This is a genomic window from Serratia sp. HNCC26DJ206 (assembly GCF_057180605.1).
In genome coordinates this window covers 1-56638 of record NZ_JBXUGP010000007.1, presented here as the reverse complement: position 1 = coordinate 56638, position 56638 = coordinate 1, and the positions used below count along the sequence as shown (strand labels likewise).

Genomic DNA, 56638 nt, shown 5'->3' with positions numbered 1-56638 from the left:
GCGTTTAGGGGAAGAGACGGTGGTCGACTTTTCTCTTAATGCCCCCGCGCCCCCGGCCTATATTGATGTCACGCCTGGGGTGGGGCGCATTACTTTGCAGCCGCATTTTGCCGGAGCGGTTTCCTTTAATACTTTGTTTGAGTTCTGGTATGCGGAAAAAGCGCTGACGCTGAATCAAGTAGAATCGATGGCGATGAAGTTGGTCACCAGCAGCTACTACATTCACGATCGCTTAAAGCATGGCAAAACCTATTACTACTACGTCCGCTCGGTAAACCCTTACGGTAAATCGGCGTTTATCGGCGTTGAAGCGCAAACCAGCAGCGATGCGTCAGAAATCCTGGACGTGATTGCCGATCAGGTAATGAGCAGTGAATTAGGCAAAAGCCTGACGGACAGCGTAGAAAAAAATAATCAGGACCTGAACGAAGCGGCGAATGCCATTATCAGTAATGCCTTGGCGAACGATGCCGATGCACGCGAATGGCGGAAAAAGGTTGGCCAAACGGATGCGTCAATTACCGAGGTGAAACAGGTGGTGGCGGATGGCGAACAGGCTACCGCCACGGTGCTACAGCAATTAACCAGTAAAACTGATAATACGGCGGCATCTTTAACCCAGTTGTCGACCACTGTGGCTAACAACAGCAGTGCAACGTCGCAGCAAATTACCGGGCTAAACAGCCAGATTGGCACTGTTTCCGCTGATGTTCAGCAAACTTCGAAAACCGTCGCGGATATCAATGGCAAACTGTCTGCATCCTGGAATATTAAGGTTGGCACCACCAGCAACGGCAAACAGTATGCAGCCGGTATTGGCGTGGGGGTAGAAAATACCCCTAGCGGCATGCAGAGCCAGGTACTCTTTTCCGCCGATAGATTTGCCTTTATTAATACCGCCAATGGCACCACCAGTACACCCTTTGTGATTGATGGTAGTCAGACGATTATTAATAGCGCTTTTATTAAGGATGGGAGTATTACGAGTGTGAAGATAGCTGACGCCTCAATAACAAGTGCGAAAATAGGAAGCGCTCAGGTTGATACTTTAAGAATAAAAGATAATGCAGTAATAATACCAACGTCTTTTGCATCGTCTCCACAGATGACACAAAATGGTAGTGGTAATGTTGTTCAGATAATTTCCGGTAGTGTATATTACCCCTTTGATACTAGAGTGATGATAATTATCACGATTTCACAAAATTATACTGCTCATGCACATACAAAGGCTACTTTGAAAATAAATGGACAGGAGTTTTCAATATTTCATGCTGGAGTTGCCAATGATACTCCCGTATTAATGTGTAGCGCATTTCTTGGTGCAGGAACCTATACATTCTCACTAGAGTGGCGTGGTGAAAATAATGATGTGACATTTAATAATGCTAATATGGCAATATGGGGGGCTATGAGATGAGTAAACAATTTTCATTTTGTGATTCAGTTGGTCGTATATTACAACATGCATTGTGCAGAGATATAGATGCAGAAGCAACGGCAAAAGCCAGTGGTTTAACGAAAGTAGAAGGGTATTTTGATAGTAACCTTTTTTTTCTTAAAGGAAATGCAATTGTTGAGCGGCCAGTAATGGACATTACTTACTCTGATAATGTCCTAAAAAATGTTCCCATTGGTTCTAAAGTCCGTATTGATAATGAAGAGTATCAAGCTGATGGTACTGATATTGAATTATCTTTTTTGCATAATGCTGAATATCATATACAGGTATTCAACTTCCCTTATCAGGACTTCTCCATTAGGGTGACACCATGAAGATTAGACTAAAAAAAGATTACGCTGAGGAGCGGCGTAAAAACTATATGTCAATAGGTGATCAATTGGATGCCATTTATGAACTGGCAAAACACTTTCAAGAGAATGGAGAACGATTCCCTGAAAAAGTGGTGCAATGGATTAACCAGGTTGATTCTGTAAAAAAAGAAGTTAAAAAAATATAAAAACCGTTTTTTAATCATAAAAATAACAAATTAAAAGAGAGCAACGCTATGTCAATGTACGAAACTGGAAAAATTACCGGAAAAATAAACACCACTTTGGTGACTGGTATCGACACCAAATGGGATGATGCCAAAAATGGTATTGCCGCTGGCGCTATTCTGGTGGTGGTGGGGGTTGGAAAAGTAGATATGTACCAAATCAGCAAGGTCAACAGTGCTACGCAGTTGACCCTGAGCCGCACTATTACACAGGACTTTACCAACTCTCCTTACGGGATTATTGTAGCTGAAAGTAATAGCACGGCTTCATTTGCCAATCAATTAACGGCAATGTTGAGTTATTACCAAACGCAACTTAATGGTTGGCAACAGATCCTGACCGGTACTGGTGACATCAAACTCACGGCCCCTGATGGTACGGCAGTTACCGTTAAAAGCCAGGCCGCTTTTAATACCGCTGTCAGTAATGCCTTAGATAAAACTAAAAATGGCACTGATATTCCTGATAAAGTGGCATTCCGTAAAAATATTGGGTTAAAAACGGCGGCAGAAAGGGATGTTGGGACATCTGCGGGCCAACTAATGGAGGTCGGTGCCTTTGGTGGCCCAACCGGGAATAACCGTTTCTTTCAAGTGAACAGTGACGGTGGTGCACCCAAAACGGTAGATTGGAATAGTGTTACAGCACCAGGGCTATACCCCTCTTTGTTAAGAAGTAATGATTTCAGCCCTAACGGCCCGCAGGGAACAGGATATTACTTTTATTGCATCGTCTATAAATACTCAGATACCTCAGTGGAACAATGGGCACTTCCCTATGCTGGTGAGGGGAACGGACGGATGTTTTTCCGTAGTATGAATGCGGGAAAATGGGCTGAATGGTCTGAGGTGCATAACTCCGCCAATCCGATTGATACCAGCAAAAACCCTATATTTAGAGGGAGTCAAATTCTGTTGCAAAATAGTGGTAGGCGCCATATCCGCACTGAAACTACGGTGGGAGCAGCGGATGGTTATATCTATAAAGATCCTGATGGCTCTTGGGTAATACAGAATTATATCAATAACGTACTAAAAAACCATTGGAGCTTTACGAATACGGGAATGCTGCAATTGGGTGGCATGTTAATGAGTAATGATGCCAATGGTATTATTCGTGGTGCAGTTCAAGGTGGTGCTTACGTAGATTGGCAGAAGAGATCTGCTGGCCTATTAGTTGATTGCCCTAATGCTGACACCTCTGCTCATCAAATCTGGAAGGCCACTCAATGGGGGCGTGCGCATCTTGCCGGTATGGATGTCCATTTTCCAACCAATGGAAATATTCAAACGCTCCTGCATGTTGGTGATGCTAACTTCTTTTGGCATAGCAATGGTGTTTTCGCCTGTCAGTCTCTACAGCAAACCTCTGATATTCGACATAAAAAACAGGTCGAAAATATCACAAATCCAGAGGAGATCATTCAGTCCTGGAACGGCAAGACCTGGGTTTATAAAAGCAGTGAAACCGCCAGTGCCGGATTGATTGCCCAAGATGTACAGCAGAAATTCCCCGTTGCAGTGAATACCGCTTCAGATGGCACATTAACTCTGGATTACAGCGCCACGACTGGTGTTATTGTTGAGGTGGTGAAAAACCTACTCAACCGGCAGCAGGAGTTAGAACAACGTATTCAACAGCTCGAACAGAAATTTATTGCCGAAGGGTAATGAAAAATTTCCGTCAATCTTTTTCATAAATGATAAGAAAGCCCATTTAAGCCTTGGTTATTGCCAAGGCTTTTATTTCCCTTTTGCCACTTTGAATAGTGGGTTTTTAAGGCTGCATATGAAGACTATAAATACCCAGGAAGGCATTCGGGAGGATGCTTTCAGGCTGCTTAACTATATTAATACTTGGAAGAAATTAGCCATTCTGATGGTGATGGTTGTTTTCTTTGGTGTTTGTTACGTGGGGTGGGAACAACGAAGAGAGCTATCCTTTTGGCTTATGTCTACCTACGGTACGCCGCAAGTGGATAATGCTATTGTTGATACGGAAGCAATCCAGTTAATGAATGACATTGACGGGAAAAGCGTTGCTATATGGTCCCTGGACCTAAATCAAAATAAACGCTCAGCGATTTATTTTAGAGTTGCCGATAGGCGAATCAATCACCTTGAAGGTACTGCTGATTTGGCTCTTCGCCCCTACTCTGAATATTCTGCAAATATCATCAAAACAATCACGCAAAAAACACTTTGTGTACCTCTGATTGTTAATACTGTAATTGACGAAATGGAGAAAAAAGAGGGAGTGAGTTACGTCTGTTATGCAGCCATTCCACCTTCACACGGAACAATGATTGGCTTGTTGGTCGTGGGCTTCACTCAAAAACCGCATAACGAAGACTATGTCAAAGTGCGGATGATATCTGCAGCACAGAGGATCATTAAATAATGAATAAGAAACTTTCAGAGCACTTTAACAATAGTGAGTTTGCATGCCACTGCGGCTGTGGGGCATGCGAAGTATCACCAGAGCTGGTTATCGTATTGGAAGATCTACGTGTGCATTTCAATGCACCGGTTAACATCCTCAGTGGCCGTCGCTGCGTTGCCTACAACGTGAGCGTTGGTGGTGCTCAAGCAAGCCAGCACCTGTTTGGCATGGCTGCTGATATCCAAATAATGACGAAAAGTCCTGCTCAGGTAGCCGACTACCTTGAAGCGAAGTATCCAGGCCGTTATGGTATCGGGCGCTACGCAAACTTCACGCATATTGATGTGCGTGCTACAGCGGCGCGTTGGCAACAATAGAGAAAACACAATTACACACAACCTCGTTACCGCTGGGGTTGATTGGCCCCAGCTATTCCCTATTTTTTCTCTTTCTTCTCTATCTTTTGCCCCACAACCGGCTGCGCTTGCGCCAGCTCTTTAACCAATGGCAACAGGATCTGTACGCTGTCGTGGCTGCGTTGGTCGATCCGCCCCGGTAGATTACTCTCCAGATATTGCAGGTTGTCGTATTGCGGGCGATGCCAGGTTACTCCCTGCGGGAACTGTGGGCTGACAGACGTTTGCTGATAACCATCTTTATCCCCCAGAGACCAGTTGGTGGCTTCTACCGCTAAAATCGGGATTTTTGCGTCGTCAAAAACCGTGTGTTCGGAGCAGCAGCCAGTTCCTTTGGGGTACTCTTTATTGCCTGGATTAATCGCGGCGGCAATGCCGTAGCGCTGAGCGATTTCTAGCGCACGATCGCGGGTGATTTTGGCGACTTCCGGTTCGGTATTACGCCCTGAGTGGAAATAGAGCTGATCGCCCGTAATCAGGTTATCAAGGTTGATCACCAACAAAGTATTGTCGCGTTCTGCCTGCGTCATGCGCCTCAGGTAGTTTTTTGCCCCCAATGATTTAAGCTCTTCACCGCTGGTGGCCAGAAAACGCAGCTGGTAAGTCGTGGGGATATCTTTCATCTGCTGCGCCAGTTCCAGCATAACCCCAACCCCGGAAGCATTGTCATCTACACCTTGCAGAGTCGGCCCACCCAGGTTGTTGTCCACTTCAGTGTCATTATGCGGAGTATAGGTGTCGAAATGCGCCATGATGATGATCTGCTTGGCCTGGGTGCCATTTTTGGCGGCGATCACCGAAGTAACGATAATTTTGTTCCAATCTTCGCTGGTGTCGTTTTTGGCATAAAGATATTGGGCATGAAAGCTACGTGTGTTGCTCGAGTAACCCATACTGGCGAATTGCTGCTTCAGATAATCTGCGGCGAGTAATTCTGCCGGGCTGCCCGCCATACGTCCGGGGAAATGCGTAGCGATATATCGTATCTGCTTCGCAGCAAATTGGCCCAATGCTGCGTTTTTAGCTGGTTTAGCTTCTTTTGTTTCTTTTGTTTCTTTTGTTTCTTTGGTCGATTTGGCCTTGGGCGCAACCTTTTCTGCATGGCTGACGGTGGAAAGCAGCATCTGTTCAGCGGCAAACTCGCCCGGTGCGGGTTCTGTGGCCGCCGGAGCGTTTGTCTTGTTAATGATCAGACTATGTTCGGCGGCAAATTGGCCCAAGGTGGCTTCTTTGGCAGGTTTGGTGGTGGCCGAAACGCTTGCAACGTTGCCGAGAACGGCCATCAGTAAAGCGGCTCTCAGGCAAAAGCGGGAAAACATACCGAAAAATCCTTTTTGGGCAGCGGTGAGGCCGATTATTCTTTCGCGGCGATCAGTATGGGATGCTATTGAGGATTACACAATTTCTTCGTTTCTTAATTTGCGGCCTGACACGCAGACTTTCCCTCCGTTTATTACCCCTCAAGCCCAGTGCTGCGGCCTATATTCCATTATCGAACAAGCAATTCCTTTTCGTCATTTCAGAGGCCAAATCTCACCCCGTATAGTCACACTATCTTTCTGTTATATGAAAAGGCCGTTGTGGACTATCTACCAATATTTGCCGACCTCAAACAACGCCCGGTGCTGGTCGTTGGCGGCGGTGAAGTGGCTGCGCGTAAAGTCGATCTTCTCAGGCGCGCCGGGGCGGAAATACGGATAGTTGCGCAGGCTCTCTCACCGGAAATCGAACATCTTCATCAGCAAGGTCAGATCCACTGGTTGGCGCACGCTTTTGCTCCGCAGCAACTGGATGACGTGTTTCTGGTGATTGCCGCGACAGATGACAGCCGCCTGAACGCCGAGGTGTATGCCGAGGCGGATAAACGTCGAGTGTTGGCGAACGTGGTGGACGATCAGCCGCGCTGCTCCTTTATTTTCCCATCAATTATCGATCGCTCACCGCTGGTGGTGGCCGTCTCTTCCAGTGGCCAGGCTCCGGTGTTGGCGCGGATGCTGCGTGAGAAGCTGGAGGCACTGTTGCCTGCGAGCCTCGGGCAAATGGCGCAAGTGGCCGGGCGTTGGCGCGGCCAGGTGAAACAGCGGCTCTCATCTATTGGGGCAAGACGCCGTTTCTGGGAGAAAACCTTCAGCGGGCGTTTCGCCACGTTGGTGGCTAATGGCCAAGCGGCGCAGGCTGAGCGGCAGTTGGAACAGGATTTAACCGCCTTTGCGCAGGGTAATGAAGGCCAGCAGGGTGAGATCGCACTGGTCGGGGCAGGGCCGGGCGATGTGGGTTTGCTGACGCTGCGCGGGTTGCAGGTGATGCAACAGGCTGACGTGGTGCTGTATGACCACTTGGTCAGTGACGAAACGTTGGATTTGGTACGTCGTGATGCCGAGCGCATTTGCGTGGGCAAACGCGCCGGTGCGCACTCGGTGATTCAGGAAGAAACCAACCGCCTGCTGGTGGAACTGGCGCAGCAGGGCAAGCGCGTGGTGCGGCTGAAGGGCGGCGATCCGTTTATCTTTGGCCGCGGTGGCGAAGAGTTGCAGGTGGCCGCCGCCGCCGGCATTCCGTTCCAGGTGGTGCCGGGGGTGACCGCTGCCGCTGGAGCGACCGCGTATGCCGGTATTCCGCTGACGCATCGCGATCACGCACAGAGCGTAACCTTTATTACCGGCCATTGCCGCCCGGATGGCAACGGTTTGGACTGGGCCGATCTGGCGCGGGCGCGCCAGACCTTGGCAATCTACATGGGTACCATGAAGGCGGCGGATATCAGCCGCAATCTCATTGCTCATGGCCGTGAGGCCAGCACGCCAGTGGCGGTGATCAGCCGTGGTACGCGGCCCGATCAGCAGGTGCGGATCGGTACGCTGCAACAACTGGAACAATTGGCCCAACAGGCACCATTACCGGCGCTGCTGGTGATCGGTGAGGTGGTGGAACTGCACCATCAAATTGCCTGGTTTGGGCATCAACCGCAGGCGGAAGGGGGATCTCGTCCCTCCGTCGTGAATCTGGCTTAGGCCGAGTATTACGGCAAGGCGTTTAAGGATCTGCTATGGACGAAAAACGACTCACTCATTTGCGGCAATTGGAGGCGGAGAGTATCCATATCATCCGTGAAGTCGCCGCTGAATTTGGTAACCCGGTGATGATGTACTCCATCGGGAAAGACTCCTCCGTGATGCTGCACCTGGCGCGCAAGGCGTTTTATCCGGGGACCTTACCGTTCCCGCTGCTGCATGTGGATACCGGCTGGAAATTCCGCGAAATGTACGAATTCCGCGATCGTACCGCTAAAGAGTACGGTTTCGAACTGCTGGTGCACAAAAATCCAGAAGGCGTGGCGATGGGTATCAACCCGTTCGTCCATGGCAGCGCTAAACATACCGATATCATGAAAACCGAAGGCCTGAAGCAGGCATTGAACAAATACGGCTTTGATGCCGCCTTCGGCGGTGCGCGCCGCGATGAGGAGAAATCCCGCGCGAAAGAGCGTATCTATTCGTTCCGCGATCGCTTCCACCGCTGGGATCCTAAAAATCAGCGGCCAGAGCTGTGGCACAACTACAATGGCCAAATCAACAAAGGGGAAAGCATCCGCGTATTCCCGCTGTCGAACTGGACCGAACTGGATATCTGGCAATATATCTTCCTGGAAAAGATCGACATTGTGCCGCTGTATCTGGCGAAACCGCGCCCGGTGGTCGAGCGTGATGGCATGTTGCTGATGGTGGATGACGATCGTATCGATCTGCAACCGGGTGAGGTGATCAGCCAGCGTATGGTGCGTTTCCGTACCCTCGGCTGCTGGCCGCTGACCGGCGCGGTGGACTCTGCGGCACAAACGCTGCCGGAGATCATTGAAGAGATGCTGATTTCCACCACCAGTGAACGTCAGGGCCGCATGATCGATCGCGATCAGTCTGGTTCGATGGAGCTGAAAAAGCGCCAAGGGTATTTCTAAGGAGCCGCCGGATGAACAACGTTATTGCACAACAAATTGCTGAACAGGGCGGGGTGGAGTCTTATCTGCACGCGCAGCAGCACAAGAGTCTGCTTCGCTTCCTGACCTGCGGCAGCGTCGACGATGGCAAGAGCACACTGATCGGCCGCTTGCTACACGATACCCGTCAGATTTACGAAGATCAGCTCTCTACGCTGCATACGGACAGCAAACGCATTGGAACGCAGGGCGAAAAGCTCGATCTGGCGTTGCTGGTCGATGGTTTACAGGCCGAGCGCGAACAGGGCATCACCATTGACGTGGCTTACCGCTATTTTTCTACGGAAAAACGTAAGTTCATCATCGCCGACACGCCGGGGCATGAGCAGTACACCCGCAATATGGCGACTGGGGCGTCGACTTGCGATCTGGCGATCCTGCTGCTTGATGCGCGTAAAGGTATGCTGGATCAGACCCGCCGCCACAGCTTTATCGCCACTCTGCTGGGCATTCGTCACCTGGTGGTGGCGGTGAACAAGATGGATCTGGTGGATTACAGCGAAGCGGTGTTTGAGCAATATAAGCAGGACTACCTGACGTTTGCCGAGCAACTGCCAAGCGATCTGAACATCAAGTTTGTGCCGCTGTCGGCGTTGGACGGTGACAACGTGGCAACCCAGAGTAAACAGATGCCGTGGTACAGTGGCCCGACGCTGCTGGAAGTGCTGGAAACCGTGGATGTGATCAGCCAAAGAGAAAGCCAGCCGCTGCGCTTCCCGGTGCAATACGTCAACCGGCCGAATCTCGATTTCCGTGGCTACGCGGGTACCTTGTCTGCCGGTATCGTGCGCGTCGGCCAGCGCGTTAAAGTGCTGCCCTCTGGCGTGGAATCTAGCGTTGCGCGCATCGTAACCTTTGATGGCGACTTGCAGGAAGCCGTTCCGGGCGAGGCAATTACGCTGGTACTGAAAGACGAAGTGGATATCAGCCGTGGCGATCTGCTGGTAGATGCCGGTGAAACGCTACAGGCGGCGCAGAGCGCGCTGGTGGATGTGGTGTGGATGGCCGAGCAATCGCTGTTGCCGGGCCAAAGTTATGACATCAAAGTAGCAGGCAAGAAAACCCGTGCCAGAGTAGAAAGTATTCGCCATCAGGTGGAGATCAACTCGCTGGCGCAACATCATGCCGATATTTTACCGCTGAACGGCATTGGGCTGGTGGAGCTGACCTTTGACGAACCGCTGGTGCTGGACAGCTATCAACAGAATCATGACACCGGCGGCCTGATCTTTATCGATCGCCTGACTAACGTTACGGTCGGTGCCGGGCTGATCCGCGAAGCGCTGCACCACAGCCACCAAGCGGCAACCGGGGATTACAGCGCCTTTGAACTGGAACTGAATGCGCTGGTGCGCAAGCACTTCCCACATTGGGAAGCGCGCGATCTGCTTGGGGGGAAATCGCGTGGTTGAGATCCGGCCAACCGGGCCAGACGATGAAAACGTAGTGTGGCATCCGCATGCGGTAACGCGGGCGGAACGCGAAACGCGAAACGGCCATAAAGGCGTGGTGCTGTGGTTTACCGGCCTTTCCGGCTCGGGGAAATCCACCGTTGCCGGTACGCTGGAGCAGGCGCTGCATCAGTTGGGGGTCAGTACCTATCTGCTGGATGGTGATAACGTGCGCCATGGCCTGTGCCGCGATCTGGGTTTTAGCGATGAGGATCGGCGTGAGAACATCCGCCGCGTTGGTGAAGTCGCGAAACTGATGGTGGATGCCGGGCTGGTGGTGCTGACCGCCTTCATCTCACCGCACCGCGCCGAACGGCAGATGGTGCGGGAAATGCTCGACAGCGGGCGTTTTGTGGAGGTATTTGTCGACACGCCATTGGCCATTTGCGAAGCGCGCGATCCGAAAGGGCTGTACAAAAAAGCGCGTGCCGGTGAACTGCGTAACTTCACCGGGATCGACTCAGTTTATGAAGCTCCCGCCCAACCCGATGTTCACTTGAATGGTGAACAATTGGTAACAAATTTGACTGCGCAATTGTTAGACGTTCTGCGTGGTCAGGCTATTATCAAACCCTGAATTCGAGAAAAGCGTGTGGCTGTTTTGCCATGCGCTTTTTAATCTAAGCCCGCCGCAAAGCGTGCCAATAGACTATGAATGACCAGGGATCGTTATGCAAAATGCCCCGCCAGTCCTGATTGATGTGCAACAGCAGCAAGAGGAGCCCTCGTACTCTTTCCTGGGGGCTGTCAGCGGCTTTGCCTTCTACTGGTTGGCGTTTGCAGTTCCCTTTCTGGTTTACGGTTCCAACACGCTATTCTTCCTGCTCTATACCTGGCCGTTCTTCCTGGCGTTGATGCCGGTGTCGGTATTGGTTGGGATCGCTGTCAGCATGCTATTACGTGGCAAACCATTTCTTACCTTATTGACGACCGGCGTGGCCGTCATTTGCCTGTTCTGGCTGGTATTCAGTTTTCTGAGCGGCTGGTAATAAGCAGGGCGCAGATCTGCGCCCGAGAGATGTTAAAGCCATGCGTAAGGTTACAAAACTTTGCTTAGAAATGCCTGGGTGCGCGGATTGGTAGGGTGACTGAAAATCTGCTGCGGCGTGCCTTCTTCCTGAATAATGCCCTGATCGATAAACAACACCCGATCGGCCACCTCACGCGCAAAGCCCATTTCATGGGTCACCACCACCATCGTCATGCCCTCATGCGCCAGTGACTTCATCACCGCCAGAACTTCGCCGACCAACTCTGGATCCAATGCCGATGTCGGCTCATCGAACAGCATGATTTTAGGCTCCATCGCCAGCGCCCGGGCGATCGCCACCCGTTGCTGCTGGCCACCGGACAGGCTGCTGGGGTAGGCGTCGATCTTATCGATCAGCCCAACCTTATTCAGCAACACTTCTGCCCGCGTGATGGCCTCGCTGCGCGACAACTTTTTCACCCCCATCGGTGCCATGATGATGTTTTCCAGCACCGTCATATGTGGGAACAGGTTAAAACGTTGGAATACCATGCCCACGCTTTCACGCATCTGGTTCAGATCGGTTTTCTGGCTATGAATGGCAAAGCCGTTAACGTCAATCTCACCGCCGGAGAGGGTTTCCAGCGCATTGATACAGCGCAGAAAGGTGCTTTTGCCGGAACCGGAAGGGCCGATAATGCACACCACTTCATTAGGCGCGATCTCGCAGGAGATGCCGCGCAGCACGTGGCTTTCGCCAAATTGTTTTTGCAGGTTATGTACGCGAATCACTTTTACCGAACCTTTTTTCCATGTGTTGCACCATCAGCGAAAGCAGGAAGGTGATGACCCAATAGACCAGCGAGATGGCCAGGTAGGGCTCCCAGTAGGTGGCGTACGCGCCGGACACGGTACGGGCGGCATAGGCCAGATCGGCCAGACCAATAGCGGAAGCCAGTGACGAATCCTTGACGATGGCAATCGCGTTGTTACCCAGCGGCGGCAACATACGGCGAAACGCCTGCGGCAGGATCACTTTGCGCATGGTTTTGCCGTAGCTCATCCCCAACGAGCGTGAGGCTTCCATCTGGCCGCGATCGATTGACTGAATACCGGCACGGAAAATTTCTGACACGTAAGCACCGGCGTTCAGGGTGATCGCCACCACACACGACAGGAATGCGCCGTAATCAGAACGCAGCGCGCGAGCGAAATCGCTGCTCATCAGGCCGCTGGTGACCAGCAAGCCATCACGCGGGTTGATGAACAGCGGCACCAGCGCAAAGTGCACGACCATGATTTGCACAAACAGCGGCGTGCCCCGGAAAGCGCTGATGTAAATACGCACCGGCCATTGAATGCCGTAGTGCAGAATCGGCTTCCAGATGCCGTGCGGTGCCTGCGCCAGGCGGCCCAACCCGAGGATCAATCCCCAGGTGGTGCCCAGCAGCACGCAGATGATGGTGCATTTGATGGTCATCAGGGCGCCTTCCATAAATAATGGCGCGTATTCCTGAATGATCTCCCAACGGAAATTCAAGGGCTGTTCCTTCTGATTGACTCAGTTTATTGCGCTGGCAGCGTTGGTACGTTGCTGTCGAACCAGGTCTGGTAGATTTTTGCGTAAGTACCGTCGGCGATGATTTTCTTCAGCCCAGCGTTGATTTTGTTACGCAGTTCATCGTTACCTTTGGCGACCGCAATACCGAAGTACTGGCGCTCAAACTTGGCGTCAGAAACCAGTTTGAACTCTTTCTCCGGGTGGGTTTTGATGTAGAACTTGGCCACGCCAACGTCACCCACGGCGGCGCCAATCCCGTCTTCATACAGCTCTTGCAGCATCAGCGGCGTATTGTCGAAGCGTTTAATCGCCGTGCTGTTTTTGCCCAAGGTGTCGGAAACCACAATGTCACCGGTGCTGGAGTTGACGACGCCGACCTTCAGCGCTTTCAGTGCGGCAATGGAATCCACCGTGGAATCCTTCGGCACCACGATCGCCTGTTCTGCCGGGAAATAAGGCGCTGAGAAATCAACCATTTGCTTGCGCTTGTCGGTAATGGTGATACCAGAAATAATAATGTCGCGATCGCCAGAATTCAGGGTGGCGAAAATCCCTTCCCACGGCGTATTGACCAGTTTCACCTGGAAACCTTCCGCTTTGGCGACGGCCTTGATCACATCAATATCAAAGCCTTCCAGCTCTTTCTTGCTGTTTTCGAATTCGAATGGGCGATAAGTCCCACCGGAACCGACCACGTAAGTCGGTTCTGCCGCGAAGGAAGTAAAAGTGGCTGCCAGACAGGCACCAATCAGTACTAAATGTTTTAACATCGTCGATCCCCAGAAATTAAAGGTTATATATTGGATTTATTTATGCACTTTACGTGCATAAAAATAAGCTTATATGAATAAAAACACAACCATTACCTCATGATGAAAATACCAATAGTGTTAAATATGAATAATTATTTTAATCGTGGTGTAAGTGTCGGAGGATTTTTGCGGTAGCCAGTGCTTATTACTGCATAACCTGCTTGGGATGGCTGAGAAGCCAGCCGCCGTTTTTCTACGGTATAACGTGGCTTTTTTTGCCGCTTTCGGGCGAAAATAAAGCGCTAGGCTCAGGAAGCTCTTATCCTTACTCTGAATCTGCTGGCTAAATGCCGCTCCCGGTGTGGAGTCAAACGGAAAGTTGTGGGATGATTGGTCGGTTTTTCAGGGGGCGGAGATGGGAAAACTTACGCTGCTATTGCTTGCATTGCTCGGCTGGCTACAGTACTCGCTGTGGTTGGGGAAAAATGGTGTTCACGATTATGTGCGGGTTAATGAAGACGTAGCGGCTCAACAGAGCAATAATGCCAAATTAAAGGCGCGTAACGATCAGTTGTTTGCCGAGATCGACGATTTGAACGGCGGTCAGGAAGCGATTGAGGAGCGTGCGCGTAATGAACTGGGGATGATTAAACCCGGTGAGACTTTCTATCGTCTGGTGCCTGACCAATCTAGACGCAGCGCGGCGTCTTCCACGCAAAATAACCTACAAAAATAACGCATGAATCATTCCGCAAGTGCTTTGCCGCAGGTGGTCGCTGTCCTGCCCGCTGCCGGTATCGGCAGCCGCATGCAGGCCGATTGTCCGAAACAGTATTTAACTATCGGCCATCAAACTATCCTTGAGCACGCGATCCATGCCCTGTTGCGGCATCCGCGTATTCCACAGGTGATCGTGGCCATCAGCCCCGATGATCATCAATTCCACCGGCTTCCGATCGCTCAGGATCCTCGCGTGCGCGTTACCGTTGGGGGCCAGCAGCGTGCCGACTCGGTGATGGCCGGGTTGCGACTGGCGGGCGATGCCGAATGGGTGTTGGTGCATGATGCCGCGCGTCCTTGTCTGCATGCAGACGATCTGGAGCGCCTGTTGGCGATTACGGCACACAGTTTGGTCGGTGGCATTCTTGCCGCGCCGGTGCGTGATACCATGAAGCGCGCCGAAACGGGCCAAAGTGCTATTTCGCACACCGTTGAACGCCAGGATCTGTGGCATGCGCTGACGCCGCAGCTATTCCCGTTGGAATTGCTTAAACTCTGCCTGCAACGCGCGCTGGAGGAAGGCGCAACGGTGACCGACGAAGCTTCTGCGCTGGAGCATTGCGGTTATCATCCGCTGCTGGTGGCGGGGCGTTCGGACAATATTAAAGTGACGCGGCCGGAGGATTTAGCGCTGGCGGCGTTCTATTTGACTCAGTTGAACAATTAAGGAGCGCATTATGCGTATCGGTCACGGTTTTGATGTCCATAAATTTGGCGGCGAAGGGCCGCTGGTGATCGGTGGTGTTCGCATTCCTTATGAAAAAGGTCTGCTGGCGCACTCAGACGGTGATGTCGCGCTGCATGCCGCCACCGACGCTCTGTTAGGCGCAGCGGCGTTAGGCGATATCGGTAAACTGTTCCCAGATACCGATCCGGCATTCAAAGGGGCCGATAGCCGCGAGTTGCTGCGTGAAGCGTGGAAACGCATTCGTGCCAAAGGTTATCGCCTGGGGAACCTGGATGTGACCATTATCGCTCAGGCACCGAAGATGGCACCACATATTCCTCAGATGCGCGTTTTCCTGGCGGAAGATCTGCAATGCCATATGGATGACGTTAACGTTAAAGCCACCACCACCGAGCAACTAGGCTTCACCGGGCGCGGTGAGGGCATTGCTTGTGAAGCCGTCGCCTTGTTGATCAAGGAGTAGACGCATGGATATGGCAAATCTGACCTGGCTGTACGGCCAGCCTCAGGCCCGTGGGGTGCTGAAAGCTAACCCGGAAGATTTCATCGTCGTGGAAGATCTGGGTTTTACGCCGGATGGTGAAGGTGAGCACCTGTTGGTGAACATCCGCAAAACTGGTTGTAATACCCAGTTTGTCGCCGATTATCTGGCGAAGTTTGCCGGTATTCATGCCCGTTCGGTCAGCTATGCCGGTTTGAAAGACCGCCAGGCGGTGACCGAGCAGTGGTTCTGCCTGCATCTGCCGGGCAAAGAATCTCCCGATCTCACCCAGTTTGCGCTTGAAGGCTGTGAAGTGCTGCAGGCCGCGCGCCATCTGCGCAAGCTGCGCATTGGCACCTTGAAAGGCAATGATTTCACCCTGGTATTACGCGATATCAGCGATCGTCAGGAAGTGGAGCAGCGTTTGCAGGCTATCGCGGCAGGTGGGGTACCCAATTACTTTGGCAGCCAGCGCTTTGGCCGCGGCGGTAATAACCTGGTGATGGCGCGCCGCTGGGCGAAGGACGAGATTCGAGTCAAAGAGCGCAGCAAGCGTAGTTTTTATCTCTCCGCCAGCCGTAGCGCGCTGTTCAACCTGATTACCAGTCAGCGTCTGGCTAACCAGCAGCAACGTACCGTGCTGGAAGGCGATGCGTTGCAGCTCGCCGGGCGTGGCAGTTGGTTTGTCGCCAAGCCAGAAGAGCTGGACAGCCTGCAACAGCGCCTAGATGCCGGTGAATTGCTGATTACCGCACCCTTGCCGGGGGATGGTGAACCGGGCACTGCCGGGGAATCATTGAAATTTGAACAGCAATGCTTGGCGGAACAGCCGGAATTGCTTACGCTTTTAAAGCGCGAGCGTGTTGAACCTGCTCGACGAGCCCTGCTGTTACAACCGCAGAAATTGCTGTGGAATTGGCGGGATGATGTCACCGTTGAATTGCGCTTTTGGTTGCCAGCAGGCAGTTTTGCTACCAGCGTTGTTCGCGAAATCATGCGGCAGGATAACAGTGATGCGGATATTACTGAGTAATGATGACGGTGTTTCGGCACCGGGTATTCAGGCACTGGCTAAGCGGCTGCGTGAATTTGCTGAGGTGCAGGTGGTGGCACCCGATCGCAACCGCAGTGGGTCTTCCAATGCGCTGACGTTGGAGTCACCATTGCGCACGCTGAGCATGCCGAATGGTGATATTGCGGTGCAACACGGGACGCCAACGGATTGTGTCTATCTTGGCGTCAATGCGTTGATGCGCCCGGCGCCCGATGTGGTGGTGTCTGGCATCAACGCCGGGCCGAATCTGGGAGATGACGTTATCTATTCCGGTACGGTTGCCGCCGCAATGGAAGGCCGCCATTTGGGTCTACCAGCGCTCGCGGTGTCGCTGAATGGTCACCAGCATTATGATACGGCAGCGGTAATCACCTGCTCGCTGCTGCGCGCCTTGCAGCGTGAACCGCTGCGCACCGGTAAAATCCTCAATATCAACGTGCCCGATTTGCCGCTTTCGCAGATCAAAGGGATACGTGTGACTCGCTGTGGCAGTCGACATCCCGCTGACAAGGTATTTTGCCAGCAGGATCCGCGTGGGCAGAATCTGTATTGGATTGGCCCTCCGGGAGATAAGTTCGATGCTGGCCCAGATACTGACTTTGCTGCGGTGGAGCAGGGGTACGTGGCAGTGACGCCTTTGCAGGTGGATTTGACCGCTTACGGGGCGCAGGATGTGCTAACAACATGGTTAACCAAAGTAGAGGTTAGCGAGGAATGGTAAACAGACGCATACAGACATTGTTGACGCAACTGCGCCAGCAAGGGATCAGGGACGAACGATTGCTTAAGGCGATCGAAGATGTGCCGCGTGAGCGTTTTGTTGACGAGGCGCTTGAACACAAGGCCTATGAAAATACCGCATTGCCTATCGGTTCGGGCCAGACGATTTCTCAGCCTTATATGGTTGCGCGTATGACGGAGTTGTTAAGGCTGACGCAAACCTCCAGAGTGCTGGAGATTGGCACGGGTTCCGGTTACCAGACGGCGATTCTGGCCCATTTGGTGCAGCATGTTTGCTCTGTTGAGCGGATCAAAGGGTTGCAGTGGCAGGCAAAGCGCCGCCTGAAGCAGCTCGATCTTCACAACGTTTCGACGCGCCATGGTGATGGTTGGCAGGGCTGGGCATCACGTGGGCCGTTTGATGCCATCATTGTGACCGCTGCGCCACCGGAAATTCCGCAGGCGCTGATGCAGCAACTGGACGACGGAGGCATATTGGTGCTGCCGGTGGGTGAGCAGGCGCAAACGCTGAAGCGTATTCAGCGCTGTGGCGATGAGTTTTCTATCGATGCCGTTGAAGCAGTGAGATTCGTGCCACTGGTGAAAGGCGAACTGGCCTAGCCTGAATTTGCCGCGTAGGAAGAAATCTGTTGCACTTTCATAACGCCCGGTTAAGGTTTTAGCGTTTCAACAATATTAATTTTCAATACAATTGTTTTTCTATGTGGTTGTCTTATGGTGTGGCTGCGCCAATGTGGTGAGCATTGGCGGCGCTGCTTTTTTGATTCCCTGGCGGGAGATCACCTGGTGTTCAGGGATCGGCCAAGGGAACCTTTCGTTGTGGAAACTGAGAGAACGCTCAAGCTCGGCTACGATGTAAAGGGTATTTTTTGGATATATCACTGATATTGCTGTTATGGGGGAAGCATGAGCACGGGAAGCCCAATGATTACTTTACGCCGAGTTGCGGTGTGTACGATGTTAAGTTTGTGGTTGGCAGGTTGTTCAAATAATAATTCCACCTCGGCACCTATCAGCAGCGTAGGCGGCGATGGTGCTGCTACATCGGGTAACTCGGGTGGCGCTACGGCTTCGCAGGGGCGCATTGTTTACAACCGTAGTTACAACGCTATACCTAAAGGGAGCTATAGCGGCAGCACTTATACCGTTAAACGTGGTGACACGCTGTTTTATATCGCCTGGATCACCGGGAATGATTTCCGAGACCTTGCCCAGCGTAACAATATTCCTCAGCCGTACAGTCTGGAAGTAGGCCAAACCATTCAACTTGGTAATGGTTCTGCCAACGGTAATGGCGGTATGCTGGCTGCAACTAATGCGACCGGCGGTGGTGTGCCGAAACCACCGTCTAGTGCTCAGATACAAACTGCAACGGTTGATTCTCAATCAACTAACGCGTATTCTGGTAACTCGGGTAAACAGAATGTAGGTAAGATGTTGCCTACATCGGGGGCAGTCGTGGCAGGTTCCGCCAGCGCTCCCGTTACCGCGCCAAGCACCCTCAGTAATAGCGCTCCGGTTAGTAGCTGGAGATGGCCAACTGACGGTAAAATCATCGATAACTTCTCTTCATCGGAAGGTGGAAATAAAGGTATCGATATTGCTGGCACCCGTGGGCAGCCTATTTTTGCTACCGCCGATGGCCGCGTAGTATATGCAGGCAACGCTTTACGGGGTTACGGTAATCTAATCATCATCAAACATAATGATGATTACCTGAGTGCCTACGCCCATAACGACACAATGCTGGTCCGGGAACAACAAGAGGTCAAGGCGGGGCAAAAAATAGCAACGATGGGAAGCACCGGAACCAGTTCAGTACGTTTGCATTTTGAAATTCGTTACAAGGGGAAATCCGTAAACCCGCTGCGTTATCTTCCGCAGCGATAGATTGGGCAGAATGCGTTGTATTCTGCTCGCGGTATCACGGGTAGGAGCCGCTTATGAGCCAAAATACGCTGAAAGTTAACGAGTTACATGATGATGCAGATTTCGATGAGAATGCCACGGAGGTTGAGTCATTCGACGAGAAAGCGCTGGTAGAGGAAGAATCCAGTGAGAATGACTTGGCAGAAGACGAGCTCTTGTCTCAAGGTGTTACCCAACGCGTATTGGATGCAACGCAGCTCTATCTGGGCGAAATCGGTTATTCACCTCTGCTGACCGCAGAGGAAGAAGTTTATTTTGCGCGGCGTGCATTGCGCGGAGACGTGCCGTCTCGCCGCCGCATGATAGAGAGCAACCTGCGGCTGGTGGTGAAAATTGCCCGCCGTTACAGTAATCGTGGTCTGGCGCTGCTGGATCTGATCGAGGAAGGTAACCTCGGTCTGATTCGTGCGGTTGAAAAGTTCGATCCAGAACGCGGTTTCCGTTTCTCTACCTATGCGACTTGGTGGATCCGTCAGACGATCGAACGGGCGATTATGAATCAAACCCGTACTATCCGTTTGCCGATCCATATCGTTAAAGAATTGAATGTTTATTTGCGTACCGCGCGTGAGCTTTCTCACAAACTGGATCACGAACCAAGCGCTGAAGAGATTGCGGAGCAACTCGACAAGCCGGTTGATGATGTCAGCCGGATGCTGCGTCTGAACGAACGTATCACTTCTGTTGATACGCCGTTGGGGGGTGATTCCGAGAAAGCACTGCTGGATATTCTGGCTGATGAGAAAGACAACGGGCCGGAAGACACCACGCAAGACGATGACATGAAACAAAGCATCGTCAAATGGCTGTTCGAATTGAACGCCAAACAGCGTGAAGTGTTGGCTCGCCGTTTCGGTCTGCTGGGCTATGAAGCAGCAACGCTGGAAGACGTGGGCCGCGAGATTGGCCTGACACGTGAACGTGTTCGTCAGATTCAGGTTGAAGGCTTACGCCGTCTGCGTGAAATTCTGCAAATGCAAGGTCTGAGCATCGAAGCACTGTTCCGTGAATAAACGTGTTTGACTTCATTAAAAATAAAAACGGTGAGCATGATGCTCACCGTTTTTTTATGCCCACAGTTTCAACGCATTCAAACCAGGCTTTTCAGCCGGTAGATCCATTCCAGCGCCTGACGTGGTGACAAAGTGTCTGGATCCAGCGCTTCTAAGGCTTCTACGGCCGGTGAAACTTCCTCATTTAGCAGCGTCATCTGGGTTGCATCTACTGTGCCAGCGGCGGTTTGGCTGGAGAGGCTTTCCAACTCACGCAACTTCTGGCGAGCACGTTTGATCACATCACGCGGCACCCCGGCCAGTGCGGCAACCGCCAGCCCGTAGCTCTTGCTGGCTGCACCATCCTGCACGCTGTGCATAAAGGCGATGGTATCACCATGCTCTAATGCATCCAGATGCACGTTGATTACCCCTTCCATTTTTTCTGGCAGGGTGGTGAGTTCGAAATAATGCGTGGCGAATAAAGTCATGGCTTTGATACGGTTCGCCAGGTTTTCGGCACAGGCCCAGGCCAGAGACAGCCCATCGTAAGTTGAAGTGCCACGGCCAATCTCATCCATCAGCACCAGGCTGTTTTCTGTGGCGTTATGCAGGATATTGGCGGTTTCGGTCATTTCCACCATAAAAGTCGAGCGGCCGGAGGCCAGATCGTCTGCCGCACCAACGCGGGTAAAGATACGATCGACCGGGCCAATGGTGGCTTTTGCTGCGGGCACGAAACTGCCGATATGTGCCATCAGTACAATCAGCGCCGTTTGGCGCATATAGGTACTTTTACCGCCCATATTAGGGCCAGTAATGATCAGCATACGCCGCTGTGGCGACAGTGAAACCGGGTTAGCGATAAAGGGTTCACTCAGCACCTGTTCCACTACCGGGTGACGGCCTTCGGCGATGCGGATACCCGGCTGTTCACTCATCGTTGGGCAGGCATAGTTCAGCGTTTCGGCACGCTCAGCCAGGTTGGCTAATACATCCAGTTCCGCCAAGGCTCCAGCACTTTGTTGCAGTTCCTCAAGGTGTGGTAGCAGCAGATCGAACAATTCGTCATACAGCCCTTTTTCAATCGCTAGCGCTTTCCCTTTCGAGGTCAGCACTTTATCTTCGTATTCTTTCAGCTCTGGAATGATATAGCGTTCGGCATTTTTCAGCGTCTGACGGCGTACATAGTGGATCGGCACCAAGTGGCTTTGCCCACGGCTGACCTGAATGTAGTAACCATGCACACCGTTGAAACCCACTTTCAGCGTATCCAGACCGAGCTTTTCACGCTCGCGGATCTCAAGGCGATCCAGATAGTCGCTAGCTCCGTCTGCCAGTGCCCGCCACTCATCCAGCTCTTCGTTGTAACCAGGCGCTATCACTCCACCATCTCGCACCAGCACCGGTGGTGCTTCTACAATGGCACGTTCCAGCAGCGCTTGCAGTTCGTCGAACTGGCCGACCTGTGACAGAAGTTTCTGTACGTGTGGCGTTGCGGTATTTTCCAGCACCTCACGGATATCCGGCAGTTGCTGGAAAGCATGGCGCATCCGCGCCAGATCGCGTGGGCGAGCGGTGCGCAGTGCTAAGCGTGCCAGAATACGCTCCAGATCGCCCACCTGGCGCAGCGGTTGCTGTAGATCGTTACTCAGCTCTTGTAATGCAGCGATAGCCTGCTGTCGGTTGTTCAGCACGCTGACGTCGCGGGTAGGCATATGTAACCAACGCTTCAACATACGGCTACCCATCGGCGTGACGGTGCGATCAAGGATTGCCGCCAGGGTGTTCTCGTTGCCACCCGAAAGGTTTTGCGTGATTTCCAGATTGCGACGGGTGGCCGCATCCATAATGATGCCGTCCTGCTGGCGCTCCATGGTGAGCCCACGAATATGTGGCAGTGAGGTTCGCTGGGTATCTTTAACATATTGCAGCAGGCAACCCGCCGCCCGCAGTGCCTGATGTGCCTGTTCCACGCCAAAACCAGTGAGATCACGAGTGCCGAATTGCAGGTTCAACTGCTGACGGGCGGTTTCCAGTTCAAATTCCCACAGTGGGCGGCGGCGCAGGCCGTGACGTTGTTCAATCAGCGCCATCTGCTCGAAACTTTCCGGGTACAAAAGCTCTGCCGGGTTGGTACGTTGTAATTCGGCCGCCATGGTTTCGAGATCTTCCGGCTCGGCAACCCGGAAACGACCAGAACTGATGTCCAGCGTAGCGTAGCCAAAACCGCGGGCATCCTGCCAGATGGCGGCCAGCAGGTTATCCTGCCGTTCTTGCAGCAAGGCTTCATCGGTGATGGTGCCGGGGGTGACAATACGGACAACTTTACGTTCGACCGGGCCTTTGCTGGTGGCCGGATCGCCAATCTGTTCGCAAATCGCTGCTGATTCACCCAGTTGGATCAGCTTGGCGAGATAGTTTTCCACCGCATGGTGGGGAACGCCTGCCATCGGGATCGGTTCGCCCGCAGAGGCTCCGCGTTTGGTCAGCGAGATATCCAGCAGCTGCGATGCGCGTTTGGCATCGTCATAAAACAGCTCATAGAAGTCACCCATCCGGTAGAACAGTAGTATCTCTGGATGCTGTGCTTTTAGGCGAAGATACTGTTGCATCATTGGCGTGTGTGAATCGAAACTTTCGGTGCTCGTCATAAGGTTACCGTTTCCAATCCATTGAATTTAAAAATGATTGTGATTTCGTTGTCATCATTAGTTATCGCGTTGTCTCATGAAAAATCACTAAATCTCACCTGTTGAGCTGAAAATGGGAGTCAGCATAATTAAATCAATTAGTTGGTCATAAAGCGGAGCATATATGACGGGCAAACAGGCTGGCAAACCTTTGTGAGCCAAGGGCATCAAAATGACGACGCCAGCGGACAGCAACAAAACCGAACTCGGTAAGAACCGAACCTGCGTGTTACTTGTGGTGTTACGGGTATCGATACCTTTTGCTATCGCTATACTAGCCCAGCGATCAATAAGCTGTCACAGGTAAAAACTGGAAGCGTCTCGCAAACTGCGCTTGTAATGGGCTGAGTGAGGTTGCAAGGATTGAAAGAAGAGAAAAAACTAATATCCAGGCTGTTAACGTCTCTGACCTGTTGCTGGCAGATAACCCTGCATCCTATCGAGAGAAAGCCGAGCAGGCTGATTTGTTCTCTTTAGAGACTTCATCAACCTTGTTTGATTCTGCGCTGCGGGAGCCGGAAGCGATGAAAGAATCAGGTGCATCGCAAACGGTGATGGAGAGTAAATCGGAGTGCTCTGGCATGGATGACGTGGGAGCACCCGTCGACTTCTACCAGGTATTTGTCGGCGAACTTCACCGATTGGCGGCGAACCCGATCACACTGGATGAGTTATTGGCGAGCACATTCCTTCATAAGTCTCAGCTTAGTGACTGGCTAAAGCGTGCCATTGAAGAGCGCGTGGTAGAGAAATTGAGTCATCCCGTGCGGTATCAGGTAAAACAGTAGCAACCAATAACGATGGCTGGTGTTATTCATGCACCAGCCATCAGGGGCGTTGTTTATTTCGGCTGTGGCCCGATGTTGTCATCAATACGCTTGAGCATATACGGGAAGAACGGGTTCGAGGAGATGCGCATTAACGAATCCAATCCGACCACCAGCACCGCTCGTTCGCCGCGTGCGGCGAAGGTCCCCAGGCTGATGCCATACTGGTTACGCGGCTCAGGATAGCGACCATACAGTGAGTCGTTGAGCGGGAACGGCAGAGCAACGTGTGACAGCGAGAAAATATCCGGCAAATACGTGATACCCAGCATTTCGGTGGTGTCTGCACTTTGCCCGGCGGCGGTGGTGCGTGCCAGCGTATCGGTACTTTCTGGTGAAACGTTGGTCACTACCGTTGCCTTGTAATTACGTGGCGGTGGCGGCAGCAGCCGTGGCAGTGCGGTGTAGGACGAGGTTCTGAGCAATGGCCCGAAACTGACCGCCTGGTTTAAATCGAACAGTACTACTTCACTGCCATTGGCGGGCAGATGGTTATACAGCGCCGTAATCACCGCACGGGTACTGACCGTAGAATCCATAACCGATTGGAAGGTCAGAATCGGTGGCAATTCCCCCATCTTGTTGTTACGCGAATCGCGGGCGATCTGTTTTTGCAATTCCTGGGTTAATTGGAAAGACTGACGCGCCGCATTCACTGGGAATGAATTGTATTTAAACGGGTTGAACTCAGGCACGATGCCCAGCCAAGCCGCTTTGGCAAACGCCGGGAAGATGGCTGGCCAACCGGCAACGCCAGCAAAGCGGGCAAAGCTGGTCACGCCGATCATCGGTGAAATCAGCACCACGCGCTGAGGTTTTGCCAAGGTGGCATCATCTAACGCATCCAGCGTGTATTTCATCGCCAATGCGCCACCGTTGGAAAAGCCAATGATATGCAGCGGTACATCGTTACCAGCCAGGTTTTTGGCTTCACGCACCGCCAGGCGGGTTGCGGCCAACCAATCCTGCCAGTCTACGTTGGTCAAAGCCCCCGGAACGGTTCCGTGTGCAGGTAAGCGAATACCGACGGCGACATAACCTTCCTGACGATAATTATCCGCAATATGTCTCAGGCTGTAAGGGGTATCGGTTAAGCCGTGTAACAACACCACGGCACCTTTTGGCTTGCCTTCCGGCATCATCACGTATGAGCGATTCCAATCGGTGGGGAATTTTTCGGGATAGATAGGGCTTCCGGAATAATAACGGTTCAACGGTGTCTGTACGCTGCTGTCCAGCTTATCGGTAACATTCAACCGGACTTCATTGAAAATAGCCTCTTCCGCTTTCAGATAGTCAGCCCAACTGGCTTTATCGATCGCATCGGCACGCATTTCATGCGGCACAAAAGTGTGCCAAAGCTGTAGTGCCGGGCCTTGCTGAGTGTAATAAATACGCCCAATCAGTGCACCGACGACTAAAAGCAGCACCATCAATACAAGACGTTTAACCCATTTGATAAGCATATATCTTAACTCCGTTTCTTATTGTAATAACTGAGCCGGAAAACTCGCTATCATCCCGAAAAGTGCATTAATTTTTTGTACACAGTATCCCTTTTGATAAGCCATTCTGCCGTGAACGGCCTAAACAAGAGGATAACGTTTTAAACCACTCTTAGCGCGGTGATACGGTGACGGTGCGGCCATTGGTGGCAATGGCAACGCGTTGTCCAGGGTGGAACTGGCTGCTTCCCTGTGCCTGCACCACAATAATGTTCGTGCCATCGTCGCGGCGGACTTCAAGCTCTACCCCGTTGCTGCGATTCATTGCGCTCTGTACGTTCTGGCCTACCACGGCGCCACCAACGGCACCGGCCCCGGTTGCCAGATTCCGTCCACGGCCACCGCCAACGGTATTACCCAATAAGCCACCCACCACGGCCCCGCCAACGGCACCCGCGACATTATTGCCATCGCCGCCCTGAATGGTTACCGGGCGCACTGACACCAAGGTTCCGTAGGTGACGGTCTGAACCTGCCTGGCCTGCGCGGCCGTAAAGGTATCGCCGGAAGAGGTATTATTAGCGGCACAACCACTAAGGGCTGCGACCACAACAGCAATGGCAATGATTGTTTTAGTCATATAAACCCCAAAAATGTCTCGTGAGTAAGAAGTGACGAAACCAGTAGTCTCGTAGTTTGAAGTATGGCAGGAACTTGATTTTATTCAGGTAGCGGTGAAAAAAATTATGCTGGAGGTGCAGGCTTGAGTATCGCAAATATGGAATGATTCTAAATTTTTAATTTAAATCAATGGGTTGTGATTTATTGTGTCTCTGGATAGATTTTCATCGTGATGAAGGAGAAATATGCGCATCAAAGCTATCTGGACGAGTAGTGAGTAAGGAGAGAACCCCAGAATTGTTGAGCGTTCTCTCCGTTTTGCCTCTAAAAGACGGGAAAGTGAGCCTTAGCCGTTATTTCAGCCATTGGATCAGGCTGATAACCCGCGGGCCGAAATTTAACGGCACCCACGGCCGCCATACATTCCTGCTCCACCCATTCCCATGCGGCGCCCCATAGCGGGGACTCCGGCTTTTGCCAACTGAGTATCCAACTCCACACGCTGTTGGTGGAGATTATCGCGTAATGCGGTAATTTCTTTGCTGACGGCCAGAACCTTTTGCTCATCAAGCGGCTTACTGGTTAACAGCGCTTGGTACTCATATTGCTTGGACATCATCTGTTGGCGTAAATCGGCCGTTTTAAGCTGGAATGCATCAAAAGCCTTCTGGCTCGTTGCCTGCTGCTCCGGTGTCAGGCTGGCCATATAGCCCTGGTGATAGCCCATACCCCGTTGGGAGTTCGGTCCATTCATACCATTTTGTGCCACGGCCAAATGGCTAAACCCTGTCAGTGTGGCAAGGGAGAGGATGGCGGCAAGGGTGACTTTGTTCAGTTTCATGATTTACGTCCTTATGCTTGATATCAATAAATGGAATATCGCCAGATGTTCCACCATGTCATTGCAACCGGCGTGCCAGGATCGGGTTGGCATGGGAATTGTATGGATCAACGATCGTTATTGATGGGTGCTCAATCCGCTAAAGAGCGCCAAGCAAGGAGTCCAGGCTGTGAATACGCTTAACGTCTTGGCAAGAATAAAAAATAAAGCAGGTAGAAAATGGCGATGTGTTTGCCAATACCCTGGTAAAAAGTGGGTTATTTTTACTCGTTTGACTGATAGTGTGAGTAATAATTACCCGTACGCTAGCGCAAGCCAGATTGAAGAAGGTGCCAAGAGTGACGAAAATTAAAAAAAAATCAGGCATATCTTCGGCGTTACTGGCCTGGATGGTTATCTGCCCGGTGGTCGTGCTGCTCGGTATCATTATCACGCTGGCCGTCAAGGACTTGCAGAGCGGGCGGGAGATTGAGATCCAGACGCTACGTGAAAAAAGCGCGGTGCTTATCCGTGCGTTTGAGTCCGGTGCGCGTACCGGTATGGGCATGCGCTGGCGTCAGGATCAGCGCCAGACCCTGCTGGAAGAGATGGCCTACCAACCGGGGGTGCTGTATATCGCGATTACCGATCGTTCAGGCAGGATCCTGGCTCACAGCGATCCGCAACGGGTTGGCAGCCTGTTGCATAACCAGCAACAGATGGAGGCCTTGCAGGCGACGGGGGCAGAACAGTGGCATATGACTTCTTTTGTTGATCGGCAGCAGAACCGCCAGAATGCCTTTGAAGCTTATCGTTTCTTCAAACCATTGAAACGCGGTAACGGCCACGGTGGCCATATGATGAACATGTATCGGGCTACAGAAACGGAGCCTGCCGATAGCCAGAATGATGAGCAAACCCTCATTTTTGTCGCCTTCGATACCTTGGCGCTCGATGCCGCTCAGGCGAAAGATATCCGTAACACCTCCATCCTGCTGTTCACCCTGTTGTTGCTGGTGTTGACCAGCCTGCTGGCATTGTTCTGGGCACGACGCTATCAGCGTTCCAGCCGCCAACTGCAAGACGAAGTCCGTCGGAAAGAAAAACTGGCGGCCATTGGTGATCTGGCGGCGGGCCTGGCGCATGAGATTCGCAATCCGCTCTCTTCGATCAAAGGGTTTGCCAAATATTTTGCAGACCGCTCGCCGCAAGGCAGTGAAGAGCAGGAACTGGCCAAAGTGATGGCGAAAGAAGTCGAGCGCCTGAATCGCGTGATTAGCGAATTGCTGGCCTTGGTGCGCCCTGTGGATTTACGCCTACAGCAGGTGGATATCAATGAGGTGATCGAGCACTCATTGCACCTGATCCGCCAGGATGCGGTGAACAAGAATATTACTATCCGCTATAGCCGCAATAATGCCTTACCGCTGGCTGAAATCGACCCTGATCGCCTCACTCAGGCGTTGCTGAATCTTTATCTGAATGCCATTCAGGCGATTGGGGCTGAGGGTTCGTTGGAAGTGGCTGTGGTGCTGGTGGGGGAAGAGGGGTTGCGCATTACCGTTACGGACTCCGGTAAAGGCATCAAGCCGGACGATTTGGCGAAAATTTTCAACCCGTATTTCACCACCAAGGCAGCGGGCACCGGCCTGGGGCTGACCATCGTGCAGAAAGTGATCGAGGAGCATCAAGGTAGTATCACTGTGACCAGTCATTCGCCATCCGGTAGCCGTTTTGCGATAACGATTCCATTGCGACATAAAAAACCGGAGGCTCCTGATCATGGCGACGCCTAACGCACATATTCTGGTGGTGGATGACGATCTGAGCCACTGCACCATCATTCAAGCCTTGATGAAAGGGTGGGGATATCGGGTGACGCTGGCGCATAACGGCCTGGAGGCGGTGGAGCAGGCCAAGGGCACGCCGTTTGACCTGATTCTGAGCGATGTCCGCATGGCGGAAATGGATGGCATTGAGGCGCTTAAGGCGATCAAAACCTACAATCCGGCGATCCCGATCCTGATTATGACCGCTTACTCTAACGTTGAATCGGCGGTTGAGGCGATAAAAGCGGGTGCCTATGATTACCTGACCAAACCGTTGGATTTCGACATATTGCAGCTTACTCTCGAGCGGGCGCTGGAACATACTGCCCTGAAATCCGAGAATAAAACCCTCAAACAGCAGTTGATTAGCGATCATGGCAACATGATTGGCCGCAGCGTGCCCATGCGCCACCTGATGGAGATGATCGCCATGATCGCGCCTTCGGAAGCGACGGTGCTGATCTGCGGTGAATCAGGCACCGGCAAAGAACTGATCGCCCGCGCGGTACACGCCAACAGCCAGCGCAAGGATCGGCCGTTGGTGAGTATCAACTGCGCGGCGTTGAGTGAATCATTGCTGGAGTCCGAACTGTTCGGCCATGAGAAAGGGGCTTTTACCGGCGCGGATAAACGCCGCGAAGGGCGTTTTATGGAGGCGAATCAAGGCACGCTGTTTCTGGATGAGATTGGTGAAGTTTCACCGTTAATGCAGGCGAAATTACTGCGGGCGATTCAGGAGCGGGAAATCCAGCGGGTTGGCAGCAACCAGACGCTGTCTGTTGATGTGCGGCTGATCGCCGCCACCAACCGCGATCTGATGGCCGAGGTGGAAGCGGGCAGATTCCGTCAGGATCTCTATTATCGCTTAAACGTGGTGACGGTAGACAGCCCGCCGCTACGACAACGCCGCGAAGATATCCCGCTGTTAGCGATGCACTTTCTGGCAAAGTTTGCCGAACGTAACCGCAAATCAGTTAAAGGATTTACTCCACAGGCCATGGATATGCTGCTGAAATACCACTGGCCTGGTAACGTGCGCGAACTGGAAAATACCGTTGAGCGCGGAGTGATCCTGCTGACCGGCGATTTTATCAGTGAAAAGGAACTGCCATTGAGCGTGAGTTTACTTGCTGATGACGAGCAGGAAAGCAGTTTGGAGCAACCGATTCAGCCGCTGGAGCAGGTAGAGAAAAATGCGATCCTCGCCGCGTTGGAAAAAACGGCGGGCAATAAAACGGAAGCTGCCAAACAGTTGGGCATTACCCGCAAGACGTTATTGGCCAAGTTGCAGAAATAAAATGCGGGGGCTTTAAAGTAAAGCGCAGCGGTGTGATTGATATCAGCCGCTGCGCTTTTTATCTAAAAATTATGTTGTTATGAGAGAAATTCCACTTTACCGCCAGCCAAGTGGTACATGCTGCCGACGATTTTTATTTTCCCTTCTTCTTCCAGTTTTTTCAGTACCGGGCTGTTTTTACGGATATCTTCGATCGTCATCATAACGTTAGTTTTCGCTACCGCATCGACAAAGTCATAATTTTTGCCGGAGCGTTCACCTTCGTAGACGGTTTTGTCGATCGCCGGTTTGATCTTGTTCAGCAAGCCGGTCAGATTACCCAGTTCTGCATTATCAATGGCTCCCCGCACCGCACCGCAGGCAGTATGCCCCATGACCAGCACCACTTTGGCACCGGCAACGGCGCAGGCGAACTCCATACTGCCCAGAATATCGTCGTTCTGGATGTTACCTGCGACGCGGGCGTTGAACGTTTCACCAATTCCGACATCCAGCAGGATCTCCGCCGGGGCACGCGAGTCGATGCAGCTTAAAATAACGGCAGCTGGAAATTGCCCGCCTTGGCTAGCCTGTTTCTGTGCTACATAGTCATGCTGCTGCATCTTCCCTTCGCGGAATCTCATGTTGCCATGTTTAAAGCTTTCGATAATGTCATCCGGCGTCATTTTATCGCGTTGTTCTTTGGTCATCGCGGCAGCAAAAGCAACGGAAGGTGCGGTAAAACCGGCAACACCGGTCATAGCAAGAACGGAGAGGGCGGCGGTACGTTTTAATAGAGTTCTACGTGCGGGCTCTTTGGCAGGAAGCTTACTCATAACGTTATTCCTCTGTGTTATTCGGTAGTACAACACTGCGATTATGGATTTACACCAATACAATCGGGTAAAGACGGCAACCTAGCGTTTTAGGGTTGAACCGATATCACCTGTAGAGACGTAAGTATTATAAGTGTATATGCCCCCTCGCTTTTCGTCGGAGTATTTTGCCACCGCCAGGCGGTGAATATGTGCCATATTCCTGTTTGTTCGCGTCAGACAATGCCTTAACATAGCAACCACTCTTTACTGCCCGGCTATATGGATATCCGATGCGTCATTTGGTCACCCTGTTACCACTGATCCCTTTGCTTGCTGCTTGTAGCAGTGAGCCTGCACCCCAAGAGCAAGCCCCTCAGGCCAACAACATGGTTCAGAGCGGTTTTCAACTTGAGCCGGAACACGCTATTCATCCACTGAGCGGGGATTTTGCCGACAACCCGGCGACGGCACGCTTTATCGATAAAATGGTGCAGGAGCATGGTTTTGAACGTCAGCAACTGCATGATGTGCTGGCGCAGGCGCAACGGCTGGATTGGGTGGTGCGCTTGATGGATAAACAGGCACCGGCTGGCCGACCTTCATCGACCCCAAATGGGGCTTGGATCCGCTATCGCAGCAAGTTCCTGACCCCCGATAATGTGCAAAACGGTGTGGCGTTCTGGAATAAGTATGACGAAGCGCTACAGCGTGCCTGGCAGGTTTATGGCGTGCCGCCGGAGATTATCGTTGGCATCATCGGGGTGGAAACCCGTTGGGGCCGGGTGATGGGTAAAACACGCATCATCGACGCCTTGGCTACGCTGTCGTTTGAGTACCCGCGCCGTGCTGAGTTCTTTACCGGTGAACTGGAAACCTTTCTGCTGATGGCGCGCGCGGAAGGGGACGATCCGCTGTCACTGCGCGGATCCTACGCGGGTGCCATGGGGTATGGCCAGTTTATGCCTTCATCATTCAAGGGCTATGCGGTTGACTTTAATGGTGACGGCCACGTCAACCTGTGGGATCCGGTGGATGCCATCGGCAGCGTTGCCAACTATTTCAAAGCCCATGGCTGGACCCGAGGAGCCACAGTGGCAATTCCTGCCAACGGTCAGGCACCAGGCCTGGAAACAGGCTTCAAAACCAACTATGCCATCACCACTTTGGCTGCTGCCGGTTTAACGCCACAGGGCTCATTGGCAGGCTATCAGCAAGCCAGCCTGCTGCGCCTGGATATGGGCAAGCGTTATCAATACTGGTACGGGTTACCGAATTTCTACACCATCACCCGCTACAACCACAGCGTTCACTATGCCATGGCGGTTTGGCAATTGGGTGAAGCGGTCGGCAGGGCGCGGCGCGGGCAATAATACTGGCAAGTCCACCAGAGATTGAGCGTGCAATGGCGCAATCTCTGGTGGTTTACAGCATGGTGTAGGCCTTTTTCAGCCCGGTATCTTCTTCAGGATCGGCACCTTGCGGATGGAGTAATACCTCTATTTCTACAATCTCTTCGAACTGATCGGGTGCCGCTTCCGGTGCTGGCATGGTGTCCTGAATGATTTGCTCATCAAACGTTGGATTCAAGGCCGGGGAGAGTGGGGAACTGGTCAGGCTATCCGGTATGGCGATATGGGGCAGTGGCGCATCCGGTACAAACTGCGATTTGTCTTCTTTCACCGTCCTGCTACAGGCTACAAGCAATACTCCGCAAAGGGCAAAGAACGCGTACAGAATATTGCCACCTAGCGGTTGGATCAGCGCCCCAACGGCCAGCGGGCCGATACTGGCCCCCACGCCGAATGACATCAACAAGCAGGCGGCCAGCGAGACGCGGCGCTCTGGCTCAATCAAGTTATTAGCCAGCGCCACCGCCAGCGGATACAGCGTGAATTGCAGCATGCTGACGACAAAGCCCACCCCCAGCAGGATTGGGAAATCAATATGCGGTAATAGCGCCAATGGCAGAGAGGCGATAATTAGCAAGATCGCATTAATCTGCATCAGCAGAGTGCGATTGTAACGATCGGACAGCCAACTCAGCGGGAACTGTGCCACCAGCCCGGCAAAAATAGCGATCGCCATAAACAGGCCGGTTTGTTGCGTCGTCAAGGATTGCTGGCTGGCGTAAACCGGTGCTAATCCATAGAAGGACCCCACCACCATGCCGATCACCAAAGTGCTGGCCAGCACTTTAGGAATGGCACCGATAAAATAGCGCAGCTCCATGGGCGCCGGTGACATATGGCGGGCATTGGTGCGGGTGGTCAGGGCGATCGGGACCAGGCAGAGGGCAAAACAGAGGGCGATCAGCAGCAGCGTGGTAATCCCCAGATCGGTTTGCAGCATCAGCACGATCTGCCCCAGCGACATACCAAGATATGACGCCGCCATATAAAAACCAAATACTCTGCCGCGCTGATTGGATTCAGACTGATCGTTCAGCCAGCTTTCCAACACCATGTATTGACACATCACACACAGGCCGATAATCAGCCGCAGCACGACCCATACCGGGATATATTCCGTCAGGCCATGGCCCAGCACCGCGGCGGTAATAATACCGGCACAAGAGACGTAAGCGCGGATGTGCCCGACGCGGGCAATCAGAAAGTGCCCCACTTTGCCGCCGATCACCAGGCCAATATAATTGGCGGCGATAATGGCCCCGATCAGTGCACCAGTCACGTTAATGGAGGTCAAACGCAAAGAGATGTAAGTGGTGAGTAACCCTGACCCCAGCAACATCAGCAACGTTGTGGTGTAAAGCGGAAAGAATACGCCTAACGTTTTTCTCACTCTGCCTTCCTGTTTCTTATGGCTAATAAGCCGATGTGCGGTATCCCCATAACCAAGCAACGCAGCAAGCTGCGCGTCGTCTCTGATACTAGCAGTTTGAGGTATGGCTTAACACCGCATCAACCTGCGAAACGCTGCGCATTTCTGTCATGGCTCCGCCAGATATGCTTGATAAATGCTACTATCGGGCGCATATAGCTTGATTCACTAAGGAGAGGCCATGAGTGAGAGTACACTGCGCAAGCTCAGTATTTCCGTTGGGCAAAAAATGCAGGCCAGCGGCCAGTGGATCACCTGTGCAGAGTCTTGTACCGGTGGGGGAATTGCCAAAGCCATTACCGATATTGCGGGCAGCTCGGCCTATTTTGATCGTGGTTTTGTCACCTATAGCAACGCGGCAAAGCATGAATTGTTAGGGGTGTCTGAAGCCACCTTGATGACGCACGGCGCGGTGAGCGAGGCGGTGGTGCGCGAAATGGCGCAGGGAGCACTGCATGCCGCCAGGGCCGATCTGGCGCTGTCGGTAAGCGGCATTGCTGGCCCTGATGGCGGCAGCGCTGAAAAACCTGTGGGTACCGTCTGGTTTGGTTTTGCCGAACGTTCTGGCCGCGTGCTGGCGCGTAAAATGCAATTTGCAGGCGATCGTGATGCCGTGCGCCTGCAAGCAACGATTTTTGCGCTGCAAACGGCGCTCGATGAATTTTTGTAAAATTAGTCTTGATACTGTATGACCATACAGTATAATTAGCGACATTTCCTGCACAACATACATTCAGTGGCAGTGTGGGGTAACACCGGCATTGCATAACGAGGAGCAAACATGGCTATTGATGAGAACAAGCAAAAGGCGTTAGCTGCGGCACTAGGCCAGATTGAGAAACAATTCGGCAAAGGCTCCATCATGCGTCTGGGTGAAGACCGTTCAATGGACGTAGAAACGATCTCCACTGGCTCACTGTCACTGGATATCGCACTGGGGGCGGGCGGCCTGCCAATGGGCCGTATTGTCGAGATTTATGGCCCGGAATCTTCAGGTAAAACCACTCTGACCCTGCAGGTTATCGCCTCCGCTCAGCGTGAAGGCAAAACCTGTGCGTTTATTGATGCCGAGCATGCGCTGGATCCTATCTATGCCAAGAAACTGGGTGTTGATATCGACAACCTGCTGTGTTCTCAGCCCGATACCGGTGAGCAGGCGTTGGAGATCTGTGATGCCTTGACCCGCTCCGGCGCGGTTGACGTGATCATCGTTGACTCCGTTGCGGCTTTAACGCCAAAGGCAGAGATTGAAGGTGAAATCGGTGACTCACACATGGGCCTCGCGGCGCGTATGATGAGCCAGGCGATGCGTAAGCTGGCCGGTAACCTGAAAAATGCCAACACGCTGCTGATCTTCATCAACCAGATCCGTATGAAAATTGGGGTGATGTTCGGTAACCCGGAAACCACCACCGGGGGTAACGCGCTGAAGTTCTACGCTTCTGTCCGCCTGGACATCCGCCGTATTGGTGCGATCAAAGAAGGTGACGAAGTGATCGGCAGCGAAACCCGCGTAAAAGTGGTGAAGAACAAGATTGCAGCACCGTTCAAACAGGCCGAGTTCCAAATCCTGTATGGCGAAGGCATCAACAGCCGTGGTGAATTGGTCGATCTGGGCGTGAAGCACAAGATGATCGAGAAGGCTGGCGCATGGTACAGCTACAACGGTGAGAAGATCGGTCAGGGGAAATCAAATGCCTGTAACTTCTTGAAAGAGAACCCAGCTATTGCCGCTGAGTTGGATAAAAAACTGCGTGATCTGTTGTTGCACAGCAATGGCGAACCGGTTGCTGCTGTTGCTGAAAACTTGGATGATAATGAAGCAGAAACCAGCGAAGAGTTTTAATCTTTGCCGGTAAGCAGGTGCACCCTTGGTGGTGCGCCTGTTGAGCTCTAAGGTTGTATGGTATGAATGATGGCGTATCCTCACCTTCACGCAATGTATTAAATGCCTTGATAAGCCGCGCGATGCGCTTATTGTCTCAACGCGATCATAGTGAAGCTGAACTGCGCCGCAAACTTGCGGCGCAGCCGTTTGTAGCGAATGCCAGATTTGGCGCGAAATCCCCAGCAAATCCCCCCGAAGAACCCGTTGATCCCGCAGTGATTGAGCAAGTGATTGCCTATTGTTATCAGCATAATTGGCTGGACGACCAACGTTTTGCCAATAGTTTTATCGCCGGGCGCAGCCGTAAAGGTTATGGCGCACAGCGTATTCGCTCTGAACTGATGCAGAAAGGCGTAGAAAAAGAGATTGTGCAGACGGCGCTGGCAGCGTGCGACATTGACTGGTGTGAACAGGCTAAGCAGGTTGCACTGCGTAAATTTGGCGATCCGCTACCGGTAGAATGGAAAGATAAAGCCAAAGTTCAACGTTATCTCCTCTATCGTGGCTTCTTTCAGGAAGAAATTCAGTCAATTTACCGTGATTTTGCGCAATGAACGCACACGGGGTTTTACTTCCCACCGAAGAAAATTTATCTTATTCACACTTTTTGTTCGTGAGCTAGAGATATCGTCAGGATGTCGTGCTTCTTGCTCACGTGTCGTTATTCTAGCCTTTCCAGGAAAATTATGAGCAAGAGCACCGCTGAGATCCGTCAAGCGTTTCTCGATTTCTTTCATAGTAAAGGTCATCAGGTCGTAGCAAGCAGCTCCCTGGTGCCTAACAATGATCCGACATTGCTGTTTACCAATGCCGGGATGAACCAATTTAAAGATGTTTTCCTGGGGCTGGATAAGCGAGCCTATTCTCGTGCTACCACTTCACAGCGTTGCGTTCGTGCTGGTGGTAAACACAACGATTTGGAAAACGTGGGTTATACCGCACGTCACCATACTTTCTTTGAGATGCTCGGCAACTTCAGTTTCGGCGACTATTTCAAGCATGATGCCATCAGCTATGCGTGGGAACTGCTGACCGGTGAAAACTGGTTCAACCTGCCAAAAGAGAAGCTGTGGGTTACCGTGTATGAGACCGATGACGAAGCTTTCGACATCTGGCAGAAGCAGATCGGTGTTCCGGCTGAACGTATTATCCGCATCGGTGACAACAAAGGCGCGGCCTTTGCTTCCGATAACTTCTGGCAGATGGGTGATACCGGTCCGTGTGGCCCGTGTACCGAGATTTTCTTTGATCACGGCGATCATATCTGGGGTGGCCCTCCAGGAAGCGCGGAAGAAGATGGCGATCGCTATATCGAGATCTGGAATATCGTGTTCATGCAGTTCAACCGCCAGTCCGACGGCACCATGCTGCCGCTGCCGAAACCTTCGGTGGACACCGGTATGGGCCTGGAGCGTATTGCCGCGGTTTTGCAGCATGTGAATTCCAACTATGACATCGATCTCTTCAGCACTCTGATTGCCGCTGTTGCAGACGTGACCGGTGCCACCGACCTGAACAATAAATCACTGCGTGTTATCGCCGACCATATTCGCTCGTGCGCATTCCTGATCTCCGATGGCGTTATCCCTTCGAATGAAAACCGTGGTTATGTGCTGCGCCGCATCATTCGTCGTGCTATTCGTCATGGCAACATGCTGGGTGCGAAAGATACCTTCTTCTACAAGCTGGTTGCGCCACTGATCGGGGTGATGGGTTCAGCTGCCGATGAGCTGAAGCAACAGCAAGCGCTGGTCGAGCAGGTACTGAAAACCGAAGAAGAGCAGTTTGCTCGCACGCTGGAGCGTGGTTTGGCGTTGCTGGACGATGAGTTGGCCCAATTGCAGGGCGATACCCTGGATGGCGAAACAGCATTCCGTCTGTACGACACTTACGGCTTCCCGGTTGATCTGACGGCTGATGTTTGCCGTGAGCGTGGCTTGAAGGTTGACGAAGCTGGTTTTGAGCAGGCAATGGAAGCACAGCGCCGCCGTGCGCGTGAATCCAGCGGCTTTGGTGCTGATTATAACAGCATGATCCGCGTCGAAGGGGCTAGCCAGTTCAATGGTTACGACCGCGACGAGCAACAGGCGAAAGTGGTTGCATTGTTCCGCGATGGTCAGCCAGTGGATATGATTCAAGCTGGCGAAGAAGCTGTTGTGGTCTTGGATGAAACCCCATTTTACGCAGAGTCGGGCGGCCAGGTGGGTGATAAAGGTATACTGAAAACTGCCGATAGTAAGTTTGTGGTCAGTGATACACAGAAATATGGTCAGGCGATTGGCCATCAGGGCAAACTGGCGGCGGGTACGCTGAAGCTGAATGATCGCGTTGACGCAATGATTGATAGCGCACGCCGCGATCGCATTCGCCTGAACCACTCGGCAACTCACTTGCTACATGCGGCGTTACGCCAGACTTTGGGTGAGCATGTCGCACAGAAAGGTTCGTTGGTGAATGACAAGTATCTGCGTTTCGACTTCTCGCATTTTGAAGCGATGAAGCCGGAGCAAATCCGCGCAGTCGAGGATTTGGTAAACCAGCAGGTACGGCGTAATCTACTGGTGCAAACTGAGGTTATGGCGCTGGACGATGCCAAACAGAAGGGCGCGATGGCGCTGTTTGGCGAGAAGTATGACGATAACGTGCGCGTGCTGAGCATGGGGGATTTCTCAACCGAACTGTGTGGGGGGACTCACGCCAGCCGTACCGGGGACATTGGCCTGTTCCGTATTCAGAGTGAGTCGGGCACGGCTGCGGGTATTCGCCGTATTGAAGCGGTGACCGGTGAAGGAGCGATTGCTACCCTGCACCAGCAAAACGATCTATTACAGGACGTTGCGCATTTGGTGAAAGGGGATAGCAATAACCTGACGGATAAAGTGCGTGCGGTGCTTGATCGCACCCGCGCGTTAGAAAAAGAGTTGCAACAACTGAAGGATCAGCAGGCTGCGCTGGAAAGTGCTTCACTGTCGAGTAAAGCCAAGCAGGTCAAGGGTGCTAAACTGTTGGTCAGCCAGTTGGATAACGTGGAACCGAAAATGTTGCGTACCATGGTTGATGATCTTAAAAATCAACTGGGTTCTGCAGTGATTGTTCTGGCCACGGCAGAAGAAGGAAAAGTCAGCCTGATTGTTGGTGTTACTAAAGATCTCACCGACCGGGTGAAGGCCGGTGAGTTGATTGGCAATATCGCGCAGCAGGTTGGTGGTAAGGGCGGTGGCCGCCCAGATATGGCGCAGGCTGGGGGTAGTGATGTCAGTGCTCTGCCAGCGGCATTAGAGAGTGTTGAAGCTTGGGTGGCTTCGAAGTTGTAAATATAAATAAATAGGCACGTGAAGACACCATAACACTCTGTAAATTATGGTGTTTTCATACGATGCTAAGACAATGTAGTTATAATTACGGGAACAAAGTTTTTCAGGTCGGCTAAACTTATCATAGTCTGGAGTGACACCAAGTCTGCTTACATTTATTGTGGGCTTTATGACTTACGTTTTCACTGCATATAATGGATAATGGCCGGGAAACTGAGAGACCCGACTCTTTTAATCTTTCAAGGAGCAAAGAATGTTAATTCTGACTCGTCGAGTTGGTGAGACCCTCATGATTGGCGATGAGGTCACGGTCACAGTGCTGGGGGTTAAAGGCAACCAGGTTCGTATTGGTGTTAATGCTCCCAAAGAGGTGTCTGTACACCGCGAAGAAATCTACCAGCGTATCCAGGCAGAGAAGTCTCAACAGACGACTTACTGATTTCTGAGTAGCGTCTCGTGTTACTGCGAGACGCTCTTGCTCCCCTAGTGACTTACTTTCCCCCGAACTTTCCTCTGTTTCTTCCAATCATTTTTTCCTGGTGTGCAAACTTTTGCGCCATCTAACCCTATGTTTGCTTGTTGATAAAACACTCTTTTTGTCGTGAAATCACGCATGTTGCCTGTGATTTGTGCAAATGAGCATGAGTTGGGAAAAATTGTTTGACTTATAAGTCGGGGAAAGTAATATGTGCGCCACGCAGTGCCGATGAGCTTCTCTAAAGCAAGTTAGGCACAATTCGCAAGAAGCGTATGGTGAGGTGGCCGAGAGGCTGAAGGCGCTCCCCTGCTAAGGGAGTATGCGGTCAAAAGCTGCATCCGGGGTTCGAATCCCCGCCTCACCGCCATTTGCATCCATAGCTCAGCTGGATAGAGTACTCGGCTACGAACCGAGCGGTCGGAGGTTCGAATCCTCCTGGATGCACCATATTTAGCCATATGGTAAAGCGATTGAAGTTGTACCATAAGGCATCAAAAAGAATTCCTGTGCATCCATAGCTCAGCTGGATAGAGTACTCGGCTACGAACCGAGCGGTCGGAGGTTCGAATCCTCCTGGATGCACCATTCTTCAAGTGAAGTTTCACGGAATGAAACAAATTCGCTGTAACAATTAGATCGCATCCATAGCTCAGCTGGATAGAGTACTCGGCTACGAACCGAGCGGTCGGAGGTTCGAATCCTCCTGGTTGCACCATTATTAAACGCATTTGCCACCAAGCATTTATTATCAGGCGTATGCGAGCTAGAAGGTCGTTCGAAGGAGGATAACGTTGCTTTAGCAACGGCCCTAAGGGCGAGGCATAGCCGAGTCATCCTCCTGGTTGCACCATCTAAGAAAAACCCGCTTCGGCGGGTTTTTCGCTTTTATCTCCTGCTATTCCCTGTCAGTACCGCACTTTCCGTCATGTTCAAGCAGCGACAACCTTTCGGCTTTACGCTAAAGTGGTTTTCTTTCTTCAACGAGCATGGAGTTAAGATGTACGATCGCTACCAGGGTCTGATCTTCGACATGGATGGTACGATTCTGGATACCGAATCGACGCATCGCGAGGCGTGGCATGAAGTGTTGGCACGCTACGGCATGAAGTTCGATGAGGCGGCAATGGTGGCGCTGAATGGCTCGCCAACGTGGCGTATCGCTCAGACGATTATTGTTGCGCACCAGGCCGATCTTGCTCCCCACCATCTTGCGGCAGAGAAAACCCGAGCGGTAGAAGCCATGCTGCTGGATAGCGTTCGCCCATTGCCGTTGATTGAGGTGGTAAAATCCTATCATGGACGCCGCCCAATGGCGGTGGGAACCGGCAGCGAGCACCGTATGGCGGAGATGCTTTTACGTCATTTAGGGCTGTTTAACTGTTTTGATGCCATTGTCGGTGCTGACGACGTACAGCGTCACAAGCCGGAGCCAGATACGTTTCTGCGTTGCGCTGAGTTGATTGGCGTGCCGCCAGAGCAGTGCGTGGTATTTGAAGATGCCGATTTTGGTATTCAGGCTGCAAAGCGTGCCAATATGGCCGTGGTCGACGTCCGTACATTGTGAGTAGTACGCTGGCTATTATGTCATTGTTTGGCAGCAGCTTTCTCAGTGCGACGCTGTTGCCTGGCAATTCGGAGATCCTGTTGGTGGCTTTGCTGACCAACAGCAGTGTTTCACCAAGTCTATTGGTGCTGGTTGCCACCTTGGGTAATACCCTGGGTGGATTGACCAACGTGATTATTGGGCGCCTGTTACCGGCGTTGAAACCGCAGCGGGGGCTGGAAACGGCGCTCGGTTGGTTAAAACGCTTCGGCCCGGCTGCGCTGTTGCTCAGTTGGGTGCCGGTAGTGGGCGATTTGTTGTGCGTGTTGGCAGGCTGGCTGCGCATGCCATGGGGCTCTGTTACGCTATTTCTGTGTGTTGGAAAAGCGTTGCGTTACATCATATTAACTATGATTACGCTACAGGGAATCGCCTGGTGGCATTAGCCAAGTGAATATCACTCAGTATTCACTTGGTGGCAGATGCAGTATGCTGACAAGTTATCGTTTTTAGCAGCGGGAGGTCAATTTGATCCCGGACGTATCACAGGCGCTTTCCTGGTTGGAAGCCCACCCTCATGCATTAAAAGGGATCCGGCGTGGTATTGAGCGCGAGACTCTGCGGGTTACCGCTGATGGCACGCTCGCCAAGACCGGTCATCCAGAACAACTGGGGGCGGCATTAACGCACCATTGGATTACCACAGACTTTGCCGAGGCGCTGTTAGAGTTTATTACGCCGGTTGATGACGACATCGATCACCTGCTGACGTTCTTGCGTGACATTCATCGTCATGTAGCACGGAATCTGGATGATGAGCGCATGTGGCCGCTGAGTATGCCGTGTTTCATCGAGGCCGAGCAGGATATTGAGCTGGCACAGTTTGGTTCGTCAAACATCGGTCGCATGAAAACGCTGTATCGTGAAGGCCTGAAGAATCGCTATGGCGCGTTGATGCAGACTATTTCCGGTGTGCACTATAATTTCTCCCTGCCGCTGGAGTTCTGGCAGGCATGGGCAGGGGTTGAAGACGCCGAAAGCGGTAAAGAGCAGATCTCGGCGGGATATTTCCGGCTGATCCGCAACTATTACCGTTTTGGCTGGGTGATTCCGTATCTGTTTGGTGCTTCCCCGGCAATTTGTTCCTCGTTCCTGAAAGGGCGAGAAACCGCGCTGCCGTTTGAGCGCAATGCGCAGGGCATGTGCTATTTGCCGTATGCCACTTCGTTGCGCTTGAGCGATCTCGGCTATACCAATAAGTCGCAGAGTAACCTGGGGATTACCTTCAACGATCTGCAAAGCTACGTTAAGGGGTTGAAGCGAGCGATCGCGACGCCTTCTGAAGAGTATGCCAAGCTGGGAGTGAAAGACGGCGATCGCTATCTGCAACTTAACAGCAACGTATTGCAGATAGAGAACGAGCTTTACGCCCCGATCCGGCCAAAGCGCGTCACCAATAGCGGTGAAACGCCTTCAGACGCGCTGCTACGCGGCGGTATCGAATATATCGAAGTCCGTTCGCTGGACATCAACCCGTTCTCACCGATTGGTGTGGATGCCGTACAGGCTCGTTTCCTGGACCTGTTCCTGGTGTGGTGCGTATTGGCCGATGCGCCGGAGATGAGCAGCGATGAACTGCTGTGTACCCGTAAAAACTGGAACCGCGTGATTCTGGAAGGGCGTAAGCCGGGGCAAACTATTGGTATCGGTTGTGATGATACCCGCAAGCCCTTGGATAAAGTCGGTAAGGCGTTGTTTGACGATCTGCGGCGTGTTGCGGAAGTGCTGGATAGTGAGGCGGGTAATCATCAGTATCAGCAGGTTTGTGATGAGCTGGTTGCCGCATTCGACGATCCTGAACTCACCTTCTCTGCCCGTATCCTGAAGGCGATGAAAGCCGGGGGAATCGGCCGTGTTGGCCTTGATCTGGCGGAGCAATACCGCAAGATGCTGATGGAAGAACCGCTGGAACTGTTGACCGAAGAGCAGTTGGCTCAGGAACAGCAGGCATCATGGCAGCGTCAGCATGAGCTGGAAGCCAGTGATACATTGAGCTTTGATGAATTCCTGAAGGCCAACGGCGGGAGCTGAAAAAGAAAAGGCCACATCAATGTGGCCAAATATACATCTCTGATAACAGAGATGATGATGATAACAAATGCGCGTCTTTCATATACTCAGACTCGCTGGGTTGGAAAAGGTTTCCTCGAGTAGGAAAAAAGTTTCGAAATAAATGCTATTTATGAGGAGTTGACGACATGCCACTGTTGGATAGTTTTACCGTAGACCATACCCGCATGGCAGCTCCGGCTGTCCGCGTTGCTAAAACCATGAAAACTCCTCATGGCGATACCATCACCGTATTCGATCTGCGCTTCTGTCGCCCGAATCTGGAAGTGATGCCGGAACGTGGGATTCATACGCTTGAGCACCTGTTTGCCGGTTTTATGCGCGACCATCTGAATGGTAACGGCGTGGAGATTATCGACATCTCGCCAATGGGTTGCCGCACTGGGTTCTACATGAGCCTGATTGGTGTGCCAGAAGAGCAGCGCGTTGCCGATGCCTGGCAAGCGGCAATGGCTGACGTGCTGAAAGTGACTGACCAGCGTAAAATCCCTGAACTCAATGAATTCCAATGTGGCACTTACCACATGCATTCATTGGAAGAAGCACAGGAGATTGCCAAGCATATTCTCGATCATGGCGTGGTCGTGAACCATAACGACGAATTGGCACTGCCGAAAGAGAAACTGCAGGAACTGCATATTTAGTTCTGCCAGTATTCAGCGATAAAAAAAGACGCGAAACTGCGTCTTTTTTTTATATCAAAGAGTAATCAATGATTCTGCACGCTGGCCTGCAACGATTTTATCGGCGTGACGCGTACCTGTTTGATCATGTTTTCCTGCACGTCGAGGATATCAATATCATAATGGCCAATGCGTACCCGTTTGCCGATGTCCGGGATCTCTTCCAACTCTTCCAGCAACATACCATTGATGGTACGGGCTTCCGTGGCGGGCAAGTTCCAGTTGAAGGCTTTATTTAACTCACGCACGTTGGCCGTGCCGTCAATCAATACCGAACCGTCGCTTTGTGGATTCACTTCTTCTGCCAGGGTCGGAGACATTGAGGTGGTGAAGTCGCCAACGATCTCTTCAAGAATATCCTCCACCGTGACCAAGCCCTGAATATCGCCGTATTCATCGACCACAATGCCGACTTTCTCTTTGTTACGCTGGAATTTCACCAGTTGCACATTGAGCGGCGTGCCTTCCGGCACGAAGTAAATTTCATCGGCGGCGCGCAGCAGGTTTTCTTTGTTGAACTCTTTTTTCTCGGTCATCAGGCGGTAGGCTTCACGCACGCGCAGCATACCGATGGAGTCGTCCAGCGAGTCGCGGTACAGCACGATGCGGCCATGCGGGGAGTGGGTTAGCTGACGCATGATCGACTTCCAGTCATCATTCACATCAATACCGACGATCTCGTTGCGCGGCACCATAATGTCGTCCACCGTCACTTTTTCCAGGTCCAGTACCGAAATCAGCATGTCCTGATTGCGGCGTGAAATCTGTGACTGGGATTCATTGACGATGGTTCGCAGTTCATCTTGGCTCAAGGCACCGCTGATACGTACATTGGTGCGAATGCCGAAAATACGCAATAGCAGGGTAGTGATGCCGTTTAGCAGCCACACCAGCGGAAACATAATCTTTTGCAGAGGAGTCAGCAGGAAGCTGCTGGGGAACGCGATGCGTTCAGGATGGAGTGCGGCAAAGGTCTTCGGTAACACTTCGGCGAACAGCAGAATGATAAAAGTGAGTATCCCGGTGGCGATGGCGACACCAATATCGCCATACAGGCGCATACCGACGATAGTCGCCAGTGCGGAGGCCAGAATATTGACCAAGTTATTACCGATTAATACCAGGCCAATCAGGCGATCTGGCTTTTGTAGCAGTTTCTCCACCCGACGCGCGCCCCGATTGCCCTGCTTGGACAAATGGCGCAGGCGATAGCGGTTGAGCGTCATCATGCCGGTTTCGGAAGCTGAAAAATAAGCGGAGACCACAATCATAATCACCAGAATGAGGATGAGGGCCCCTGTCGAAACATGCTCCAACGCGGTATTCCTTATGCATAGGGAAAGAAGGCCTCACCGGAATGAGGGGGCACTAGAGAGTATTCTAGCGCACCATCACTTCCTGGATCAGGCGGCTGCCGAAATAGGCCAGCGTAAGAAGAAAGGCACCTGCAAAGCTGAACCAGACCACGCGGCGGCCACGCCAGCCTTCGTGATAGTGGCCCCACAGCAGGACGATGTAGACAAACCAGGCCATGATGGACAGCACGGCTTTATGCACGTTCTCTTTGCTGAACAGGTTATCCATGTAAAGCAGGCCGGTACACAGCGTCAGCGTTAGCAGCACAACACCGATCTGGGTGATGTGGAACATCTTGCGCTCAATACTCATCAGCGGTGGCATATCGGCGCTGAAACTGAGCTTTTTGTTCTTCAACAGATAATCCAGCCAGGCCAATTGCAGGGCGTAAAGTGCCGCAATCATCAGCGTAGCGTAAGAGAACAGCGCCAGGCCAATATGCACCATCAGTTCCGGGCTGGCTTCCAGATGGGTAATAAACTCACCCGGCACAAAGCTGGCCAAGGCCAGATTGATAATCGCAAAGCTGTAAATAATCGGCAGCAGGAACCAGCCGCGATCGCGCGAGGCCACAAAGGTCATCACCGAACAGATAATCAGGCTGACAACCGAACCAATGTTCAACAGGCTGAGATTTTGCCCGGTGTTGACATCAAAAATGCGTTGCTGGAGCGCGATGGCATGGCAGATCAGTGCCACTACGGCCGAAACGATAGCCAGCCGACGGTAAGCGCTATTCTTCCGCAGCAAACTGGGAATAATCAGTCCAAGGCTGAGCAGGTAGGCGATCAAAGCCACAATGGAGAAAACTGGCATAGCGTTATTTAGCATCGGCATGGTTAATTGGAATGCCAGTATAGCGTTGAGCGCGCTTCACTCCAACTGATCTCCAACGCTGAGGCAGAGATCGTGTTTGCTTCGTGTTATAATCGCCGCAATTGTGTCGCCACTGCGGCCTGACTCTTACGTTGAGCATGAGACGATGTTTGAAAATTTAACCGATCGATTGTCGCGCACCCTGCGCAATATCAGCGGCCGTGGGCGGCTGACCGAAGATAATATTAAAGACACCCTGCGCGAAGTGCGTATGGCACTGCTGGAAGCGGACGTTGCGTTGCCGGTGGTGCGTGACTTCATCAGCCGCGTCAAAGAGAGCGCGGTTGGTCATGAAGTGAACAAAAGCCTGACGCCGGGCCAAGAGTTCGTCAAGATCGTCAAGAACGAACTGATTGCCGCGATGGGCGAAGTGAACACTGAGCTGAACCTGGCGGCGCAGCCACCGGCCGTGGTGCTGATGGCGGGCCTGCAAGGTGCCGGTAAAACCACCAGCGTGGCTAAGCTCGGCAAGTTCCTGAAAGAAAAACAGAAGAAAAAAGTGCTGGTGGTTTCTGCCGACGTCTATCGTCCAGCGGCGATCCGGCAGTTGGAAACGCTGGCAGAAGGCGTGGGCATCGATTTCTTCCCGTCTGATGTGCAAGAAAAACCGATCGATATCGTTAACCGTGCGTTGCAACACGCCAAGCTGAAGTTTTACGACGTTCTGATCGTCGATACCGCTGGCCGTTTACACGTTGACGAAGCGATGATGGACGAAATCAAACAGGTGCACGCGGCGATCAAGCCGGTGGAAACCCTGTTTGTGGTCGATGCCATGACCGGTCAGGATGCTGCCAACACCGCCAAAGCGTTCAATGAAGCGCTGCCGCTGACTGGGGTCGTGCTGACCAAAGTCGATGGTGACGCGCGCGGCGGTGCGGCGTTGTCTATTCGCCATATCACCGGCAAGCCGATCAAATTCCTCGGCGTGGGTGAAAAAACCGACGCGCTGGAGCCGTTCCACCCCGACCGCGTGGCTTCACGTATTCTCGGCATGGGCGATGTGCTGTCGCTGATCGAGGATATTGAAAGCAAAGTTGACCGTGCGCAGGCCGAAAAACTGGCTAACAAGCTGAAGAAGGGTGACGGTTTCGATCTGACCGATTTCCTGGAGCAGTTGAAGCAGATGCGCAACATGGGCGGTATGGCCAGCATGCTGAGCAAGCTGCCGGGTGCCGGGCAACTGCCAGACAACGTGAAATCGCAGATGGACGATAAAGTTCTGGTGCGGATGGAGGCGATCATCAACTCCATGACGCTGAAAGAGCGCGCCAAGCCTGAAATTATCAAGGGCTCGCGCAAACGCCGTATCGCGATGGGTTCTGGCATGCAGGTGCAGGATGTTAACCGCTTGCTGAAACAGTTCGACGATATGCAGCGCATGATGAAAAAGATGAAGAAAGGCGGTATGGCGAAGATGATGCGTGGCATGAAAGGTATGATGCCGCCGGGCTTCCCAGGCCGCTAAAGCCGTTTGCATCTGTGGATGTGAACGCGTTCAACGATTTGCCGTTCGCGGTAAAAACCGCCTGAAAGTATCATGGCTGCAAAAACGAATTCTTGGCAATCGACGCTTTAGATTGCTTTTTGCGCCAAAATGAGTAAAATTTTCGGGCTTTTTATATTGCAACCGGGCCCCGTTCCCTCAATGGGGCCCGGCTGTTTTATTAACTAAAGAGGATGTTATGGTAACAATTCGTTTGGCACGTGGCGGCGCTAAAAAGCGTCCGTTCTATCAAGTAGTAGTGACCGACAGCCGCAATGCTCGTGATGGTCGTTTCATCGAGCGCGTAGGCTTTTTCAACCCGATCGCATCTGGTCAGGCTGAAGCACTGCGTCTGGACCTGGATCGCATTGAGCACTGGCAAGGTCTGGGTGCAACGGTTTCTGATCGCGTTTCTGCGCTGATCAAAGAAGCCAAGAAAGCAGCTTAATCTGTCGCGGTGGTGGCAATGAGCAAGCAACTCAAACCGGTAGCACCGATCGCGCCGATTGTACTCGGTAAAATGGGGTCTACTTACGGCATTCGTGGTTGGCTCAGAGTGTTTTCATCCACCGAAAATGCCGAAAGCATATTTGACTATCAGCCCTGGTTTATCCAGTTGGCAGGTAAGTGGCAGCTTGTCGAGTTGGAAGACTGGAAGCGCCACAGTCAGGATCTGATCATCAAAGTTAAAGGCATTGACGATCGGGATGCGGCGAATTTACTGACCAATTGCGAGATTGTGGTAGATTCCGAGCAGTTGCCTCCGCTGGAAGGCGATGATTATTACTGGAAAGACCTGATGGGCTGCCAGGTAATCACCACTTCTGGATACGAACTGGGTAAAGTCGTCGATATGATGGAAACCGGTTCAAACGACGTGATGGTCGTGCGGGCAAACCTGAAAGATGCATTTGGCATGAAGGAGCGGTTGGTCCCGTTTCTTCATGGGCAGGTTATCAAGAAAGTCGATCTCGCTGCCAAGATTATTGAGGCGGAGTGGGATCCTGGTTTTTGACCTCCGGATTCAGCGGTCGAAGCAAGTGGAATAACAAGATGGGGATTGGCTGGTGTTCATTGGTATTGTAAGCCTGTTTCCTGAGATGTTCCGCGCAATCACCGATTACGGGGTGACTGGCCGGGCAGTAAAAAATGGCCTGCTGAGCGTGCAGTGTTGGAGTCCACGTGACTTCACCTACGACCGGCATCGTACCGTGGACGAGCGCCCTTACGGCGGTGGACCGGGAATGTTGATGATGGTGCAACCTTTGCGGGAAGCCATTCATGCAGCAAAAGCAGCGGCAGGCGAGGGAGCAAAGGTGATTTATCTGTCACCTCAGGGGCGCAAGCTGGATCAAACCGGTGTGCGCGAACTGGCGGCTAACCAGAAGATGATTCTGGTGTGTGGTCGCTACGAAGGGGTTGATGAGCGTGTGATCCAAACCGAAATTGACGAAGAATGGTCAATCGGCGATTACGTTCTCAGCGGTGGGGAACTGCCGGCAATGACCCTGATTGATTCAGTCGCCCGTTTTATACCGGGTGTGCTGGGCCATCAGGCTTCAGCAGAAGAGGACTCTTTTGTTGATGGATTGCTGGACTGCCCACACTACACCCGCCCCGAGGTATTGGAAGGGATGGAGGTTCCGCCAGTTTTACTGTCGGGCAACCATGCCGAGATACGTCGCTGGCGCTTAAAGCAGTCGCTGGGCCGTACCTGGCTTAGAAGACCTGAACTTCTAGAAAGCCTAGCTCTGACTGACGAGCAAGCGGTGTTGCTGGCTGAGTTCCAACGGGAACATCAGGCCAAGTAACAGGACTATGAAGGGAACGTCTGACACAGACGGGACCGATATATCAGTTTACCTAGGGTAAGAGACATATTATGAGCAACATTATTAAGCAAATTGAACAAGAGCAGATGAAGCAAGACGTACCTGCATTCCGTCCGGGTGATTCCGTGGAAGTTAAGGTATGGGTCGTTGAAGGTAGCAAAAAACGTCTGCAGGCATTCGAGGGCGTGGTTATCGCTATCCGTAACCGCGGTCTGCACTCTGCATTCACTGTTCGTAAGATTTCCAACGGCGAAGGTGTTGAGCGTGTATTCCAGACTCATTCCCCAGTAATCGACAGCATTACTGTTAAGCGTCGTGGTGCCGTTCGTCAAGCCAAACTGTACTACCTGCGTGAGCGTACTGGTAAGTCTGCTCGTATCAAAGAGCGTCTGAACCGCGTTAACTAAGGTTACATCCGAAAGTTAATAGCTATCAGGGGCTTACCGTTATGGTAAGCCCCTTTTTTATGCAAAAAAACGGGTTACTGCCAAATCGTGTTTGCCAATGGAAACGCACGTGGTCAGTCGCAGAGAAAACCTATTACAGTGCGGCTGCGGCGCGCTGCTTGCCTTTTTCCGGATGCGGTTGCGCCGGAATGATATCACCAGGTTTTACAATGACACGGGCTACCGATTCATGGGTGGCAAATGTGCAACTGCAATTAATGTTCTGGCATTGGTGATAACGTTCTTTAGTCGACTCAGTCAAATAACGACTGGAGCGAGTGTGTGCCACGCTGCCACACAGTGGACAATGCATCATAGAAACCCCCTCTTGATAAAACGCTATTGAGCTAAACCACACTCAAGAAAAAATACCGATGTCCCCTAACGATCTATTCTTGCTGGTCATGGTTGCTGTATATGCATACAGTATTAAGCTAATTGCTAAAGTCGTCAAGTGGGATATGATTTTTTTTAGCAGAATGTGTAATGCAGCGTGGTAAGTATAAAAAAAGCCCATTAATGATGGGCTTAGAAGAGAGAGGCTGGAAGGCGAGAGAATTACAGACCGTAAACCAGCGTGACGGAAGTGGTGGTATCCGTGTTCTTTGGTGCTGATGCTGGCGGCTTACTGTTGTAAGTCACGGTGTAAGCCAAGCGCAAAGAGAAATCGTTGTTGATTGAGACGTTCAGCGCGGTTTCTGAGTTGATGGTGGTTTCATCGTTAGCCAGCGCGGATAAACCTTCTGAGAAACGGGCATTGTCCGTCAGCCGGTAAGAATAGTTAGCTGCGCCGTAGGCCAGAGCACGAGTAGAGCGACCACCACCGCGATATTCATCATGGCGAACCCCAGGGCCGAATTCTACACGCAGGTCATGAAGTGGGCCGTTGAAGATCTGGCGACCATAACCCCCAGTCACGGTAGTACGCGAATTATAACCGTTGAAGCGATCGTTCAACCAACCGGCCTGACCAAACATATAGTTACGGCTGGTCAGATTCTGACGGGTACGGCCACTTGCCTGATATCTTTCTGAGGAGCGCACATTGGAAGACGTACTATTGTTCGCTGCCCCCCACAGGCTGTAAGCGGCATCGCTGTTAAACCAGGTCATGGTGGTGTTGGCTAACAGCGTGGAGTTCTGCGAGTTGCCAGACTGGGCGTTATAACCCGCCTGAATATTCCCATCAAACGGCTTCTTGGCGGTCGACGGATCGTCCATCGCGGTGAAGAGGGTGTTGTCGGCAAGGGCGGGGATACTGGTGAAAGCGGTCAAGCAGCTGAAATACAGCGGAATGGCGCGACGCGCGCGTAAAGAGAGCATTTTGGATCCAGTTGTTAAGAGTGATAATAAGTGATAGCTGTCACATTATATCGGTTCGTCACTGCGACAAAAATAGCCTCGATTAGCTTAAGTTTTTAATTTTCATTCGCTACTTATTCATTTTTCTTCTACTGCATTTTCTGGCATTAGTAGCATAAAGTGCTTGTTAACCTTAATGTTGAACAGGGTATTGAGACGGGCTTGGTTGTACGGCAACGACAGCGGCCCGTTGCCGTACAGGGGGGTTACAAGAAGGTGGTCACCAAAATATAACCGGTGATGCAGGAACTCAGTACACCGATCAATCCAGGAATAATAAAGCTGTGGTTGATGATAAATTTGCCGATCCGCGTTGTCCCTGAGCGGTCAAAACCAATACAAGCCAAATCGCTAGGGTAAGTTGGCAATACAAAGTAACCGTAAGCCGCTGGGAAGAAGGCCAGCAACATTTTTGGGTCAACGCCTAATTGCAACGCCATAGGGGCAATCGCGGTCAGAGCAGCGGCTTGGCTGTTAACCAGCTTAGAAACCAGGAACAGAACGATCGCGTAGGTCCAGGGTTGGCTTTTGACGACATCTTCCAGCAGCAGCTTTAAATCGCCCATATGCGCCTGGAAGAAGGTATCACTCATCCAGGCCACGCCGAATACCGAGAATATCGCCACCATCCCGGCCTTAAACACGGCACCGTTAGCAATGTCACCCGGTTTCACTTTGCAGCCCATCAGGATCACAGCACCGGCAATCAGCATCATCATCTGGATGACCAGATTCATTGACAGCGGCTTCAGCGCCCCTTTTGCATCAGCAAATGAAGGGCGCATATCGGCAAAAGCCCCCAACAGCACTACGATAGCGATAGCGGCGAAGAAAATGGCGGTGGACCAATAAGCCTGTTTCGGGAATTTTTGGTTGAGCAGCGTTTCGGTACTGCCATAGATGTAAGCGCGTTGTTCTGGGTCCTGAATTTTTGCCTGGAATTCCGGGTCTTTATCCAGATCTTTACCACGGCGCAGGCTCCACAAGGCTGCCATCAGTACCCCCACCAGCGATGCTGGGATGGAGACCGCAAGAATTTCAACCAGCGTATAGGCTTTACCGATGCCATGACCGGCCGCGATGATCGAAACCAATGAGACAACCGCCACGGAAACCGGTGACGCGGTAATGGCCATTTGCGAAGCGACGGAGGCTACGGCCATCGGGCGTTCTGGGCGGATCCCTTTTTTAATAGCGATGTCGGAGATAATCGGGAACATGGTGTAAACCACGTGCCCGGTACCGCACAGAAAGGTTAGCGTCCAGGTGGTAAACGGAGCTAGCAGCGTAATGTGTTGTGGATGACGGCGCAGCAGTCGTTCGGCATATTGCATCATAACGTTCAGGCCACCTGCGGTTTGCAACACCGAGGCACAGCCGATGACCGCCAGAATAGTCAGCATGACATCAACAGGAGGTTTTCCAGGCTCAAGCCCGAATATAAAGCACAACAGGAATAAACCAATGCCGCTAATTAAGCCCAGCCCCATACCACCAAATCGGGTGCCGACTAATAAGCAGAGAATAATAATCGCAAATTCCAGAGTTATCATGAGTGTCCCTTGTGAGAAATGAAAAACTGCTAATGGTTATCACCCCTTAAGGCAGATGAGGCGGGCTCTGTCTGTGCAGATTACCTCTTAAGAGGTGCAAACGATTTGCAGTCATGATTATTTATTTAGCAGGGGATAACTGTGAGATTAAGCAATGTTTATTCAATACTTGTTTTAAATTTTCAGGAATTAATGGAAATGAATAATGATTGAAAATCAATTGCCAGTTAATTGTAGGGTAATTGTTTTTAGTTGTTTAATTTATTGGCCGCTTTATGTTGCTACTGATGCTGATTGCTTTTTACGCAGAGGATTTGCTGCAAGGCGTGATGCTTTTTCAACGAATCTGGATCTCACAAGTGTGTAAATATTTTTGTACGTAAATTGTTTGCATTTCTGAAGTTATTGACTCCATTTTACAAGCTGATGAACTGTGAAAACTCAGCGTGACTTAGTTTTATCCTTATTTATCAATTTATTAAATTTGTCTGTGGATGGTTTTTGGTCTGCTTTATTAAGGTTTTTTATGGCGGTAATTTTTTATTTACAGTAAATGGATTGAAATCTTTACATGGCATGGTAATGTAGGCGCTATAACGCTTAATGTTCTATCAACGCTCACGTATAACGGCACAAGACAGGAATAGCATCATGCAAAAAGACGCGCTCAACAACGTACATATCAGTGCAGAACAGGTTCTGATTACCCCGGAAGAGCTGAAAAACCAACACCCGCTCAGTGCTCGTGACGAGAATGAAATCTCGGCTGCGCGCCAAACTATTGCCAACATTCTGAAAGGGCAGGATCACCGTCTGTTGGTGGTGTGCGGGCCTTGTTCGATCCATGATCCGGATGCGGCTCTGGATTACGCGCGTCGTTTGCAAACCCTGTCGGCTGAATTGAGCGATCAGCTATATATCGTTATGCGTGTCTATTTTGAAAAGCCAAGAACCACGGTCGGCTGGAAAGGTTTGATCAACGATCCGCATATGGATGGAACCTTTGATGTTGAAGCTGGTTTACACATCGCGCGTCGCCTGCTGCTGGATCTGGTGGGCATGGGCTTGCCGTTGGCCACCGAAGCGTTGGATCCTAACAGCCCACAATATTTAGGCGATCTGTTCAGTTGGTCGGCGATCGGCGCGCGTACTACGGAATCCCAGACGCACCGCGAGATGGCCTCCGGTCTTTCAATGCCGGTCGGCTTCAAAAATGGCACCGACGGTAGCCTGGGTACGGCGATCAACGCTATGCGTGCGGCTTCGATGCAACACCGCTTCGTCGGGATCAATCAGGCTGGGCAGGTGTGCTTGCTGCAAACTCAGGGCAACCCAGACGGCCACGTGATCCTGCGCGGAGGCAAGACGCCAAACTACAGCGCGGAACACGTTGCTGCTTGCGAAAAACAGATGCAGGATGCAGGACTCCAGCCGTCCTTGATGATAGATTGCAGCCATGGCAACTCAAATAAAGACTATCGCCGTCAGCCAGCCGTTGCCGAATCCGTCGTTGAGCAGATCAAAGCGGGTAACCGTTCGATCACCGGTATTATGCTGGAGAGCAATCTGCATGAAGGGAATCAGTCGTCTGAGCAACCGCGTGCAGAAATGCATTACGGTGTTTCAGTGACCGATGCCTGCATCAACTGGGAAAGCACGGAAACCCTGCTGCGCCAAATGCATCAGGAGCTCGGCGCGGTGCTGATGGCTCGCACTGGAGAATAGTGAGTTATGGTGGCTGAACTGACCGCATTACGCGATCAAATTGACGAAGTAGATAAAGCATTGCTGGGCCTGTTGGCAAAGCGTCTGGAACTGGTCGCGGAAGTGGGGGAAGTCAAAAGCCACTACGGTTTACCGGTCTACGTACCTGAGCGTGAGGCGGCGATGCTGGCCTCACGCCGTAAAGAGGCTGAAGGCCTTGGCGTGCCGCCGGACTTGATTGAGGATGTGCTGCGTCGGGTGATGCGTGAATCCTACACCAGTGAGAACGACAAAGGTTTTAAAACGCTATGCCCGCAATTGCGTCCGATTGTCATTATCGGCGGCAATGGCCAGATGGGGCGTTTGTTTAACCGCCTGCTGACTTTATCCGGTTATCAGGTGAAGGTGTTGGATCAGGAAGATTGGCCGCAGGCCGATACCTTGCTGGCAGATGCCGGCATGGTGATTGTCAGCGTGCCTATCCACGTCACAGAACAGGTGATCGACCAGTTACCACCACTGCCGGAAGACTGCATTTTGGTCGATTTGGCGTCGGTCAAAAACCGGCCGCTGCAAGCGATGCTGGCGGCTCACGGTGGGCCAGTGCTTGGGCTTCACCCGATGTTTGGCCCCGATGTTGGCAGCGTTGCCAAGCAAGTGGTGGTGTATTGCGATGGGCGCCAACCTGAAGCCTATCAGTGGCTGCTGGAACAATTGCAGGTCTGGGGCGCGCGGTTGCACCGCATCAGTGCCGTTGAGCACGACCAGAACATGGCTTTTATCCAGGCATTGCGACATTTCGCGACCTTTGCCTATGGCTTGCATCTGGCAGAAGAGAACGTCCAACTGGAACAACTGCTGGCGCTGTCTTCACCGATCTACCGGCTGGAGCTGGCGATGGTGGGCCGGTTGTTTGCCCAGGATCCACAGCTGTATGCAGATATCATTATGTCTTCGGACGAAAATATTCATCTGATCAAACGCTATTATCAGCGTTTTGGTGAGGCGATTCAGTTGCTGGAGCATGGCGATAAACAGGCGTTTATCCAAAGCTTCCAGAAAGTGGAACACTGGTTTGGTGATTATGCTCAGCGTTTCCTAGTGGAGAGCCGCTCGTTGTTGCGCCAGGCGAATGACAGCCGCCAATAATGATTATGCTGCTTGATTGATAAGAGGTTCGGCATTGTCGAACCTCTTTTTTTGGCATCAAGATGGGTTTACCGGCACCACATTTTCGCTCGGATAGCACCCCAGCACCTTCAGTGAACGGGTAATCGGGGTCAGATCTTTCAACGCTTTCTGCATGGATTCAGAACGCAGGTTGGCCTGCACATCAATATAGAACATCTCTTCCCACGGATTGCCATTGATCGGGCGTGATTCCAGCTTGGTCATGATGATGTCGTTGTCACGCAACACCAATAACGCTTCTACCAGCGCACCTGACTGTTGGCCGGTGGCCATAATCAGCGTGGTTTTGGCCGGAACCTGCTCAGAGACTTCGATCGCTTTGCGTGCCAGCACGATGAAACGGGTGATGTTCTGCTGCTGGTTAGCCAGATTATGCTCAAGTACTTGCAGGTGGTAGAGCGCACCACCGGCTTCACTGCCCAATGCCGCAGCCTTTGGCGAATTTAGCTCGGCCACTTTTTCCATGGCGGCGGCGGTGCTTTCGCAATACTCAATTTTCCAGTGTGGATAACGATTAATAAACTGGCTGCACTGCTGGAAAGGTTGTGGATGGCTGTAAACGATCTCGATCTGGTTCAGGTCGGTTTGGCTCGCGACCAGCACGCAGTGATCGATCGGCAACGTAAGCTCACCGACGATCGACAGGCTGGTATGTTGCAGCAGGTCATACACGTCGTTGATTGAACCGGAACTGGTGTTTTCGATTGGCAGAATGGCGTAATCCGCCTGGCCGGTTTCAACCTGAGTAAAAATATCCTGGAATTTCTGGCAGCCACATTCGATCAACTGATCGAAATGGCGGGCACTGTATTGGCGCGCCGCGAGATGCGAATAGGAGCCTTTTGGGCCAAGGAAGGCAATGCGCGCAGAGTGCTGGCTGATTTGGTTAAGCTGATGCTGCAACAGTGTCTGCTGGGTCAGCACGGAGTCTTCAATGATCAACTGGAACAGGCGGGTGACATAGAAACCGTCTAGATCATAAGGTTTGGCAGCGCTAATCAGCGCATCCAGCAGATCGCGTTCACGCTCTTTATCGCGAATCGGCCGGTGTGAGAGCAGCTTGGTTTTGCCCACTTCTACCGCCAGCTCACGGCGTTCTGCCAGCAGCGCCAGCAGTTTCAGGTCCAGTGCGCTGATGCGTTCGCGCAGTACGAGTAACGGGTTATCAGTCATAATCAGCCTTATCTTGTGTTCTTATAATCGTTAAATAGCCATAAAAAAAGCCCCCTGTTTTCAGGAGGCTTGGTTGTTCGTCTTCGCATTCTTTATCACACGACGAAACGCCTCCCAATCAGGGGAAGGTAAAAAAGAATGCGAAGAAAAACGGTTTACGAGTCATGGGTGTCCAAAAGTATGTGTAAGCAGGTTAAGGTAACCGCAGGCTTTTCTCTGTGTCAATAAAAACCCGCAGTGAAAAAACGCGCCCGAGGGCGCGTT

58 protein-coding genes, 4 tRNA genes and 1 other annotated feature (1 of these 63 cut by a window edge) are annotated in these 56638 nt (G+C 52.0%); of the genes, 45 read left to right on the top strand and 17 right to left on the bottom strand.

What is annotated here, in order from left to right; genetic code table 11:
* The 6 genes in view from AC2A1E_RS06365 to AC2A1E_RS06340 are tightly spaced (at most 48 nt apart) and all read left to right on the top strand, a layout consistent with a single transcriptional unit that may run on beyond the window.
* Positions 1-1420, top strand: partial view of a TipJ family phage tail tip protein gene (locus AC2A1E_RS06365; RefSeq protein WP_484383058.1) — the final stretch only. It extends 2057 nt beyond the left edge of the window; the window shows 1420 of its 3477 coding nt (coding positions 2058-3477); the start codon falls outside the window, past its left edge; it ends in the stop codon at positions 1418-1420.
* Positions 1417-1776, top strand: coding sequence for a hypothetical protein (locus AC2A1E_RS06360; protein WP_484383057.1), 360 nt, complete (start codon positions 1417-1419; stop codon positions 1774-1776). The genes AC2A1E_RS06365 and AC2A1E_RS06360 overlap by 4 nt, the downstream gene beginning before the upstream one ends.
* The gene (locus tag AC2A1E_RS06355) at positions 1773-1961 is read left to right on the top strand and encodes a hypothetical protein (RefSeq protein WP_484383056.1); all 189 of its coding nucleotides are present in this window, start codon (positions 1773-1775) and stop codon (positions 1959-1961) included. Before AC2A1E_RS06360 ends, AC2A1E_RS06355 begins: the two co-directional genes overlap by 4 nt.
* 48 nt (positions 1962-2009) lie before the next feature.
* Positions 2010-3671 carry a pyocin knob domain-containing S74 family peptidase gene (locus tag AC2A1E_RS06350; protein ID WP_484383055.1) on the top strand — a complete coding sequence of 554 codons (1662 nt, stop codon included), beginning with the start codon at positions 2010-2012 and terminating at the stop codon, positions 3669-3671.
* Complete coding sequence (locus AC2A1E_RS06345; protein WP_484383054.1) at positions 3658-4401, top strand: hypothetical protein; 744 nt, start codon at positions 3658-3660, stop codon at positions 4399-4401. Before AC2A1E_RS06350 ends, AC2A1E_RS06345 begins: the two co-directional genes overlap by 14 nt.
* Entirely contained in the window at positions 4401-4760 is a 360-nt protein-coding gene (locus AC2A1E_RS06340; RefSeq protein ID WP_484383053.1) for a D-Ala-D-Ala carboxypeptidase family metallohydrolase, read from the top strand. Before AC2A1E_RS06345 ends, AC2A1E_RS06340 begins: the two co-directional genes overlap by 1 nt.
* Before the next feature lie 59 nt (positions 4761-4819).
* Here AC2A1E_RS06340 and AC2A1E_RS06335 read toward each other — a convergent pair whose 3' ends face one another.
* Positions 4820-6118 carry an aminopeptidase gene (locus tag AC2A1E_RS06335; protein ID WP_484383052.1) on the bottom strand — a complete coding sequence of 433 codons (1299 nt, stop codon included), beginning with the start codon at positions 6116-6118 and terminating at the stop codon, positions 4820-4822.
* Between the two features lie 261 nt (positions 6119-6379).
* Here AC2A1E_RS06335 and cysG point away from each other — a divergent pair, with 261 nt between their 5' ends.
* The 5 genes from cysG to AC2A1E_RS06310 all read left to right on the top strand — a co-directional run bounded on the left by cysG (position 6380) and on the right by AC2A1E_RS06310 (position 11233).
* Positions 6380-7810, top strand: a complete 1431-nt coding sequence (cysG, locus tag AC2A1E_RS06330; protein ID WP_484383051.1) for a siroheme synthase CysG — start codon at positions 6380-6382, stop codon at positions 7808-7810.
* Positions 7811-7845: 35 nt separating this feature from the next.
* On the top strand, positions 7846-8754 hold the full coding sequence (gene cysD, locus AC2A1E_RS06325) for a sulfate adenylyltransferase subunit CysD (RefSeq protein ID WP_484383050.1): 909 nt from the start codon (positions 7846-7848) through the stop codon (positions 8752-8754).
* Positions 8755-8765: 11 nt separating this feature from the next.
* A complete protein-coding gene (cysN, locus tag AC2A1E_RS06320; protein WP_484383049.1) occupies positions 8766-10205 on the top strand; it encodes a sulfate adenylyltransferase subunit CysN in 1440 nt (479 codons plus the stop codon).
* Positions 10135-10821, top strand: coding sequence for an adenylyl-sulfate kinase (cysC, locus tag AC2A1E_RS06315; RefSeq protein WP_484383048.1), 687 nt, complete (start codon positions 10135-10137; stop codon positions 10819-10821). Before cysN ends, cysC begins: the two co-directional genes overlap by 71 nt.
* 94 nt (positions 10822-10915) lie before the next feature.
* The gene (locus AC2A1E_RS06310) at positions 10916-11233 is read left to right on the top strand and encodes a DUF3561 family protein (RefSeq protein WP_484383047.1); all 318 of its coding nucleotides are present in this window, start codon (positions 10916-10918) and stop codon (positions 11231-11233) included.
* Between the two features lie 50 nt (positions 11234-11283).
* Here AC2A1E_RS06310 and AC2A1E_RS06305 read toward each other — a convergent pair whose 3' ends face one another.
* The 3 genes from AC2A1E_RS06305 to AC2A1E_RS06295 form a co-directional block, all read right to left on the bottom strand.
* Positions 11284-12006 (bottom strand): amino acid ABC transporter ATP-binding protein, encoded by a 723-nt coding sequence (locus AC2A1E_RS06305; RefSeq protein ID WP_473188521.1) that lies wholly within the window; start codon positions 12004-12006, stop codon positions 11284-11286.
* Positions 11990-12709, bottom strand: coding sequence for an amino acid ABC transporter permease (locus AC2A1E_RS06300; protein WP_459402718.1), 720 nt, complete (start codon positions 12707-12709; stop codon positions 11990-11992). The genes AC2A1E_RS06305 and AC2A1E_RS06300 overlap by 17 nt, the downstream gene beginning before the upstream one ends.
* A gap of 71 nt (positions 12710-12780) precedes the next feature.
* Positions 12781-13545, bottom strand: coding sequence for a basic amino acid ABC transporter substrate-binding protein (locus tag AC2A1E_RS06295; protein ID WP_473188520.1), 765 nt, complete (start codon positions 13543-13545; stop codon positions 12781-12783).
* A gap of 397 nt (positions 13546-13942) precedes the next feature.
* On the opposite strand from AC2A1E_RS06295, the gene ftsB reads away from it, so the two are divergent.
* From ftsB to rpoS, 8 genes are all read left to right on the top strand, one after another.
* Positions 13943-14263, top strand: a complete 321-nt coding sequence (gene ftsB, locus AC2A1E_RS06290) for a cell division protein FtsB (protein ID WP_459401379.1) — start codon at positions 13943-13945, stop codon at positions 14261-14263.
* A gap of 3 nt (positions 14264-14266) precedes the next feature.
* A complete protein-coding gene (gene ispD, locus AC2A1E_RS06285; RefSeq protein ID WP_484383046.1) occupies positions 14267-14974 on the top strand; it encodes a 2-C-methyl-D-erythritol 4-phosphate cytidylyltransferase in 708 nt (235 codons plus the stop codon).
* A gap of 10 nt (positions 14975-14984) precedes the next feature.
* Positions 14985-15458 carry a 2-C-methyl-D-erythritol 2,4-cyclodiphosphate synthase gene (gene ispF, locus AC2A1E_RS06280; protein WP_459401381.1) on the top strand — a complete coding sequence of 158 codons (474 nt, stop codon included), beginning with the start codon at positions 14985-14987 and terminating at the stop codon, positions 15456-15458.
* A 4-nt stretch (positions 15459-15462) separates the two neighbouring features.
* Complete coding sequence (truD, locus tag AC2A1E_RS06275; RefSeq protein WP_484383045.1) at positions 15463-16509, top strand: tRNA pseudouridine(13) synthase TruD; 1047 nt, start codon at positions 15463-15465, stop codon at positions 16507-16509.
* A complete protein-coding gene (gene surE, locus AC2A1E_RS06270; RefSeq protein WP_484383044.1) occupies positions 16490-17251 on the top strand; it encodes a 5'/3'-nucleotidase SurE in 762 nt (253 codons plus the stop codon). The genes truD and surE overlap by 20 nt, the downstream gene beginning before the upstream one ends.
* Positions 17245-17871, top strand: a complete 627-nt coding sequence (locus tag AC2A1E_RS06265) for a protein-L-isoaspartate(D-aspartate) O-methyltransferase (RefSeq protein ID WP_459401384.1) — start codon at positions 17245-17247, stop codon at positions 17869-17871. Before surE ends, AC2A1E_RS06265 begins: the two co-directional genes overlap by 7 nt.
* A gap of 324 nt (positions 17872-18195) precedes the next feature.
* Positions 18196-19161 (top strand): murein hydrolase activator NlpD, encoded by a 966-nt coding sequence (gene nlpD, locus AC2A1E_RS06260; protein ID WP_484383043.1) that lies wholly within the window; start codon positions 18196-18198, stop codon positions 19159-19161.
* 53 nt (positions 19162-19214) lie between these two features.
* Positions 19215-20213: an RNA polymerase sigma factor RpoS gene (gene rpoS, locus AC2A1E_RS06255; protein WP_459401386.1), complete on the top strand. Its 999-nt coding sequence runs from the start codon at positions 19215-19217 to the stop codon at positions 20211-20213.
* A 77-nt stretch (positions 20214-20290) separates the two neighbouring features.
* Here rpoS and mutS read toward each other — a convergent pair whose 3' ends face one another.
* Positions 20291-22846, bottom strand: coding sequence for a DNA mismatch repair protein MutS (gene mutS, locus AC2A1E_RS06250; RefSeq protein WP_484383042.1), 2556 nt, complete (start codon positions 22844-22846; stop codon positions 20291-20293).
* Positions 22847-23409: 563 nt separating this feature from the next.
* Between mutS and AC2A1E_RS06245 the strand changes: the two genes are divergently transcribed.
* Positions 23410-23673 carry a hypothetical protein gene (locus AC2A1E_RS06245; protein ID WP_484383041.1) on the top strand — a complete coding sequence of 88 codons (264 nt, stop codon included), beginning with the start codon at positions 23410-23412 and terminating at the stop codon, positions 23671-23673.
* Positions 23674-23726: 53 nt separating this feature from the next.
* On the opposite strand, the gene AC2A1E_RS06240 is transcribed toward AC2A1E_RS06245, so the two are convergent.
* The 3 genes from AC2A1E_RS06240 to AC2A1E_RS06230 form a co-directional block, all read right to left on the bottom strand.
* The gene (locus tag AC2A1E_RS06240) at positions 23727-25178 is read right to left on the bottom strand and encodes an alpha/beta hydrolase (protein ID WP_484383040.1); all 1452 of its coding nucleotides are present in this window, start codon (positions 25176-25178) and stop codon (positions 23727-23729) included.
* 151 nt (positions 25179-25329) lie between these two features.
* On the bottom strand, positions 25330-25797 hold the full coding sequence (locus AC2A1E_RS06235) for an outer membrane lipoprotein (protein ID WP_459401394.1): 468 nt from the start codon (positions 25795-25797) through the stop codon (positions 25330-25332).
* A 378-nt stretch (positions 25798-26175) separates the two neighbouring features.
* A complete protein-coding gene (locus tag AC2A1E_RS06230) occupies positions 26176-26619 on the bottom strand; it encodes a periplasmic heavy metal sensor (RefSeq protein ID WP_484383039.1) in 444 nt (147 codons plus the stop codon).
* A 169-nt stretch (positions 26620-26788) separates the two neighbouring features.
* Here AC2A1E_RS06230 and AC2A1E_RS06225 point away from each other — a divergent pair, with 169 nt between their 5' ends.
* Genes AC2A1E_RS06225 through AC2A1E_RS06215 form a run of 3 tightly spaced genes read left to right on the top strand, consistent with a single transcriptional unit; the run spans position 26789 to position 29724 of the window.
* The gene (locus AC2A1E_RS06225) at positions 26789-26971 is read left to right on the top strand and encodes a hypothetical protein (protein WP_484383038.1); all 183 of its coding nucleotides are present in this window, start codon (positions 26789-26791) and stop codon (positions 26969-26971) included.
* Entirely contained in the window at positions 26958-28394 is a 1437-nt protein-coding gene (gene zraS / locus AC2A1E_RS06220) for a two-component system sensor histidine kinase ZraS (protein WP_484383037.1), read from the top strand. The genes AC2A1E_RS06225 and zraS overlap by 14 nt, the downstream gene beginning before the upstream one ends.
* A complete protein-coding gene (locus AC2A1E_RS06215) occupies positions 28381-29724 on the top strand; it encodes a sigma 54-interacting transcriptional regulator (RefSeq protein ID WP_484383036.1) in 1344 nt (447 codons plus the stop codon). Before zraS ends, AC2A1E_RS06215 begins: the two co-directional genes overlap by 14 nt.
* 77 nt (positions 29725-29801) lie before the next feature.
* On the opposite strand, the gene AC2A1E_RS06210 is transcribed toward AC2A1E_RS06215, so the two are convergent.
* Positions 29802-30539: a carbonic anhydrase gene (locus AC2A1E_RS06210; RefSeq protein ID WP_484383035.1), complete on the bottom strand. Its 738-nt coding sequence runs from the start codon at positions 30537-30539 to the stop codon at positions 29802-29804.
* Positions 30540-30811: 272 nt separating this feature from the next.
* On the opposite strand from AC2A1E_RS06210, the gene mltB reads away from it, so the two are divergent.
* Positions 30812-31891, top strand: a complete 1080-nt coding sequence (gene mltB / locus AC2A1E_RS06205; protein ID WP_484383034.1) for a lytic murein transglycosylase B — start codon at positions 30812-30814, stop codon at positions 31889-31891.
* 52 nt (positions 31892-31943) lie between these two features.
* Here the strand turns inward: mltB and AC2A1E_RS06200 are convergent, their stop codons facing one another.
* Positions 31944-33320, bottom strand: coding sequence for an MFS transporter (locus AC2A1E_RS06200; RefSeq protein ID WP_484383033.1), 1377 nt, complete (start codon positions 33318-33320; stop codon positions 31944-31946).
* 220 nt (positions 33321-33540) lie between these two features.
* On the opposite strand from AC2A1E_RS06200, the gene pncC reads away from it, so the two are divergent.
* The 13 genes from pncC to luxS all read left to right on the top strand — a co-directional run bounded on the left by pncC (position 33541) and on the right by luxS (position 43356).
* Positions 33541-34029 carry a nicotinamide-nucleotide amidase gene (gene pncC, locus AC2A1E_RS06195; protein ID WP_484383032.1) on the top strand — a complete coding sequence of 163 codons (489 nt, stop codon included), beginning with the start codon at positions 33541-33543 and terminating at the stop codon, positions 34027-34029.
* Between the two features lie 111 nt (positions 34030-34140).
* Positions 34141-35205, top strand: a complete 1065-nt coding sequence (recA, locus tag AC2A1E_RS06190) for a recombinase RecA (protein ID WP_459401403.1) — start codon at positions 34141-34143, stop codon at positions 35203-35205.
* 62 nt (positions 35206-35267) lie between these two features.
* Positions 35268-35801 (top strand): recombination regulator RecX, encoded by a 534-nt coding sequence (gene recX / locus AC2A1E_RS06185; protein ID WP_484383031.1) that lies wholly within the window; start codon positions 35268-35270, stop codon positions 35799-35801.
* Positions 35802-35933: 132 nt separating this feature from the next.
* Complete coding sequence (gene alaS, locus AC2A1E_RS06180; protein ID WP_484383030.1) at positions 35934-38561, top strand: alanine--tRNA ligase; 2628 nt, start codon at positions 35934-35936, stop codon at positions 38559-38561.
* A 253-nt stretch (positions 38562-38814) separates the two neighbouring features.
* Positions 38815-39000 (top strand): carbon storage regulator CsrA, encoded by a 186-nt coding sequence (gene csrA / locus AC2A1E_RS06175; protein ID WP_004091602.1) that lies wholly within the window; start codon positions 38815-38817, stop codon positions 38998-39000.
* A 313-nt stretch (positions 39001-39313) separates the two neighbouring features.
* A tRNA-Ser gene (locus tag AC2A1E_RS06170) sits at positions 39314-39406 on the top strand.
* Positions 39407-39409: 3 nt separating this feature from the next.
* Positions 39410-39486, top strand: a tRNA-Arg gene (locus AC2A1E_RS06165).
* Positions 39487-39547: 61 nt separating this feature from the next.
* Positions 39548-39624, top strand: a tRNA-Arg gene (locus AC2A1E_RS06160).
* A 53-nt stretch (positions 39625-39677) separates the two neighbouring features.
* Positions 39678-39754, top strand: a tRNA-Arg gene (locus AC2A1E_RS06155).
* Between the two features lie 282 nt (positions 39755-40036).
* Positions 40037-40603 carry a fructose-1-phosphate/6-phosphogluconate phosphatase gene (gene yqaB / locus AC2A1E_RS06150; RefSeq protein ID WP_484383029.1) on the top strand — a complete coding sequence of 189 codons (567 nt, stop codon included), beginning with the start codon at positions 40037-40039 and terminating at the stop codon, positions 40601-40603.
* On the top strand, positions 40600-41028 hold the full coding sequence (locus AC2A1E_RS06145; RefSeq protein WP_337261219.1) for a YqaA family protein: 429 nt from the start codon (positions 40600-40602) through the stop codon (positions 41026-41028). The genes yqaB and AC2A1E_RS06145 overlap by 4 nt, the downstream gene beginning before the upstream one ends.
* Positions 41029-41110: 82 nt before the next feature.
* Positions 41111-42673: a glutamate--cysteine ligase gene (gene gshA / locus AC2A1E_RS06140; protein ID WP_484383028.1), complete on the top strand. Its 1563-nt coding sequence runs from the start codon at positions 41111-41113 to the stop codon at positions 42671-42673.
* A 167-nt stretch (positions 42674-42840) separates the two neighbouring features.
* On the top strand, positions 42841-43356 hold the full coding sequence (gene luxS / locus AC2A1E_RS06135) for an S-ribosylhomocysteine lyase (protein WP_459401409.1): 516 nt from the start codon (positions 42841-42843) through the stop codon (positions 43354-43356).
* 65 nt (positions 43357-43421) lie between these two features.
* Here luxS and AC2A1E_RS06130 read toward each other — a convergent pair whose 3' ends face one another.
* Both AC2A1E_RS06130 and AC2A1E_RS06125 read right to left on the bottom strand, forming a co-directional pair.
* A complete protein-coding gene (locus AC2A1E_RS06130) occupies positions 43422-44711 on the bottom strand; it encodes an HlyC/CorC family transporter (protein WP_484383027.1) in 1290 nt (429 codons plus the stop codon).
* Positions 44712-44775: 64 nt separating this feature from the next.
* Positions 44776-45567: a cytochrome C assembly family protein gene (locus AC2A1E_RS06125; protein ID WP_484383127.1), complete on the bottom strand. Its 792-nt coding sequence runs from the start codon at positions 45565-45567 to the stop codon at positions 44776-44778.
* A 166-nt stretch (positions 45568-45733) separates the two neighbouring features.
* Here AC2A1E_RS06125 and ffh point away from each other — a divergent pair, with 166 nt between their 5' ends.
* From ffh to rplS, 5 genes are all read left to right on the top strand, one after another.
* Positions 45734-47095, top strand: a complete 1362-nt coding sequence (gene ffh / locus AC2A1E_RS06120; protein WP_473188492.1) for a signal recognition particle protein — start codon at positions 45734-45736, stop codon at positions 47093-47095.
* Positions 47096-47312: 217 nt separating this feature from the next.
* The gene (gene rpsP, locus AC2A1E_RS06115; RefSeq protein WP_037404063.1) at positions 47313-47561 is read left to right on the top strand and encodes a 30S ribosomal protein S16; all 249 of its coding nucleotides are present in this window, start codon (positions 47313-47315) and stop codon (positions 47559-47561) included.
* Between the two features lie 18 nt (positions 47562-47579).
* Complete coding sequence (gene rimM / locus AC2A1E_RS06110) at positions 47580-48128, top strand: ribosome maturation factor RimM (protein WP_484383026.1); 549 nt, start codon at positions 47580-47582, stop codon at positions 48126-48128.
* A gap of 52 nt (positions 48129-48180) precedes the next feature.
* The gene (gene trmD, locus AC2A1E_RS06105; protein ID WP_459401413.1) at positions 48181-48924 is read left to right on the top strand and encodes a tRNA (guanosine(37)-N1)-methyltransferase TrmD; all 744 of its coding nucleotides are present in this window, start codon (positions 48181-48183) and stop codon (positions 48922-48924) included.
* 71 nt (positions 48925-48995) lie between these two features.
* A complete protein-coding gene (gene rplS / locus AC2A1E_RS06100) occupies positions 48996-49352 on the top strand; it encodes a 50S ribosomal protein L19 (RefSeq protein WP_004712521.1) in 357 nt (118 codons plus the stop codon).
* A gap of 133 nt (positions 49353-49485) precedes the next feature.
* Here the strand turns inward: rplS and AC2A1E_RS06095 are convergent, their stop codons facing one another.
* The 3 genes from AC2A1E_RS06095 to AC2A1E_RS06085 form a co-directional block, all read right to left on the bottom strand.
* Positions 49486-49707 (bottom strand): DNA-binding transcriptional regulator, encoded by a 222-nt coding sequence (locus AC2A1E_RS06095; RefSeq protein WP_473188489.1) that lies wholly within the window; start codon positions 49705-49707, stop codon positions 49486-49488.
* A 242-nt stretch (positions 49708-49949) separates the two neighbouring features.
* Entirely contained in the window at positions 49950-50714 is a 765-nt protein-coding gene (locus tag AC2A1E_RS06090) for a DUF481 domain-containing protein (RefSeq protein ID WP_459401415.1), read from the bottom strand.
* A 245-nt stretch (positions 50715-50959) separates the two neighbouring features.
* Positions 50960-52306, bottom strand: coding sequence for an anaerobic C4-dicarboxylate transporter (locus tag AC2A1E_RS06085; RefSeq protein WP_484383025.1), 1347 nt, complete (start codon positions 52304-52306; stop codon positions 50960-50962).
* A 205-nt stretch (positions 52307-52511) separates the two neighbouring features.
* On the opposite strand from AC2A1E_RS06085, the gene AC2A1E_RS06080 reads away from it, so the two are divergent.
* The 3 genes from AC2A1E_RS06080 to tyrA all read left to right on the top strand — a co-directional run bounded on the left by AC2A1E_RS06080 (position 52512) and on the right by tyrA (position 55159).
* Positions 52512-52673 carry a hypothetical protein gene (locus AC2A1E_RS06080; RefSeq protein ID WP_484383024.1) on the top strand — a complete coding sequence of 54 codons (162 nt, stop codon included), beginning with the start codon at positions 52512-52514 and terminating at the stop codon, positions 52671-52673.
* 284 nt (positions 52674-52957) lie between these two features.
* Positions 52958-54031, top strand: coding sequence for a 3-deoxy-7-phosphoheptulonate synthase (locus AC2A1E_RS06075; protein WP_484383023.1), 1074 nt, complete (start codon positions 52958-52960; stop codon positions 54029-54031).
* Positions 54032-54037: 6 nt separating this feature from the next.
* Positions 54038-55159 (top strand): bifunctional chorismate mutase/prephenate dehydrogenase, encoded by a 1122-nt coding sequence (gene tyrA, locus AC2A1E_RS06070; RefSeq protein WP_484383022.1) that lies wholly within the window; start codon positions 54038-54040, stop codon positions 55157-55159.
* A 57-nt stretch (positions 55160-55216) separates the two neighbouring features.
* Here tyrA and pheA read toward each other — a convergent pair whose 3' ends face one another.
* Together pheA and AC2A1E_RS06060 are read right to left on the bottom strand one after the other, a co-directional pair.
* Complete coding sequence (gene pheA / locus AC2A1E_RS06065) at positions 55217-56374, bottom strand: bifunctional chorismate mutase/prephenate dehydratase (RefSeq protein WP_484383021.1); 1158 nt, start codon at positions 56372-56374, stop codon at positions 55217-55219.
* A 40-nt stretch (positions 56375-56414) separates the two neighbouring features.
* Positions 56415-56541 (bottom strand) — a sequence feature (Phe leader region).
* Positions 56493-56540: a hypothetical protein gene (locus AC2A1E_RS06060; RefSeq protein ID WP_197062210.1), complete on the bottom strand. Its 48-nt coding sequence runs from the start codon at positions 56538-56540 to the stop codon at positions 56493-56495. (Overlaps the previous feature by 48 nt.)
* Positions 56542-56638: the final 97 nt, after the last annotated feature.

What these genes read in the sequence shown, in the direction of transcription:
- AC2A1E_RS06360 (WP_484383057.1), top strand. Translation starts at nt 1,417, where the DNA reads ATGAGTAAACAATTTTCATTTTGTGATTCAGTTGGTCGTATATTACAA.
- AC2A1E_RS06355 (WP_484383056.1), top strand. Translation starts at nt 1,773, where the DNA reads ATGAAGATTAGACTAAAAAAAGATTACGCTGAGGAGCGGCGTAAAAAC.
- AC2A1E_RS06350 (WP_484383055.1), top strand. Translation starts at nt 2,010, where the DNA reads ATGTCAATGTACGAAACTGGAAAAATTACCGGAAAAATAAACACCACT.
- AC2A1E_RS06340 (WP_484383053.1), top strand. Translation starts at nt 4,401, where the DNA reads ATGAATAAGAAACTTTCAGAGCACTTTAACAATAGTGAGTTTGCATGC.
- AC2A1E_RS06335 (WP_484383052.1), bottom strand. Translation starts at nt 6,118, where the DNA reads ATGTTTTCCCGCTTTTGCCTGAGAGCCGCTTTACTGATGGCCGTTCTC.
- cysD (WP_484383050.1), top strand. Translation starts at nt 7,846, where the DNA reads ATGGACGAAAAACGACTCACTCATTTGCGGCAATTGGAGGCGGAGAGT.
- cysN (WP_484383049.1), top strand. Translation starts at nt 8,766, where the DNA reads ATGAACAACGTTATTGCACAACAAATTGCTGAACAGGGCGGGGTGGAG.
- cysC (WP_484383048.1), top strand. Translation starts at nt 10,135, where the DNA reads ATGCGCTGGTGCGCAAGCACTTCCCACATTGGGAAGCGCGCGATCTGC.
- AC2A1E_RS06310 (WP_484383047.1), top strand. Translation starts at nt 10,916, where the DNA reads ATGCAAAATGCCCCGCCAGTCCTGATTGATGTGCAACAGCAGCAAGAG.
- AC2A1E_RS06300 (WP_459402718.1), bottom strand. Translation starts at nt 12,709, where the DNA reads ATGGAAGGCGCCCTGATGACCATCAAATGCACCATCATCTGCGTGCTG.
- AC2A1E_RS06295 (WP_473188520.1), bottom strand. Translation starts at nt 13,545, where the DNA reads ATGTTAAAACATTTAGTACTGATTGGTGCCTGTCTGGCAGCCACTTTT.
- ftsB (WP_459401379.1), top strand. Translation starts at nt 13,943, where the DNA reads ATGGGAAAACTTACGCTGCTATTGCTTGCATTGCTCGGCTGGCTACAG.
- ispD (WP_484383046.1), top strand. Translation starts at nt 14,267, where the DNA reads ATGAATCATTCCGCAAGTGCTTTGCCGCAGGTGGTCGCTGTCCTGCCC.
- ispF (WP_459401381.1), top strand. Translation starts at nt 14,985, where the DNA reads ATGCGTATCGGTCACGGTTTTGATGTCCATAAATTTGGCGGCGAAGGG.
- truD (WP_484383045.1), top strand. Translation starts at nt 15,463, where the DNA reads ATGGATATGGCAAATCTGACCTGGCTGTACGGCCAGCCTCAGGCCCGT.
- surE (WP_484383044.1), top strand. Translation starts at nt 16,490, where the DNA reads ATGCGGATATTACTGAGTAATGATGACGGTGTTTCGGCACCGGGTATT.
- AC2A1E_RS06265 (WP_459401384.1), top strand. Translation starts at nt 17,245, where the DNA reads ATGGTAAACAGACGCATACAGACATTGTTGACGCAACTGCGCCAGCAA.
- nlpD (WP_484383043.1), top strand. Translation starts at nt 18,196, where the DNA reads ATGATTACTTTACGCCGAGTTGCGGTGTGTACGATGTTAAGTTTGTGG.
- rpoS (WP_459401386.1), top strand. Translation starts at nt 19,215, where the DNA reads ATGAGCCAAAATACGCTGAAAGTTAACGAGTTACATGATGATGCAGAT.
- mutS (WP_484383042.1), bottom strand. Translation starts at nt 22,846, where the DNA reads ATGACGAGCACCGAAAGTTTCGATTCACACACGCCAATGATGCAACAG.
- AC2A1E_RS06245 (WP_484383041.1), top strand. Translation starts at nt 23,410, where the DNA reads ATGAAAGAATCAGGTGCATCGCAAACGGTGATGGAGAGTAAATCGGAG.
- AC2A1E_RS06240 (WP_484383040.1), bottom strand. Translation starts at nt 25,178, where the DNA reads ATGCTTATCAAATGGGTTAAACGTCTTGTATTGATGGTGCTGCTTTTA.
- AC2A1E_RS06235 (WP_459401394.1), bottom strand. Translation starts at nt 25,797, where the DNA reads ATGACTAAAACAATCATTGCCATTGCTGTTGTGGTCGCAGCCCTTAGT.
- AC2A1E_RS06230 (WP_484383039.1), bottom strand. Translation starts at nt 26,619, where the DNA reads ATGAAACTGAACAAAGTCACCCTTGCCGCCATCCTCTCCCTTGCCACA.
- AC2A1E_RS06215 (WP_484383036.1), top strand. Translation starts at nt 28,381, where the DNA reads ATGGCGACGCCTAACGCACATATTCTGGTGGTGGATGACGATCTGAGC.
- AC2A1E_RS06210 (WP_484383035.1), bottom strand. Translation starts at nt 30,539, where the DNA reads ATGAGTAAGCTTCCTGCCAAAGAGCCCGCACGTAGAACTCTATTAAAA.
- mltB (WP_484383034.1), top strand. Translation starts at nt 30,812, where the DNA reads ATGCGTCATTTGGTCACCCTGTTACCACTGATCCCTTTGCTTGCTGCT.
- pncC (WP_484383032.1), top strand. Translation starts at nt 33,541, where the DNA reads ATGAGTGAGAGTACACTGCGCAAGCTCAGTATTTCCGTTGGGCAAAAA.
- recA (WP_459401403.1), top strand. Translation starts at nt 34,141, where the DNA reads ATGGCTATTGATGAGAACAAGCAAAAGGCGTTAGCTGCGGCACTAGGC.
- recX (WP_484383031.1), top strand. Translation starts at nt 35,268, where the DNA reads ATGAATGATGGCGTATCCTCACCTTCACGCAATGTATTAAATGCCTTG.
- alaS (WP_484383030.1), top strand. Translation starts at nt 35,934, where the DNA reads ATGAGCAAGAGCACCGCTGAGATCCGTCAAGCGTTTCTCGATTTCTTT.
- csrA (WP_004091602.1), top strand. Translation starts at nt 38,815, where the DNA reads ATGTTAATTCTGACTCGTCGAGTTGGTGAGACCCTCATGATTGGCGAT.
- yqaB (WP_484383029.1), top strand. Translation starts at nt 40,037, where the DNA reads ATGTACGATCGCTACCAGGGTCTGATCTTCGACATGGATGGTACGATT.
- luxS (WP_459401409.1), top strand. Translation starts at nt 42,841, where the DNA reads ATGCCACTGTTGGATAGTTTTACCGTAGACCATACCCGCATGGCAGCT.
- AC2A1E_RS06125 (WP_484383127.1), bottom strand. Translation starts at nt 45,567, where the DNA reads ATGCCAGTTTTCTCCATTGTGGCTTTGATCGCCTACCTGCTCAGCCTT.
- ffh (WP_473188492.1), top strand. Translation starts at nt 45,734, where the DNA reads ATGTTTGAAAATTTAACCGATCGATTGTCGCGCACCCTGCGCAATATC.
- rpsP (WP_037404063.1), top strand. Translation starts at nt 47,313, where the DNA reads ATGGTAACAATTCGTTTGGCACGTGGCGGCGCTAAAAAGCGTCCGTTC.
- rimM (WP_484383026.1), top strand. Translation starts at nt 47,580, where the DNA reads ATGAGCAAGCAACTCAAACCGGTAGCACCGATCGCGCCGATTGTACTC.
- rplS (WP_004712521.1), top strand. Translation starts at nt 48,996, where the DNA reads ATGAGCAACATTATTAAGCAAATTGAACAAGAGCAGATGAAGCAAGAC.
- AC2A1E_RS06095 (WP_473188489.1), bottom strand. Translation starts at nt 49,707, where the DNA reads ATGATGCATTGTCCACTGTGTGGCAGCGTGGCACACACTCGCTCCAGT.
- AC2A1E_RS06090 (WP_459401415.1), bottom strand. Translation starts at nt 50,714, where the DNA reads ATGCTCTCTTTACGCGCGCGTCGCGCCATTCCGCTGTATTTCAGCTGC.
- AC2A1E_RS06085 (WP_484383025.1), bottom strand. Translation starts at nt 52,306, where the DNA reads ATGATAACTCTGGAATTTGCGATTATTATTCTCTGCTTATTAGTCGGC.
- AC2A1E_RS06080 (WP_484383024.1), top strand. Translation starts at nt 52,512, where the DNA reads ATGATTGAAAATCAATTGCCAGTTAATTGTAGGGTAATTGTTTTTAGT.
- AC2A1E_RS06075 (WP_484383023.1), top strand. Translation starts at nt 52,958, where the DNA reads ATGCAAAAAGACGCGCTCAACAACGTACATATCAGTGCAGAACAGGTT.
- tyrA (WP_484383022.1), top strand. Translation starts at nt 54,038, where the DNA reads ATGGTGGCTGAACTGACCGCATTACGCGATCAAATTGACGAAGTAGAT.
- pheA (WP_484383021.1), bottom strand. Translation starts at nt 56,374, where the DNA reads ATGACTGATAACCCGTTACTCGTACTGCGCGAACGCATCAGCGCACTG.